This window comes from Chitinophaga sp. 10T418 (assembly GCF_056394125.1).
Genome location: NZ_JBFTHG010000002.1, coordinates 863,981 through 921,651, shown reverse-complemented (window position 1 = coordinate 921,651; position 57,671 = coordinate 863,981). Strand labels below are relative to the sequence as shown.

The 57,671-nt window shown below is 45.8% G+C and carries 37 protein-coding genes (2 of these 37 running past the window's edge); 14 read left to right on the top strand and 23 right to left on the bottom strand.

What is annotated here, in order from left to right:
* Positions 1-336: the 5' portion of a 3-ketoacyl-ACP reductase gene (locus AC1DCV_RS08045; protein WP_477022704.1), read on the bottom strand. It extends 381 nt beyond the left edge of the window; 336 of the gene's 717 nt are visible here — the first part of the coding sequence; its start codon is at positions 334-336; its stop codon lies beyond the left edge, outside the window.
* Positions 337-443: 107 nt separating this feature from the next.
* On the opposite strand from AC1DCV_RS08045, the gene AC1DCV_RS08040 reads away from it, so the two are divergent.
* Complete coding sequence (locus AC1DCV_RS08040) at positions 444-1,313, top strand: aldose 1-epimerase family protein (protein ID WP_477022703.1); 870 nt, start codon at positions 444-446, stop codon at positions 1,311-1,313.
* A 103-nt stretch (positions 1,314-1,416) separates the two neighbouring features.
* On the opposite strand, the gene AC1DCV_RS08035 is transcribed toward AC1DCV_RS08040, so the two are convergent.
* The 11 genes from AC1DCV_RS08035 to AC1DCV_RS07985 form a co-directional block, all read right to left on the bottom strand.
* Positions 1,417-1,932, bottom strand: coding sequence for an outer membrane beta-barrel protein (locus AC1DCV_RS08035; protein ID WP_477022702.1), 516 nt, complete (start codon positions 1,930-1,932; stop codon positions 1,417-1,419).
* Between the two features lie 263 nt (positions 1,933-2,195).
* A complete protein-coding gene (locus AC1DCV_RS08030) occupies positions 2,196-5,315 on the bottom strand; it encodes an efflux RND transporter permease subunit (protein WP_477022701.1) in 3,120 nt (1,039 codons plus the stop codon).
* Positions 5,316-5,326: 11 nt separating this feature from the next.
* Complete coding sequence (locus tag AC1DCV_RS08025) at positions 5,327-6,370, bottom strand: efflux RND transporter periplasmic adaptor subunit (protein ID WP_477022700.1); 1,044 nt, start codon at positions 6,368-6,370, stop codon at positions 5,327-5,329.
* 10 nt (positions 6,371-6,380) lie between these two features.
* Positions 6,381-7,748: a TolC family protein gene (locus AC1DCV_RS08020; protein WP_477022699.1), complete on the bottom strand. Its 1,368-nt coding sequence runs from the start codon at positions 7,746-7,748 to the stop codon at positions 6,381-6,383.
* Between the two features lie 278 nt (positions 7,749-8,026).
* Positions 8,027-8,644, bottom strand: a complete 618-nt coding sequence (locus tag AC1DCV_RS08015; protein ID WP_441574125.1) for a TetR/AcrR family transcriptional regulator — start codon at positions 8,642-8,644, stop codon at positions 8,027-8,029.
* Between the two features lie 108 nt (positions 8,645-8,752).
* Entirely contained in the window at positions 8,753-10,981 is a 2,229-nt protein-coding gene (locus AC1DCV_RS08010; RefSeq protein WP_477022698.1) for a DUF4838 domain-containing protein, read from the bottom strand.
* 22 nt (positions 10,982-11,003) lie between these two features.
* Positions 11,004-13,865, bottom strand: coding sequence for a tetratricopeptide repeat protein (locus tag AC1DCV_RS08005; RefSeq protein ID WP_477022697.1), 2,862 nt, complete (start codon positions 13,863-13,865; stop codon positions 11,004-11,006).
* Between the two features lie 20 nt (positions 13,866-13,885).
* Positions 13,886-15,364, bottom strand: a complete 1,479-nt coding sequence (locus AC1DCV_RS08000) for a glycosyltransferase family 2 protein (RefSeq protein WP_477022696.1) — start codon at positions 15,362-15,364, stop codon at positions 13,886-13,888.
* Positions 15,365-15,379: 15 nt separating this feature from the next.
* Entirely contained in the window at positions 15,380-16,810 is a 1,431-nt protein-coding gene (locus tag AC1DCV_RS07995; protein WP_477022695.1) for a glycosyltransferase family 2 protein, read from the bottom strand.
* Positions 16,810-17,961, bottom strand: coding sequence for a HEAT repeat domain-containing protein (locus AC1DCV_RS07990; RefSeq protein WP_477022694.1), 1,152 nt, complete (start codon positions 17,959-17,961; stop codon positions 16,810-16,812). The genes AC1DCV_RS07995 and AC1DCV_RS07990 overlap by 1 nt, the downstream gene beginning before the upstream one ends.
* Positions 17,962-17,968: 7 nt before the next feature.
* Complete coding sequence (locus tag AC1DCV_RS07985; RefSeq protein WP_477022693.1) at positions 17,969-18,346, bottom strand: response regulator transcription factor; 378 nt, start codon at positions 18,344-18,346, stop codon at positions 17,969-17,971.
* A gap of 332 nt (positions 18,347-18,678) precedes the next feature.
* Between AC1DCV_RS07985 and AC1DCV_RS07980 the strand changes: the two genes are divergently transcribed.
* From AC1DCV_RS07980 to AC1DCV_RS07965, 4 genes are read left to right on the top strand one after another with little or no spacing between them, the layout of a single operon-like run.
* Positions 18,679-22,062 (top strand): response regulator, encoded by a 3,384-nt coding sequence (locus AC1DCV_RS07980; RefSeq protein WP_477022692.1) that lies wholly within the window; start codon positions 18,679-18,681, stop codon positions 22,060-22,062.
* A 7-nt stretch (positions 22,063-22,069) separates the two neighbouring features.
* The gene (locus AC1DCV_RS07975) at positions 22,070-22,891 is read left to right on the top strand and encodes a CheR family methyltransferase (protein ID WP_477022691.1); all 822 of its coding nucleotides are present in this window, start codon (positions 22,070-22,072) and stop codon (positions 22,889-22,891) included.
* Between the two features lie 33 nt (positions 22,892-22,924).
* Positions 22,925-23,476: a chemotaxis protein CheB gene (locus AC1DCV_RS07970; protein ID WP_477022690.1), complete on the top strand. Its 552-nt coding sequence runs from the start codon at positions 22,925-22,927 to the stop codon at positions 23,474-23,476.
* Between the two features lie 3 nt (positions 23,477-23,479).
* Entirely contained in the window at positions 23,480-24,586 is a 1,107-nt protein-coding gene (locus tag AC1DCV_RS07965) for a sensor histidine kinase (protein ID WP_477022689.1), read from the top strand.
* Between the two features lie 2 nt (positions 24,587-24,588).
* On the opposite strand, the gene AC1DCV_RS07960 is transcribed toward AC1DCV_RS07965, so the two are convergent.
* From AC1DCV_RS07960 to AC1DCV_RS07950, 3 genes are all read right to left on the bottom strand, one after another.
* Positions 24,589-25,422, bottom strand: coding sequence for a hypothetical protein (locus AC1DCV_RS07960; RefSeq protein ID WP_477022688.1), 834 nt, complete (start codon positions 25,420-25,422; stop codon positions 24,589-24,591).
* Positions 25,423-25,447: 25 nt separating this feature from the next.
* Complete coding sequence (locus AC1DCV_RS07955) at positions 25,448-26,248, bottom strand: alpha/beta fold hydrolase (RefSeq protein WP_477022687.1); 801 nt, start codon at positions 26,246-26,248, stop codon at positions 25,448-25,450.
* Positions 26,249-26,420: 172 nt separating this feature from the next.
* Positions 26,421-27,413, bottom strand: a complete 993-nt coding sequence (locus tag AC1DCV_RS07950) for a YncE family protein (RefSeq protein WP_477022686.1) — start codon at positions 27,411-27,413, stop codon at positions 26,421-26,423.
* Positions 27,414-27,548: 135 nt separating this feature from the next.
* Here AC1DCV_RS07950 and AC1DCV_RS07945 point away from each other — a divergent pair, with 135 nt between their 5' ends.
* From AC1DCV_RS07945 to AC1DCV_RS07905, 9 genes are all read left to right on the top strand, one after another.
* Complete coding sequence (locus tag AC1DCV_RS07945; RefSeq protein ID WP_477022750.1) at positions 27,549-28,094, top strand: RNA polymerase sigma factor; 546 nt, start codon at positions 27,549-27,551, stop codon at positions 28,092-28,094.
* Positions 28,095-28,163: 69 nt separating this feature from the next.
* Positions 28,164-29,120 carry a FecR family protein gene (locus tag AC1DCV_RS07940; protein ID WP_477022685.1) on the top strand — a complete coding sequence of 319 codons (957 nt, stop codon included), beginning with the start codon at positions 28,164-28,166 and terminating at the stop codon, positions 29,118-29,120.
* A gap of 443 nt (positions 29,121-29,563) precedes the next feature.
* Positions 29,564-33,052: a SusC/RagA family TonB-linked outer membrane protein gene (locus tag AC1DCV_RS07935; RefSeq protein ID WP_477022684.1), complete on the top strand. Its 3,489-nt coding sequence runs from the start codon at positions 29,564-29,566 to the stop codon at positions 33,050-33,052.
* A 20-nt stretch (positions 33,053-33,072) separates the two neighbouring features.
* Entirely contained in the window at positions 33,073-34,458 is a 1,386-nt protein-coding gene (locus AC1DCV_RS07930; RefSeq protein ID WP_477022683.1) for a RagB/SusD family nutrient uptake outer membrane protein, read from the top strand.
* Positions 34,459-34,488: 30 nt separating this feature from the next.
* Complete coding sequence (locus AC1DCV_RS07925) at positions 34,489-35,691, top strand: TlpA family protein disulfide reductase (RefSeq protein WP_477022682.1); 1,203 nt, start codon at positions 34,489-34,491, stop codon at positions 35,689-35,691.
* Positions 35,692-35,719: 28 nt separating this feature from the next.
* Positions 35,720-36,892: a redoxin domain-containing protein gene (locus tag AC1DCV_RS07920; protein ID WP_477022681.1), complete on the top strand. Its 1,173-nt coding sequence runs from the start codon at positions 35,720-35,722 to the stop codon at positions 36,890-36,892.
* Positions 36,893-36,919: 27 nt separating this feature from the next.
* Positions 36,920-37,426 (top strand): hypothetical protein, encoded by a 507-nt coding sequence (locus AC1DCV_RS07915; RefSeq protein WP_477022680.1) that lies wholly within the window; start codon positions 36,920-36,922, stop codon positions 37,424-37,426.
* A gap of 86 nt (positions 37,427-37,512) precedes the next feature.
* Positions 37,513-38,175: an HAD family hydrolase gene (locus tag AC1DCV_RS07910; RefSeq protein ID WP_477022679.1), complete on the top strand. Its 663-nt coding sequence runs from the start codon at positions 37,513-37,515 to the stop codon at positions 38,173-38,175.
* Between the two features lie 78 nt (positions 38,176-38,253).
* The gene (locus AC1DCV_RS07905; protein ID WP_477022678.1) at positions 38,254-38,958 is read left to right on the top strand and encodes an NUDIX hydrolase; all 705 of its coding nucleotides are present in this window, start codon (positions 38,254-38,256) and stop codon (positions 38,956-38,958) included.
* A gap of 98 nt (positions 38,959-39,056) precedes the next feature.
* On the opposite strand, the gene AC1DCV_RS07900 is transcribed toward AC1DCV_RS07905, so the two are convergent.
* The 8 genes from AC1DCV_RS07900 to AC1DCV_RS07865 form a co-directional block, all read right to left on the bottom strand.
* A complete protein-coding gene (locus AC1DCV_RS07900; RefSeq protein WP_477022677.1) occupies positions 39,057-41,822 on the bottom strand; it encodes a glycoside hydrolase family 2 protein in 2,766 nt (921 codons plus the stop codon).
* A gap of 172 nt (positions 41,823-41,994) precedes the next feature.
* Positions 41,995-43,824 carry an alkaline phosphatase gene (locus AC1DCV_RS07895; protein ID WP_477022676.1) on the bottom strand — a complete coding sequence of 610 codons (1,830 nt, stop codon included), beginning with the start codon at positions 43,822-43,824 and terminating at the stop codon, positions 41,995-41,997.
* A 263-nt stretch (positions 43,825-44,087) separates the two neighbouring features.
* A complete protein-coding gene (locus tag AC1DCV_RS07890; RefSeq protein ID WP_477022675.1) occupies positions 44,088-44,633 on the bottom strand; it encodes an RBBP9/YdeN family alpha/beta hydrolase in 546 nt (181 codons plus the stop codon).
* Between the two features lie 341 nt (positions 44,634-44,974).
* Positions 44,975-45,733, bottom strand: coding sequence for a hypothetical protein (locus AC1DCV_RS07885; protein WP_477022674.1), 759 nt, complete (start codon positions 45,731-45,733; stop codon positions 44,975-44,977).
* A gap of 26 nt (positions 45,734-45,759) precedes the next feature.
* Positions 45,760-47,319: a RagB/SusD family nutrient uptake outer membrane protein gene (locus AC1DCV_RS07880; protein ID WP_477022673.1), complete on the bottom strand. Its 1,560-nt coding sequence runs from the start codon at positions 47,317-47,319 to the stop codon at positions 45,760-45,762.
* A 12-nt stretch (positions 47,320-47,331) separates the two neighbouring features.
* Positions 47,332-50,457, bottom strand: a complete 3,126-nt coding sequence (locus AC1DCV_RS07875; protein WP_477022672.1) for a SusC/RagA family TonB-linked outer membrane protein — start codon at positions 50,455-50,457, stop codon at positions 47,332-47,334.
* Positions 50,458-50,543: 86 nt separating this feature from the next.
* On the bottom strand, positions 50,544-53,393 hold the full coding sequence (locus AC1DCV_RS07870; RefSeq protein WP_477022671.1) for a TIM-barrel domain-containing protein: 2,850 nt from the start codon (positions 53,391-53,393) through the stop codon (positions 50,544-50,546).
* A gap of 520 nt (positions 53,394-53,913) precedes the next feature.
* Positions 53,914-57,671, bottom strand: the 3' portion of a protein-coding gene (locus AC1DCV_RS07865; RefSeq protein ID WP_477022670.1) for a two-component regulator propeller domain-containing protein. 340 nt of this gene lie beyond the right edge of the window; only the last 3,758 of its 4,098 coding nucleotides appear in the window; its start codon lies off the right edge, out of view; its stop codon occupies positions 53,914-53,916.

The window sequence follows — 57,671 nt, the reverse complement described above, 5'->3', positions numbered from 1 at the left end:
CTGGATGATTTGCTCCCATTGTGCCGGTTCCAGTTCCAGGAAACCACCAAAAGCCGCAATGCCTGCATTGTTGATCAGGATATCAATATCCCCCAGCTCTTTTGTGAGATGTGTAACGGCAGTGTTGACCGCGTTCATGTCGCTCACATCAGCTGTAGCATATGCTGCTTTCACCCCCATGCCGGTTAATTCTTTGGCCACTTCCTCCAGTGAACCTGCACTACGTCCCATCAGGGCTATATCAACACCTTCCTGTGCCAGCGCTACCGCCAGCGCACGGCCTATGCCTTTGCCACCACCGGTGATCAGGGCTTTCTTTCCTTTTAATGATTCCATATAATGCGTTCGTTTTTTAAGAAAAAAAAATACCTGGCAAAGGTACAAAGCTTTGTTCCAATTACAGGTTATCTTCGCAGATATCCACTATATAACAGTATCAGACCATGATAGAAATCTCCAATGAAAAACTCACCGTTGTGATTGACCCACAAGGCGCAGAATTACAAAGTATTGTCCGTAAAGATACCGGGCTGGAATATTTATGGAGCGGCGACCCTGCTTTCTGGGGCAAAAAAAGTCCCGTACTCTTTCCCATTGTAGGAGGTCTGAAAGACAATACCTACCGCTATAATGGTCAAACCTATACCCTCGGTCGCCATGGCTTTGCCAGGGAGCAGCTCTTTACAGTGACGGAGCAGGGAACGGAACATGTCAGCCTCCGTCTCTCTGATAATAAAAATACCAGGAACGTATACCCTTTCCATTTTAATTTTACCATTCAGTACCTCCTGCAGGACGATCAGTTGCAGGTAACCTACCAGGTAGAAAACAAAGATGAGAAAGTATTACTCTTTTCCTTAGGCGCGCACCCGGCCTTTAAATTGCCACTGGTAGCGGATACTGCCTACGAAGATTATTACCTGTATTTTAATAAGGAAGAAGAAACCGGCAGCTGGCCATTATCTTCCGGTGGACAAATAGAAACAGCTCCTGTGCCATTGCTACAGCATACGCACGAATTGCCCCTGAAAAAATCATTGTTCTACCAGGATGCCCTGGTATTCAAAGACCTTGCCTCCACTGCTATCAGCATTAAGAGTAAGTCTACGCCACATGGATTAACATTGGCTTTTGAAGGCTTTCCTTACATGGGAATTTGGGCGGCAAAAGATGCCGACTTCGTTTGTATTGAACCCTGGTGTGGTATTGCTGATAGTGTAACTGCTACCGGAGAACTGGAAGAGAAAGAGGGGATCAACCGGTTAGCTCCCGGTAAAGCGTTTGAAAGAACATGGACTGCAACGCTGTTTTAGCAGTTAGCTTTTAGCCATTAGCTTTTAGGAAAATGCAGAGAAAAACATCATTTGTTAGTCTTCGCTGCATTTTCCTAAAAGCTAAAAGCTAATGGCCAATAGCTTAAAAGTTATATCCGGCTTTCAGGCCAAAGAAGCTACGTGTACCATCTTTGAACCATGCTTCATACTTGCCTTCTACATCCAGGCCGAGTACGCGGATACCCAGACCTGGTGCTACCAGTCCGCCTACGCCGTTATAGCCATTTCCGGTGTACTGAACGGTACCACCTTCTACCTTCACATACAGAATAGAGATTAGTTTGTACCGTAACCCCAAACGGATAGGCACTACATTGTAAGCTTTGTAATCGGTGGTAAAGTTGTTAGTGGTAACGCTTTTACCGCCAAAATGGAAGTAGCTCACAGAACCTACAGCCGTTAAACCTGCTACCAGTTTAACATCAGCACCTAAACCGATACCATAACCGGTATTATGGGTCTTACTGAAATCGCCTACAGGAAAGCCCGCTTCAACAAAAGGGCCAATACTGAATCGTTTTAATTGTGCCTGCGATGATTGTGTACTGATACAAATCACCAAAAGCATGGTTGCAAATGCCAGGAAGATTTTTTTCATAAGAACTAATTTTCAAAGGAATGGTTGACTAGCAAATTAGCCATAAAAGTAAGGAACTAATTTTAAATGGTTGACTGATAAAATTTTGTGTGGATTTAAAATTGACTCATTTCATTTAATGTGTATATGATTGAATGAGTGGGTAACAAGGGATTGATAAAAGCAACACCAGTTGCTGTACTTGTTCTTAGCCATGCCAGATGAATTTAAAACAGAAAAGCCTGCTACAAAGCAGGCTTCTTCTGTTTTAAGTCATAAACCAATTATGAATGATGTAAGATTGCATCCTGTGGCAATAACAGATCTTTCTTTTGATGAGATCCATGTCCATTTGTAGGAACCACGTCTATTTTCGGTGGAATCAGCTTATATACTACGGGTGTCACTATACGTGATAACAACGTAGAACTGATCAGGCCACCAATCAACACAATGGCCAGTGGGGCAATTAACGGATTGGTAGATATGGCCACCGGTATTAATCCGCCGATGGCAGTGAGCGATGTGAGCACGATGGGCAGAAAGCGTACTTCTCCTGCTTCCCGTATGGCCTCTTCCAGTGGTTTGCCCTGCATACGCAACTGGTTGGTGAAATCTACCAGCAAAATAGTATTCTTTACTTCTATCCCTGCCAGCGCTATCAAGCCTATGATGGCCACAAAAGAGAGGGAGTTGCCTGTCAGCCACAAGCCTATGGCGGCACCTACTATTCCTAACGGAATCACCGACAAAACAATCAGCATGCTCTTGAAAGTTTTGAACTGCAGAATTAATACCGCAACAAACAGGAAGATGGTAACAATGATCACACTCATAAATCCACCAAAGGAATTTTTCCGGCTCTCTACTTCTCCACCCATCTCGTAAGTATATCCTGCAGGGAGTTTCAGCGCATCCATCTGTTTTACCACATCTCCGATCACCTGGTCTGTCAGAAAACCTTTCTTTATAAAAGCACCTACGGCTACTACCCGGTTTTTCTCCTGGTGATTAATAGTTAAGGGAGATGTTTCCAGCTGTAGCTGTGCTACCTGTGAGAGCGGAATCGCGGTCCCCTGGCTGTTATTGACATACAGATCCTTGAAAACGTCCATCGTTGGTTTGCCCGTTTTCTGTTTGGTCAGCAGGATATCATAATCATTGTCGTTCTGATCATTGTACTGCCCCAGGTTAATACCGGATATGGCTAAACGTACTACACGGTCAATGTTGGCCGTTGGAATGCCCAGCTGCTGCGCCTTTTCACGGTCTATCTTTACACGGATGTCTGACTTCAGCGTACTTACCGGGTTGTTGATATAAATAGTACCGGGTGTTTTTTCCAGCATCTTTTCTACATTGGCAGCCATCGCACGTAAGCTATCCAGGTTATCTCCAAACAAGCGCACTTCTACCGGAGCTACCATCGGTGGTCCCTGTTCAAAGTTCTTCACCTCTACTTTAGCACCTGGATAAGGGGTCCATTTTTTACGAAGGGACTCAATCAGTTTGGTCTTTTCAGCCGGACTGGTATGTTCACCCAGCTGCACAAAGATCTGGGCATAATCACTTCTTTCGTTTTCCTGCGTTTCGTTGTAATAGATACGGGGGTTGCCTTTCCCAATGTTGCTGGCAAAAGATTTGATGGTCGTCTCCTGTTTCAGTTCTTTTTCTATTTGCTTTACTACCTCGTTGGTATATACCAGATTCGACTGCGGTGGCGTAAATATATTGATCAGGAACTGTGGTTTTTCGGAAGCAGGGAACAGGCTAAAGCCAATCACTTTAAACAAACCTATTGCTGCACCAAAAATAACCAGGGATACCACCATCGTGATCACCGGACGGTGTAATGCCTTATCCAGCAATTTTGCATAACTGCCATGGATCAGCTTTTTGAGCAAACGCATAAACAGATTGCCTTCCGGGTTACCGGTGTGCTCTTTCAGCAAACGGCTGGAAAGGAATGGGATGATAGTAAGCGACACGGCCATAGAGGCCAGCACACTGAATATCACCGCCAGCGGGAGACTCCGGATAAAGTCGCCACTACCTTCCGGCATGAATACCAGGGGCATAAAAGAAATCACCAGTGCAGCAGTACAACCTACTACGGCCAGCCCTATTTGTGAGGTGGCTTTGAGGGTGGCTTCCATACGACTATGTCCCTCAAGCATCCATCGCTCTATATTTTCCACCACCACAATACTATCATCTACAAGCAGTCCCAATGCTACTACCAGTCCTACTATGCTCAGCTGGTTCAGGTTAAATCCAAACAGTTGCAGCAACACAATACCAATGGATAACGACAGCGGAATAGAAATCATTACAATCAATGCCGGGCGTTGTCCTAAAGGCAACAGGGTGAAGGCCACGAGTAGTATGGCGATGATGAAGTCTTTGCCCAGTCCGCTCAAGCGGTTATTTACTGCATCGGCCTGATCGAAATATTGCACCAGGTCAATATTGGGCGGCAATGTTTTTTTGAATTTTTCTATGACTGGTTTATACTGTAGTTGTGTTTTGGTAATGTTTTCTCCGGACTTCTGTGCGGCAGAAACTACTACGCAACGGTGACTGTTGAGCCGTACGAAGTATTTCTCATCTTCAAAACCATAATATACACGCGCAATGTCTTTCAGGAAAACATTTTTTCCATTGCCGGCAGATACAATCGTGTTGCTGATTTCATCGATGTTCTGATAATTACCGCTGGTTTTGATATTAAAGCTTTTCGCACCTGCATCAATGCTGCCACCAGGAATATTGGCCATTTCGCTTTGTATTGCTGCCATCACGTTGTTAACTGGCAGGTGCAGTTGTGCCATTTTATCCAGTTGTAATTCCACACGCACTTGTTGTTCAGGTAAGCCATGCAGTTTTACATTTTTCAGCGAGGGTACTTTTTCCAGTTCATCCTGTAATTTGTCTGCGTAATAGCGGAGTTTATCACGGGATGCATTTTCAGAAATCAGGGCTATCTGCATTACGTTTACATCGGATGGCTCCTGCTTTCTTACTTCAATGCTGTAAATGTCTGCCGGTAAGTCTTTCCGCTTGTTGTTCACTTCTCTTACCAGCTCCTGGTATTTCTGGTCTACGTTGGAGCTGTATTTATATTCTACCCGCATCACGGCTACTCCATCACTGATAGAAGTACGTACACGTTTAATATCATCCAGTCCGTAGATTTCTTTTTCCATGGGATCTACCACCAGGTCTTCCATGTCTTTAGGACTGGTACCAGGATACACTACAATAACGGTGTATTGTGGTGCTCTCATTTCCGGATCTTCAGAGCGGGGCATGTTGAGGATGGTGGTGATACCCAACACAATGATCATAATAAATATCACCAGGGTGAACTGGTAATTTTTGACGGCATAATTGGCTATTTTCATGATCGTAGGTGTTATTGGATGATGCGGATAGGTGATTGATCTTTCAGATAGGCGCTACCTGAAATGATGAGGGCCTTTGCCTGCTCCATGCCATTGCTGATGAGCACATTTTCTTTTTCCATACCGGTGATGGTTACCGGGATTTTCTGTGCGGTTTTATTGTCGTTGGTGATGAACACGAAACCACTGCTGCCATTGCCATCCAGCAGGGCGGCATATGGGATGCTCCAGGCAGTGTTGCCGGTAACAGCGCCTGCGTTAATATGACAACGGCCAAACATGCCGGCCGCGATAGCGGCGGGCTTGTTGCCGGTGAGTTGTACATCGATGAGGAAGGTACCGCTTTGTGCGTCAATACCTTCAGATTTACGTGTAACCATTCCTGTTAGACTGTCGCCGGGTACGCCGGATATTTCAATCGTAGCTTTGTCGCCGGTTTTTACCTGCGCCCATTCTCTATCACTTACGCCTACACGAAGCAACCAATGTGCGCTGCTGGCGCCGTTGGTTTGCAATACGGGGGTACCTGCATTCACCATTTGTCCGCTGCTCACCAGTTTATGCAATACATAACCGTCCTGTGTAGCGTGAATAGCCGAATAGCTGCGGTTAAACTGGGTGGTGCTGAGTTGTTGGCGTGCCTGATCCATGGTGGTTTTGCTGTTTTCCAGCTGTTCCTGCGTAGCTACACTGTCGTTATGCAGGCGAACAATCCGTTGATAATCCCGTTGTGCTTTCTCAAATGCCAGCTGGTCTTTCTGTACCTGGGCATCTATTTCTGTGAGGTTCAGTGTTGCCAGCAGCTGGCCTTTGCGTACCGGGTCGCCTTCTTTTACCAGTATGCTGCTGATGATACCATTTGTTTTGAAAGAAAGATATACTTCATCATCCGTTGTAAACTGGCCGGATGCATTGATAGATACTGCGGTGCCTTGTTTTTCCAGTGGCATTATTTTCACCGGGATGGTATCTGAAGGTGTGGTGGTAGCCGCCGGCTTGCTGCCGCAGGAATACAAGATCAGGGAAAGAGGCAGCAGGAGCAATGTATTTTTCATATAAGTATGTTTATTGGTTGTTGTTATTATCAATATTGTAAGATGCCTGTGCGCGTTCTACTGCAGCATAGGCCGTTTGCACAGATGCCTGTGCCACGGTAGTTTGCAGCTGTGCCTGTGTCAGTTGATTCTGTGCGTCCAGTAATTCTATATACAGGAGTTGTCCTTCTTTGTAGACTTTCATCTGATCGCGGTAGTATCTTTCGGCAAAGGATAACTGGCTTTGTGCGGTTTTAAAATTCCTTAATGCAGTCTGATAGTTGTTAACTGCCTGGTATAGCTGTAAGCGTAGTTGATCGGTGGTCTGCGATGCCGCGTTGGTGATCGTTTCCACATCATTGGCGGCCTGTTTGATCTTGTATTTATATTTATGAGAAGCAAACAGGTTCCATTCCAGGTTTACACCAAAGAGATAATAGCGGGTGTTTTTATCGAAAGTTGCGCCTGTACCCTGTGAGCCCAGGTCAATAAAAGTGCTGAGCTTGGGGATAAGATAAGCACGTTGTAGTTGTTCGTTTAACCGGTACACGGTAGTGGCACTTTTATATTGAGCCAGTTCCTCCCGCTCATTGATATCTTTACCGGGCAGTTGTGCCGGCGTGATCAGCAGGGTGCTGTCCAGCGTCACATTTTCGTCCAGTCCCCGGTTTAGCAGGAAGTTGAAATATGCTTTGGAATTCTGGCGGGTGTTAATGGCTTTGTTGATATCCGCATCGGTTTTCTCTTTCTCTGTTTGTGCACGATACAGGGCGGTGTTATTGCGCATGCCGTTGCGCACCATGCTTTCGTTAATGCGTATGTTTTCGTTGATCAGAGAAAGGGCGTTATTATAAATAGCAACGGCCTGTGCTGCCTGGTAGTATTGATAGTAAGCAGTTTTGATATCACGTACCAGTTCCCGCTTGTATACATTTACGGCAGCCTGTTGCTGGGTAATCTGTTCTCTTTTGATCTTCTGGTTGTAATAAATTTCTGCGTTGATCAGTGGGAGACTGGTCCTCACTTTTGCATCATAAAAATTATCAGGATTGAGCTGAACCGATACGTTTTCCAGCGATTTGAAGTTGTGGCTGTTGGTCAGTTGATTCAGACTATTATACACCGGGTTCATGATATCCCCAATAGGAAAGTCGATGGTACGTCCACCGCTCGATTTAGTATAGCTGCCAAGCAGGGATACATTCGGGCCAAACAGGCTTTTAGCTTCCTGTAATGCAAGCAACGATTTGGTGAGCTGGAAGTTTTGCTCTTTGAGCCCTTTATTATTGCTGAAGGCGGATTGTATGTATTGATCCAGCACGGTGTTTTGTGCGAAGGAGCTGGAACCTGCCGTGAGCAGGCCTATTAACAATGCTCCTTTTGTGAGTGATGTGTACATAATGAACGGTGTTTATTTATACCGAAAAAAATAAAGCCACATGGCTTTTGTTATCATTGTTGATATACTGAACAGTGTTTAATGCCCGACTTTAAAAAAAGCCGTGAAGGCTTTTGAATTATTTTGGCGACACATTTCTCTTTCACACCTGGTCTGCTAAGCGTTAGCTGTTAAGGCTTTCCCGATTTCAGCAAGTAATTGTTACAGCAGAAAATCAGCTCCGCTTTTAATGCAGACGTTTAACTCCGGGATATATTTTACGATTTGGTAAATTTATTTTACGCTTTAATCATGCGCAGGTATTCCCGGATAGCTTCGTCCACCACAGCAGGCATCTCTTCGTCAGATACGCGGGATACTTTTGAGCACCTGCCCCGCAGGTGCAGGCTGATCAATCCATGTGCAAAGCCCCATACGGAAAGCGTGGCAATGGTAGCATCTTTAAACTTCACTACTTTTTTGTCAATACACTCCTGCATGAGATTATGCAGTGCATCATAAGCCGGATCCCCGTTTTTCCACTTTTCTTCTTCCACCAGCGCATTCATGGGTGCTTTGATGATAAACATCAGGTCATATAACTCAGGATGCTCCCTGGAAAATTCTACATACGCTTTGGCCAGCTGCTCCAGTCTTTTAAATGGTGCATTGTCCGTTATCTTATTCAGAAACTCACTTGCTAGGGTAGCAAAAGCATCAGACTGTACATCATACAGCAACTGGTCTTTATCCTTATAATAAAGATAAATAGTGGCAGGGCTGTATTCTATCTTATCGGCTATGTTGCGGATAGATACTTTTTCATATCCTTCTTCCACAATCATTTTAACAGCTACGTCTACAATACGCCTGCGCATCTCCGCTTTTTCCCGCTCTTTTCTTTCTATTATGCCCACGTTGAATTGTTTACAGTGCAAATATACTGAACAGTGTTCATTTTCCAAATTTATTTTTAAAGAGAAAGGAAAGTGGTTGATTTTCAATCCTTCTTCTCTTAGTATTCCTTACTCCACACTCACTTCATCACAACATAATGCCGGTTTCTTTCCTTCCACCAACCGCCACTCCGGTAACACCGCCGGACATTTTGCCGTTATCCGTATATACCGTGTTGAAGTTGCTGGCAAGGTAAATGAATAGTGATTAATGTGCACCGCATAATCCTCTTCCGGCACTGGTATATTCTTTACACCCGCCGATTTAAAAGACACACCATCTGTAGATATTTCAATCAGCAGCTGCGTAGGATTGAAGATATAATGCCTGGCGTCCTGCAGAAAATTCAGCTGTATCTGATGGAGGGTTTTATTACTACCCATGTCAATGGTGGCGATCATATCCTTACCGTAAGTAAAGAGCCAGTTATAACTAAAGTCGTTGCCACCAAATAATCCATCTGTGAGGGTGGCTTCTTTTTTAGGCGTGTATTCCGGCGTATAGGCGTTTACGAGTGTTACTGGTGCGTGCAGGGCGAGACTATTAATCCATTTACGGGAGAACAGCTCCTCCCATTCCTTTGCATAGGCATCGGGAGATAAGCCGCCTTCAGAAAGCTCTTGCACGCCGGCCGCTTTACATTGCTCAGTGAAATGCTTTACCCGCGCCGGCCACTTAGGATTTACGCTGCCATCAGGTTGCAGGTAACCGTATTTTTCGTTGCCATAAAAACGGGATTGCTGCAATACAACATACTCCAGGAACAACCGCGTTTGATATACCCGTTGTAAATAGGTATTGTTGTTACCCGCGGCAGCTTCGGCTTTGTCCAACAGGGTAGAATATTGGTCTATCAGGGCTGGTGACAGGTAATCCCGGGAATTAAAAATCGGGTTGCCATAAATATCCAGGGTGCTGTGGGTGCTTTTAACGGCATTGCCGAGCGCTTCGAGGTATTGGTCTGCAAAAGGAGCCGCAGGACCGTAATAGCCCTTTAGAAACGCACTGTTCACCTGTTTAATGTCTGCATTGGGTTGCCATAACAGGGCCGCCTGCACGTAGCTGTTATATTCCGCCATGTCGCCATAGGTTTCACCACTGCCCTGTGAGAAAACCCCTTTTACATGATGTGTGGCGAAATATTGAAGATTGGGTTGCAGGTTATCATAATCAGGAAATGGCGCCAGGTAGTTGGTGAATTGTGTAGTATAATCCCAGATAAACAGGTTGCCGGTAGTAGCTCCCCAGCTCTCAAGATTTTTTCGGAAGCCCGCAGCAGAAGGTGTTTGCGATAATGGATCCTGTCGGAAAGCATCGATGGTACTCAGCATAATGAATACATTGCCTGCCGGTTTTGTTTTCAGGGGCGCTTTGGCGGTATAGCCATAAGCCAGTGTGGTAAAACGCTGCTCCGGAAACTGACTGGCTACCCGGTTTACAAAACGGATCAGCGAGCCGGAAGGACCACCTTCTTCTGCATCCGCTTTCTTACACTGATCGCAGGTACAGGCGCCACCACCATCCTGTGGGGCTATAGACCAATACATGGCATCAGGGTTGTCTGCGATGGCTTTTTTAAACCAGGCTACCGTTAACGCATACACGTTTTCATTACTCAAACAAAGTTGTAATGCCTGTTTTTTTCCATTTACCAGTGAATAATATTCAGGATGCTCTTTAAAATAGGTGGCGGGAGGTAATATTTTAAAAAAAGAATGTCCCCATACGCCCCATAAGTCTTCGAAGCGCTGCAGCCCATGCCAGGCCAGGTATTCCGGATCGGTGCAGGCAGGGTAGTAGCTTTCCCTGTATATAAAGGCTGGTTCCTGCAGATCTGTCAGGGCGCCGCTTATGCGTATATCCTTTGACGTGAGAACAGTGGCGGGGCCTTTCGTATCCTTACGACAACCCATATACGTTTCTAACGTGTGATATACGCCGTATACTACTCCTTGCCCGCTGCCTCCGCGGATATAAAGTTGTTTGTCTTTGCTCCCTGTGAAGAAGCCATCATTTTTGATTTTTTCCGGCCCTAAAGTATGAGTGGTATTACCAATAAACACTGCTGGCTGATCTTTATATTGACTTTCTGCGATCACGGCTAACTTTACCCCAGAGATACGTTGTACATAATCCTGTAAAATACCAGCAGCCCTGGTTTCTGCTTTGGTAGCCGAAGCCGGAATCACAATCACATAGGCACTCTGGCCCTGCTTTACCAGGAGGAAGTCTTCCGCCTTACCAGGCTGACACGCACTGTATAACAACGTTGTGATCATTAACAAAAAGCTGTTCATAATTCTGCACATTGTAAGTCGGTTAAAATTTCCGCTGAAGCGTTACATAAATGTCGTACTGGTTCTGGAACCCGGTGTCACTGATCTTCTGATTAATCCAGGTACCATATAATCCCAGTGTAGTCCGGTAGTGAAATACTTTCTGGTAGCCTGCGCCCACGCTATGTGTCAGCAAACCGGTAAGATTAGGAAAATTTACCAGCCTGCTCCGGTCATCGGGAGAGGTACCAAGCCCCGCTACCACCTGCAGGTAATCCTGTCGCCTGTTCATGTAATAACGGGTGGTCAGGTTAAATGCAGTGTAGCTTTTAGGCGACTCACTGATCACAAATCCCCGGAGGTTCACCCAGAAATCACCAAATGGCTTTGCTACAGAAATCACACCGGAAATACTGCTGGTACTATCCAGGTTCAGATAGCGTCCACCCAGCTCCACTTCAATTTCTTTTTTAAATGTTTTGAAAATAGAATACGCCGCACGCAACTGTGGAAATACCGTTTTATTGGAATAGGCCACCATACCGTAGGAGTATAGTTTAGTGTTGTGGGAATAATACATTTCTGCCAATCCCTGTAAGCCGTTACCAGTTTGCCTGCCGGCATAGTTCAGCTGCACCGCATAAGAACCCCGCTTAATAAAACGGCGGTATTCTATTGTCGCGATGTTGTATTTATTATCTGAATAATCGTAGCTGGAATTGAGGTAATATAAACCAAACTGGTTCTTCAATGTTTTACTTTGCAGGTAATCGCGGTAGTCGGTGTTCACCGCAGTAGGTTGTAGTTTTACCACGGAATCGGCTACCAGTGCGGCAGCAGCAAAGTCTTTTTTATTTTCCAGGGTGATTGCCCGCTTCATTAAAAACGCTTCGTTACCTGGATAGTATTTTATTCCCTGCGCGGTATACGCCAGCGCACTGTCGTAGCGCTGTTGCCCGTTCAGAATATTGATACTGTATAGCAATGCCATGGAATCTTTATGATTCAATGCCAGCACCTGGTTAAATATGGCCAGCGCGCTATCCGGCTGTAGATTCCGCTGGTACTCCGTACCGGCAGACATCAGGCTGTTGATATATGCTGTTTTGTATTTGAGCGTATACGGATATTTAGACATCAGGTCTGCAGTGATAGCAGCAGCGGCATTATAGTCATGATTATCCTGTAATACAGATGCCTTCTTTAAGAGAAAATCGCGGTTGCCGGGATAATATCCCAATGCTTTATCTGCATAGTATAATGCGCTGTCGGGCTTTCCGGTGGCGCTTTCCAGGTTAATCATGTACTCCAGGGCGTCCTGGTTGGAAGGAACTACGGCCAATACCTGTTCAAATTGTTGCTTGGCCAGATCGTACTCTTCCGCCTTCATTAAAATTCTGCCGGCGGAGAGCCGCATCTCTGCCAGGTTATTACTGAAACGATCATCTGCCGGGAAACGGGTGGCGAGTTGCCCGGCTATTACGGCTGCTTCTTCGTACCTGCCGGCATCTGCCAGCACGCTGGATTTTTTCAGTAAAAAGTTGGCGTTGTCCGGGTAATAGGAGAGTGCCTGGTCCAGCACCTTTAATGCCGCGGGTGTATTTTTTTGAGAGATGTAGGTATTGGCTAAGAGACTAAGTACGGTGGTATCAGTAGGACTCGCTTTCAGGGCACTTTCAAAAGATGCCAGTGCCAGATCGTATTGTTGCTGCGCCAGATAGTCGCGACCACTGGCCGTTTGCAGCAGTACCAGTCTTTCTTTTAATTCCGGATTAGGTGCGCGCTGATATAGCAACTCTGCCAAAGCAGCGGCAGTACTGTATTTATGATCGCCTTCCAGTACATCCAGTTTTAATGCCATCAGGCGGGTGTCGCTAGGATTATTTTTTAAGCCCCTGTTAATCCAGGCCAGTGCTTCTTTGTAGGCGCCCCTGGCCATGCTGTAACCAATCAGTTTATCCAGTGCTTCGCGGTTGCCGGGATTTTTTTCCAGCACGCCTTCGTATAACGTATAGGGGTCAGTGTTAGCATAGTAGGTAGCTGCTTCCATCCGCAGTGATGTTTCCAGCGTACGGGCTTTGGCATCGCCGGGATAGCGCCGTAGTATTTCCTGCAGGGTGCTGAGTGCTTCTGCATAGGCATGCATTTCCTGTAAAATACCGAGCTTGCGCATCAGCAAATCATAAGAACCCGGATAGGTGGTGAGCCCTTCATTCACCTGGTCCAATGCTGACTGGTAGCTGCCGCCTTTGATAGCAACAGCAAGACTGGCTTCCCTCGCCTGCTGGTTGCGGGGATCTGCCAGTAATACTTTATCATAGCTCTGCCTGGCCATGCCGGTATTACCCAACTGCTGATAGTAGCGGCCACTCAGGAGATAATGTTCTATATAGGAATTACGGACAGTTGTGTCTTCCGGGTATTTACTCATCAGGGTTTCCGCCAATTCATTGCCACGATAGGTTTTATGCTGTACATCCAGTATCCCTAACTTCTTCAGCATAAAATCAAGGCTGCCCGGAAAAGCGCTGAGCGCTTCATCTGCATAACATTCTGCTTCGGTATACCGGCCGGTAGTCAATTCTACATTGATGGCATAGTAATACGCATCCCGGTAACGGGGATTTTTAGTCAATACTTCTTTAAAATATTTGCGGGAAAGGTCATATTGTTTGGTGAGCATATATAACCTGGCCAGCAGCAATTGCTGATCAATGAAGTCTGGCTGCTGCTGTAATGCCTGCTTCGACAGGGCAATGGCCTTGTCGTAGTGTTGTTGTTTTGTTTCAGCTACTGCCTGATTATACAGCCCTTCTGCATTATTCTTCTGCTTAAAAACCTGCGCCTGCGTTTGTAACGCCAAACACACTACTATACCTGTTAACAGATGTTTTAATACAGCCATTGCTTTTCTTATTTATAAGTTTACTTTCTTTTACCAAACCCTTGTCTTTGCATATTTCCCCAGGCAGTTTTTTTACCAATAAGAAAATACCAGTACCCCCGGAGCGCAAAAAATACGATCAGCGGATGGTAAATCAATGGTTCAAAAAAGGCCATAAATGCCAGTCCGATTACTTCCCACCAGGTTTTGTAATAGCCATAGGTAATCTGATCCCAGCAGATAGCCAGGGTGGTGATCATCACAGAATACAGGTATACAAACAGCAATAAGATGATCGCATATTGCCAGTTTACCTGATGCGTTATGATCAGGTAGATATAGTAAAGGATCCCGGTAAATTCAATGATCGGAGCGAGGAATTCGAAAAACAGGTTGTAGGGTAATACCACCAGCCCCAGCTTTTTATACCGCGGATTAAAAAATATTTTCCGGTGAATAGTAATGATCTCTGCGAGGCCACGTCCCCAGCGGGTCCGCTGCCGGCTAAATACTTTCATATTGGGTGGCCCCTCTGTCCAGCATTGTGTAGTGGGAATATACCGGATCGCATATTTCACTTTGTTGTCTAACATATAGGCACACATGCGGGTCACGATATCCATGTCTTCCGCAAAAGAGGAATGGTCATAGCCACCGGCTTTGATCGCTATTTCTTTATCGAATAATCCCAGTCCACCAGATACGTTGGGTACACTGTTCAAACCACTCCAGCCCATTTTTCCCAGTACATAGGCCCTGATATATTCCATCTCCTGGAAACGGGGCAGCAACTTTTCGGGGGGGCGTACCCGTATAATAACGCCATCATCTATCTCAGTGGAATTGGCAATACGCAGGGTGGCACCGGTGGCGATTACCTGCCTGCTATCTTCCACTACATGGACATAGCCGCATTGAGGGCAAGGTTCGCCTACTTCTTTGGTTTGCTTATGMTCTTCATCCATGAATGGTTTTATCATGCGCAGGAGCGTATCCTTCTCTATAATACAATCCACATCGGTACACAGGAAATAATCAAACGCAGCGGCATTGATACCGGCGTTGGATGCATCGGCCTTACTTTTACCATTCACTTTATCAATGACCAGGAGCTTGTCGTAGGCGGTGTTGGTAGATTTGAAAAGACGCTTTACCGGTTTGGTAACAATCCTTTCATTATAGGCAAAGTCTACCGGCACCAGTTCAAATTCATGGATCAGTTTCTCCAGCGTGTCGTCTGTGCTGCCATCATTTACAATGATTACTTCAAAACGTGTATAGTTCAGCGTTAGCAGGGAGCGAACGTTCATGATAATGGTAACACCTTCATTAAAGGCGGGGGCAATCACTGAAATACCCGGTGTGAGCGGGGAATCCAGCAGGTGATCATAATTGGTAAAACTGTTCTTTTTGCGAAAGCGTATAATGCCACGATAGGACATGTAAGCCAGCAGGGCGTACATGAGCAGTAGCGTACAACCATATATAAACACGCCTCCTTCAAAAATGGTTCTAAGCATACGATTCTCTTTTCTTTATTTCTTCTTTCCAAAACCTTGCCGTTGCATATTGCCCCAGGTACTTCTTCTTCCGGTCAGGAAATTATAATAACCACGCAATGAATTAATCACAATAAGCGGATGATACAGTAAAAATTCCATAAATGGAGTGAAACAGAGATAAGCCACTTCTCTCCATGTTTTATAATAACGAAAAGAAAGCTGATCCCATAATATAGAAATGGTAGTGATCATGATGGAATAGGTATACACGAAAAGCAGCAACAGCAAGGCGTATGGCCAGTTGATTCTGTCAGATGCTGCCAGGATGATGTATACAATAATACCGCTGAACTCAATCAGTGGTGCCAGTAATTCAAAAAAGAAATTGAATGGAAATACGATTAACCCCATTTTGCCGTAGCGTGGATTCAGGAACATGCTGAAGTGGGCAGCCATTAACTGCGCAAGTCCCCGCGACCAGCGTACACGCTGCCGGCTTAATATTTTAACAGAGGACGGGGCTTCCGTCCAGCAAAGGGTTTTGGGAATATAACGCACGACATAGGAAATCCGGTTGTCGTGCGCATATCGGCACATCCTGGTCAGGAGTTCCATATCTTCCCCAAAAGAAAGATGATCGTACCCGCCGCAACGGGTGGCTACTTCTTTATCGAATAATCCCAATCCGCCGGATACGTTAGGTACACAATTGATGTAGCTCCAGCCCATTTTCCCCAGTACGAAGGAGCGGATATATTCTACTTCCTGGAAACGCGGTAATAACTGTTTAGGTGGCCGCATCCTGGTCATCACACCTTCGTCAAACTCAGAGGAATTGGCAATACGCAACGTAGCGCCAACGGCGATTACCCGCTTCTTTTCTTCCTGCATTACCGGTCGGATGAGCTCCAGCAGGGTATCTTTATGAAGAATACAGTCCACATCTGTACAAACAAAATAGTCGAACGCCGCTACGTTGATACCGGCATTCACTGCATCTGCTTTACTTTTGCCGTTTATTTTATCTATTACCAGCAGGGAAGAATAAGCGGGGTCGGTAGACTTATATATATTACGTACCGGCCTGGTGAGAATCTTTACATTATAGGCAAAGTCTACCGGGACTATTTTAAATTCATTGATCAGCTGTTCCATGGTATCATCCGTACTGCCATCATTGATGATGATGATCTCGTAACGGGGATAATTGAGCGTCAGCAGGGAACGTACATTGGATACAATGGTGAGGCCTTCATTAAAAGCAGGTGCCAGGATGGTGATACCCGGCGCCATGGGGGAGCTGGATAATATATTCAGTTGATGCTCGTTGTTCCGTTTAACATACCTGCGGATGGCCAGCATCGATAAGATCGCCAGCAGGGCATAGGTGAACAATAACACCAATCCATATACGAAAAGTGTGTTTTCATAGATCCTGCCTGCTGTTTCTAAAAGTCCATTCATCAGTATTTGATTAACGGGTTCATACAATGTTTCAGGATAAGCAGATTTTCGGGGTCTGCAGTATCCAGTAGTTCCTGTAATACCTGGCCGGCGATCCATTCATTTTTTACAATGGATTTGGCGGCACTTTTACGCAAATCAAAATCGGTGGAATGAAGGAATTCCTGTTTCAGGAAGTCGATGTACTGCCCACTGCCAATACGTCCCAGCGCTTTCAGTATTTCTATCTGGCAATGCAGGGGTTGACTGCTATAAATAGCTACCAGCTTATCTTCCACATCAGGCACTTTCAATTTTCCGAGGCAGTTTATCGCATCTGCGCGGAGGTAATGGTCTTTGGTATCCAGCAGCTTTTTTACGGCAGGTACTGCCGGCAACTGGTTGTAGTGAATGATGAGCTTTAAACAGAACGATACCACGCTCTTGTTGGAAGAATAGGTGATCCATCGCGCAAAATTGGGGATGGCAATATCTTCGGTAGTGGTGATAATGCGGAACAGTTCTACCTGGTCCCACATCAGTAGCGGATCTGTTACCACATCAAAAAATTTGAACGGCTCATTTTTACTGAGCTTGATGTAGGCATGTCTGGCAGCTGCCCTCAACTCACGGTTATGGCTATTCGTTAATGGTAATATGGATACATCGGCAATGGGAATGTCCATATTGATGAATTCTGTCAGTGCCCGTACTTTCCGCTCCCACCTGGATGATTTCATCTGCTTGATATTATCCTTATCCAATTCCAGTTGCAGGTATAGCGTCCGCAAAAGATGTCCGGCATTGCCTCTCACATTCCGGCGGAAATGGATGATCCGGTCTGTGGTGGCTTGCCTGGCCCATTTTTTTTGCAGCGGTAATTTCCAGAATCCTTCCAGGTTCAGTTCTACCCGGTCCGGGTGAGTGTTGGCAAGTGGATCCGGATTTGCCAGTACTTCCTCAATGATCAGGTTATCCAGTTGAGGCAGGAGTGATGCCAGTCTTTTTGCACGCTGATAGCCCCGGTAACGGTTTCTTAAAATGGAGAAATAAGCCAGTAGCGTAATCACAGCAGCAATTATAATAAATATCATCGCCAGCTGTATGGCCAGTGGCGCTCCCTGGAAGAGGTTCCAGGCTGGTTCCAGGAAAACAGGTACTTGTATGTCCAATATCCAGCTATTTAGTCTTCATTAATAATCTTTTCACCCTTATCAATAATTCTGCAGGAATGATGGGTTTCTTCAGGAAATCATCGGCGCCCAGTTTAAAACCCTCCATGATCATATCTTCATTACCTGCATTGGAAACGATGATAACAGGAATGGGCTTTTCCCTGTCAGGACTTTTTACTTTACTGAGAATTTCAAACCCGTTGGCATATGGCATCATAATGTCCGTAATGATCAGGTCATAGCCGTAATTGGTGGCCTCCAGTTTTTCAAACGCTTCTTTGCCATTGGACACGTGGTCCAGCTCATATTCAGAGGAGGCAAGAATTCTGGCAACTATCTTCGGCATGATCTCGTCATCTTCTACTAACAATATTTTACTCATAGTGGGCTGAATTTAATCCGGTAAACAATGCAGGTGTGGCATTGTTTAAGATGTACGGATGTATGATGAAATTTGGTTTTGATGGTATGCATTAAATCAGGAATATGATTTTTTTTAGTTGTTGCAATCACTCAACAATTTATTTGCGTAGATATATACTTTAAAAGCTGATGATAAGGTTTTTCACAGACGGTATAATTTTTTTAAATTAATGTCAAAACAGATACGTTGCGTTTTGTAAAGGTATTGAATATGAAGGCATTTCGGTACATTTATACCTAATATAACAATTTTACAAAACACAACAATTACCTTTTTTTTCGCATTCAACGATGAAGATCTCACTGGTTAACAGACTGTACCTTGGCTTTTCCCTTGTGGTATTACTTGTAATACTGGGAGGATTTCTAACCTGGCGCACGTTCGATACACAAACGGAGGAAGCAGGATGGGTGCAACACACGTACCGTGTACTTAATAATTCAGAAAGGGTGCAGCGACTGTTGTTTGATATGGAAGCCGCCAGGCGTGGGTTTCGCAGCACTTTCGAACATCGGTACCTGCAGCCATACGAACTCGCATTACCCAAAGTTGCGCCGGCGGTAAACGATCTGCGTACCATGGTGGAGGATAATCCGGTACAGGTAAAGAACGTAGACTCCCTCGAAGATGATGTGAACCACCTGTTAAGCTTTTGGAATGAGCTGGATCATATCGCGGAAACACAACGTTTTAAAGATAACGCTAACATCACCGAGAAAGAAACGCTGCTGATGGATAAGGTGAGGGCGAGGATTGGTGCAGTAAATGCGGAAGAGCGCCGGCTACTGGCACTCCGGGAAGATGTTAAGAAAGATTCTTTCCGTAAAGCCGTCAAGGCGCTGTTGCTTAATAATGCTTTTATCCTGCTCGTAGGCTTTATCCTGATGAGGATTACGTATACGGAGTTCAGAAGAAGACTGAAAGCCCAGGATGCACTTAACAGTAAGCTGGACGAAGTAGTAGATCTGAATGCAGCCGCCAATGAAAGAAACTGGCTGCTCACCGGTGTAAATAATATGAATGAGAGCTTACAGGGAATCCATAACCGGGATGAACTGGTACGTAAATGCATAGATACCCTAACAGGTTTAGCCAATTTTGCTGCCGGCGCCTTTTATTGTTATGATGACGTACATAATGATCTTCGTTTAACCTCGGCAGTTAGTATGCCGGCAGCTATACCTGACATCGTTGCCATGAACGATGGCTTCCTGGGAACCGCTGTTAATAGCAGGAATATCCGCGTGATCCACGACCTGCCGGCTACCTACTGGCAACTGGGCTCGGCCAGCGGCCAGGCCATCCCCGGCTCCATCGTAATGGTGCCGCTATGGATAGAAGATGAATTGCTGGGTGTTATTGAACTGGCCTGCTTTAAGGAAGTAACCCCACTGCAGCTCCGCCTGCTGGAACTGCTGGAAAAAGATATATCCGTGGCCGTTAATGCGGCCAACGCCCGGAGCAAGGTATTGTTATTATTGCAACAGGTACAGGAACAAAAGGAAATCCTGATCAGTCAGCAGGAAGAACTACGGCAGTCGAATGAAGAACTCAGCCGCCAGTCGGAAGTACTGCAGGCTTCTGAAGAAGAACTACGGGTACAGGAAGAGGAAATGCGACAGGTGAATGCGGAAGTGATTGAGAAGAATAAAGCGCTGGAAGCCGCCAGGGGCGCTCTTGCCGTAAAGGCGGCTGAACTGGAAGCCAGCAGCCGCTATAAATCAGAGTTCCTGGCAAATATGTCGCATGAGTTGCGCACACCACTCAACAGCGTATTGATCCTCGCCAAAATGTTGCAGGAAAATAAAGGTAAAAATCTCACGGAAAAACAAATGGAATACGCGGGCATCATTTATAAATCGGGGTCAGACCTCCTGCACCTGATCAATGATGTACTCGACTTGTCTAAAATAGAAGCCGGTAAAGTAGAGATGAACTTCGAAGAGGTAACTGTTACCAGCATTATGGACGACCTGTCCGATCTTTTCGATGTAATCTCCGCTGAAAAGAAAATTCAATTTATCAAAAATATTGCGCCGGATGTTCCGGCTACCGTCGTTACAGATAAACTCCGGTTGCAACAGGTGATCCGCAACCTGTTGTCCAACTCCTTTAAATTTACCCCCGCAGGCGGCATTATCAGTATTTCCTGGTATAAGAGAGATGCCAACGCCATAGGTATCAGTGTTACCGACACCGGACCCGGTATACCTCCCGATAAACAGGAACTGGTATTTAATGCTTTTCATCAGGGTGATGGCACTACCAACCGCAAATACGGAGGGACTGGCCTGGGCCTCAGCATCAGCAGGGAACTAATGTTACTACTACATGGCCAGATCCGCCTGGATAGCAGTACTTCGGCCGGCAGCACTTTCTCCGTTGTGATTCCCGCGGATGGTAAAATACTACCTGCAGCAGAACAAGCGCTAATCACACCGGAAATACCCACCGCCATAGCTTTACCTGCCGATAGCATAGACGACGACCGTCACAACATCCGCAAGCAGGATAAACTGATACTGATCATAGAAGACGATATCTATTTCGCAGATATACTCCGGGATTTTGCCCGCAATAAAGGCTTTAAAACTATTGTGGCACATAACGGGCAGGATGGATTGGCCTATGCCCGTAAATACCTGCCGGCAGCCATTATACTGGATATGAACCTGCCGGTTATTGATGGTCGCAGCATCCTCAAAATTCTGAAAAGCAGCGAGGAGCTGAGTAAAATACTGGTCCATGTGGTAACGGGCGCCGACATACAGGGAATCGCAGAAGATAACATTCATGGCTATACGAGAAAGCCGCTGGAGCTGAAAGATATGGAAGAAGTATTCTCCAGCATCAGCTCACAGATACAGGCCCGGCTAAAGAAAGTGCTAGTCATATCCGCAGGCCCGTTGAGTGCCGACACCGCGCTCAAAACAAAAAGTGACGAAAGAAACCTGGAAACACAATATGATATCGCTACTGGTATCAGCCCTGCTTCGTCATTACTGGAAGAGAAAAAATATGATGCCGTTATCGTGGAAATCGGCCACGACTTAAATGCCGGTATCGCACAGTTGCAGGCGCTCACCCAGATACCGGAATCGGGCAATACCCCGCTCATCGTATATCTCGACCAGGATATTACCAGCAATGAAGAACAACAACTGAAGAAATATGCGTCAGCTATCGTACGCAACTCTTCGCATTCTACTGATCGTTTGATGGACGAACTGGAACTGTTTCTCTATAAGCTACAGAAGAAAACAAGTGTGGAAAATATTCCGCTGGAAGGAATGGAAAGTACATTGTCCGGCAAAAAGGTGTTACTGGCAGATGATGATATGCGCAATGTTTTTTCTATCAGCGCCCTGATGGAAGAGCAGGGGATAGAGGTACTGACTGCTGCCGATGGCAGGGAAGCGCTGGATATATTACAACAGCATCCACGCCTGGATCTTGTACTGATGGATATTATGATGCCGGAAATGGATGGCTATGAAGCTATGAGACGGATACGTGCAGACGCCCGGTTTCAACAATTGCCTGTCATTGCATTAACAGCCAAAGCTATGGCCGGTGATCGCCAGAAATGCATAGAGGCAGGCGCTTCAGACTATATTGCCAAACCAGTGGATAACATTAAACTGCTATCTTTGTTGAGGGTATGGTTATCATAACAGGCCTATGATAGAAGACATCAGCAACAGCGATTATACGGATCTGGTGAAGATAATTCAACAGCGATATGGTTATGATTTTACGGATTATGCCCCCGCTTCGTTGAAACGCCGCTTCATCCGGTTTACAGGTTATGCACATATCAACAGCGTCTTTGAATTAAAGCACCGGTTACTGAATGAAAACGGCTTTTTTCAGGAAATGGTCCAGTATATTACTGTGAATGTGACAGAAATGTTCCGGGATCCATCTTTCTATAAAACACTCCGGGAGCTGGTATTACCAAGACTGGCATCTTATCCTATCATAAAAATATGGCATGCAGGCTGCGCATCGGGTGAAGAAGTCTATTCTATGGCTATCCTGCTGGAAGAAGCCGGACTGCTGGACAGATGTCGTATATACGCAACCGATATGAATGCCGCTAATCTCCGGAAGGCAGAAAATGGTGTCATCAACCTGAAAGATATGAAAGACTATACCTATAATTATATGCAGTCTGGTGGAATAAATGATTTCTCTAATTATTATACGGCGGGTTATGATAATGCGATTATACAGCCGGCCTTGAGGCGCAATATTATTTTTTTTCAGCATAATCTGGTGACAGATCAGGTATTTAATGAATTTCAACTCATCTGTTGCAGGAATGTTTTTATATATTTTAACAGAACACTACAGGAACGTGTAGTTAAATTGTTTTATGAAAGCTTAACTTCGTTAGGTTACCTTGCATTAGGTATAAAAGAGTCATTGTTGTATAATGAAGAGCGGTATAAATTTGAACCTGTCAGCATTCAGAATAAAATTTTCAGACGCAAAGTGTAATCATTGACGCTTTTTCACAAATACAGTATCCTCATGATCGGCGGTTCTGCCGGGAGTATGCCTGTATTGGTGGAGTTGCTGAATCAGTTGCCATCTCCCTTTTTTATACCTATAGTGATCATTTTGCATCGGTTAAAAAATGTGGAGAGCGAACTGGACAGATTGTTATCCGTGCAACAAACCATTGTAGAACCAGAAGACAAAGAAGCATTATTACCAGGAAATATTTACCTGGCTCCACAAAACTATCATTTGCTGATAGAAGATGATAGTACCTTTTCCCTCGATTATTCTGAACCGGTAAATTATAGCCGCCCTGCTATTGACCTGAGCTTTAGCAGTGCCGCCAGTGTGTTTGGCACTGCCGTGCTGGGACTTTTACTCAGCGGCGCTAATAAAGATGGCGCAGCCGGCTTATGCCGTATTGTTGCTGCCGGTGGGACAGGGATTGTACAGGACCCGCTTACAGCCGAGTTTAGTATGATGCCGCAGACGGCTATGGACCTTTGTTCCGGCGTACAACCAATGCCGGTACATGACATTATTCATTATTTAAGACAAATAAGCACAGCAAATAAAAGTTGACAAATGAAGCAGCACAAACTGAAGACGTTTACTATCCTGCTGGTAGATGATAAAGCGGAAAACCTGGTATCCCTGGAACACATGCTGGAAGGAGATAACCGCGAAATCCTTAAGGCCACATCCGGTAATGAAGCATTAAAAACAGTCCTGCGTCACAATGATATCGGATTAATCATGCTCGATGTACAAATGCCCGATATGGATGGTTATGAAGTGGCGCGGCTATTACAGGCAAATCCCAAAACAAAAGATATCTCCATCATTTTTGTTACGGCTATCAACAAAGAGGAACAGTATGTGATGCGGGGCTTTGAAGAAGGCGCAGTAGACTACCTTTCAAAACCACTGGATATAAATATCACCCGGGCCAAAGTCAGCGTGTTTGAAAAACTATACCTGTATCAGCAGGAGCTGAAGGAAGCCATGGTGGAAAAAGAAAAAGTCAACAAGCAACTGGAACGTTTCATGTATGTAGTAGCCCACGACCTCAAATCTCCTTTGTCCGGCGCAATCGGCCTGTTGGCACTCATCAATGAAGATGAGCGTATCCAGGGCGCCCCTGACCTGAAAGAATACATGACGATTGTATTAGGGGCTACTAACCACCTGACGGAAATGATTACTTCTATGCTGGATTATACCCGGCAAAGTGAAATGGAACAAACCATTGAAGACGTAGATGTACACGAACTGATCACACAATTGTCGCACTTGTTATTTCCACCAGCACATATCCGCATTGAAACCGTTGGTAAGCTGCCGGTGCTGGAAACTAACAAACTAAAACTGCAACAGGTTTTTCAAAACCTTATTTCCAATGCCATCAAGTACAATGATAAGAAAGAAGGAATCATTACCATTAGTGGCGCCGACAAAGGTGAGTTTTATGAATTTTATGTAAAAGATAATGGTCCTGGTGTGGCCAAACGTGATACGGACCGCATATTCAAGTTGTTTGAAAGACTGGATAATGATGGTAAGGGCGATGGCACCGGGATCGGTTTAAATATCTTCAAGCTGCTGGTAGAAGAGCAGGGGGGCAAGGTATGGGTCGAATCTCAGCCTGGAGAAGGTAGTACTTTTTATTTCCTGTGGCGGCAGCGGTATTAGTGTTATTCAAATATCCACAGCCGGCCACTGATCTGTTGCGTGGTAACGGGTAAACAGGATACCTTTAATGCTTTATGTTCCAGCTTCCATATCCAGTTGGTAATAGAATTTTCGGGAGAAGAAAACAGCAGTACTGCTTCTTTATAGATGTCGTCTATATTCAATGCCTTACTCCGGAGTTGCATCATCGCATCAGAAAGAATTGCCGGTAATTGCTCTCCCGGTCCTGAAAGCCCCAGTAGGGTTGCCCCTTCCTGGTTTACCCATCCGGAAAATCCATCATTGTTAATGAATACCAATGCATACGGGATGGTATGCAGTATTGCAGCAAAACGGATGGCTATCCGCTGAAAGTACAATTGCTGCTGAGAATGCAGCAGTATTTCCTTCAGGCGCAAACGGATGGTTTCAATACATTCCAGGAAGTCATTGTCAAACAGCTGGGGCGTACTCCAGCCCAGTATCAGCAGACTGTTGTTGGGCGTTGTATTAATGGGGATAATGATAGCAGAGGAAAAAGCCTGTAATATTTCCTGTAACACATTTTCCTTTGGTGGCGGAATGTCGCGCCAGTAAATAGTTTTAAACCCCTGTGTATACAACAGCTTTTTTATAGGCTCCGGGTTTAATACCATATCATTCAAATGCACGGGCGACGCACATTTCACTTTCGCCGTTTCCTCATCTTCAAATTCAAGCTGCAGGGCAATATCCGCCTCTGTAAGATTTTTTACAAGAGAAATACTGAAGGCAAGAAAGGAGGAAATATGTTTGTCCTTATCCCAGCGACTCGTTTGGTTGATAAAATTTAATGCTTTACGCTCCCAGGTACTCACAGTATGAAATTGAAGTATGAAATAATTACAGAAATGATTGTATGGCAGCAATAACTTCTTCCGGTGCACTGATATGCGGAAAATGTCCCTGGGTCTTTACTTTCGTCCGCCGGCTGTTGGGTATGTTGGCTTCCAGGTATTCGCTGACGATGGCAGGTACCGCAATATCATTCTCTGTTTGTACCACCAGGGTAGGAACGGTGACTTTGGGCAAAGCATCCCGGTGATCCATATAAAAGATGGCCTTTGCTACCTGTATGGCTACATCCGGCCGTATCGCCTGCAGTGATGCTGCAAAAGCAGCGGCTAATTCCGGTCTGTCTTCATTTCGCATCGCCAGTTTAGAAAAACCACTTGCCCAGGCATGGTAATTTCCTTCCATGGCTTCAAAAAGACTGGTCAGTGCATGATTGTCAAATCCACCGATGTAACCATCTTTAGGATCGTTGAGGTAGCGGGGACTGGATCCCAGCAGTATGAGACGTTCTATCATGCCAGGATAATGGTTGCTGGCCAGCAGACCAGTCATACCACTTACTGAGTGACCAATAAAAGTGACATTTTTTACTTCCAGTGCCTGGATAATATCGGCTATATCTGTAGCGTAACCGTTTATAGACTCATAACGTTTAGGACTGTACGCTTTCATCTCGGCTTTGCCGCCGCCAACATTATCAAATAATACAATCTGGTAATCTTTTTCGAAGGCTGGGATAACTTTTGAAAAGGAGGTCTGGTCTATTCCAAATCCATGGGAAAATAGGAGGGTTTGTAGCGCATCCAGGTTACCAACTACGTGAATATTATTTCTCTGAATAATGTCCATAACAACAATTAATATTTGAAAATGATGAACTATAGCCGCTAACAACCAGGTTATTTGAGAACGCGGACTAATCCGGATAGGGGTGCGCTATTTCGGTTTAGTCCGCTTTATTTGGGCTTTTACAGCCTTTGGAAAGTCACATTTTCAAATATAAGTAATTCCTTCGAACCAACTACTTACTAACCTCCAGCACTTTAAATGTGCCGGGAGCAATAGTAGTGCTGGTTTTACCTGCAGCAGGTAAAAAGTCAGCTACAGGCAGGTACAGATGATGTGTTTGTGGGTCCAGCACCAGTGTTCTGGCGCCTTTACGGGTAGGTATGGTAGCTTGGGAGAGATATTTATCGGCGCTGGTTTCCTGTATAACGGATAAGGTACCTTCGCCATTGGCCGCAAAAATGGTTTTCTCCGCTGCATCAAATGCCACGCCATCGCAACCGTCGCCAATAGGCAGGGTGGCCACAATTTTTCCGTTGTCGGCATTGAGTACTACCAGTACCTTATTATCGCAGCCGGAAAATAAGCGATGGGTAGCTATATCTATCGCCAAACCGGTAGGCGCTTCTCCTTTGCCCAGCGACCAATGCGGGCCGGCAGTAAAAGTATGGGCGTCTACTTTTACCACTTCGCTTTTATCTTCGAGGTTAACATAAATGTTTCCCTTACCATCTGTAACCGCTGTTTCAGGACTGCCGCCCAGCGCCACGGTAGCCACTACCTGGTCATTACCAGGATCAATGACAGTGAGATTTGCACTGTTGCCATTGCAAATAATGATTTTCTGAGAAAAAGGATCAAACAGGATAGCATCGGGCTTAGCCCCGGTTTTGATTTCTCCCAGTACCTGGTTGGTTTGAATATCAAATACCGTAGAGGTATTCAGTTTACCATTTGTGGTATATCCTTTCCGGAATTTTTCTGCGAAAGCAATACCATGTACCCCGGTGGTATTAGCAATCATGCCGGTACTGTCGCCGTTTTTTTTATCGAGGATATTTACAGCGGTACCATGGGCCGCATATAATTGCCCGGTGACCGGATTCAGGGCAATGTAATCCCACTTGCCGTCACCACCGGCCCTGAAGGTCCGACTGACATGATATCCGGATTGCGCCATCACAGCGGCGGAGGACAGGAAAAAAAGAGTAGTCAACATCTGTTTCATAGCAGTGAATTATTATACGACAAAACTCGTGGTTGATTCTGGAGACAACCTGTAGTCTTTTTACCTAACACTAAATACCCCTTGCTTTTTTGAACCGCTTTTCTATATATTTACGTTTAAACCTTTTGGTGATTGATGCACTTGCCGGATACCGCGCTGCTGGAACGTATGCAGTTGCTGGATGATAAAGCTGCTTTTGATGAATTATATCACCGTTACTGGGAGAAATTGTACATCGCAGCTTACGCCCGACTGCAGAATGATGCAGACGCAAAAGATTGTTTGCAGGAAGTGTTTGTGGCCCTTTGGCATAAGAGAAAGGATATCGTGATCCGGCAGCAGCTGGATGCTTACCTTTTTATTTCGCTCAAATACCGTGTGCTCAATCATCTCCGCTATCACCACAACTACCAGAAACACCTGGATATTTTCGCAGATTTTCCAATGCCTGTTTTGCCTTCGGCAGATGACCACCTTTTTTTGACGGAAATACAGGCAGTCATTGCCGCTACAATCGCCGATATGCCGGAGAAAATGCAGGAAGTATATCTGCTGAGCCGGCGTGACGGACTATCGGTCCAGGAAACAGCCACCCGGTTGGGCATCTCCGGACAAACAGTAAAAAATCAGTTGACTACTGCACTGAAACGGCTGAAAGAGAAACTAAAGCAATACAAATAAAAAATATTTTCTCACCGTATAGTACCACCTTTTTACACAGGTGTCTTTACTACTACAAATGGTTAAAGCGTGGATGCTCAAGATAAAATAGCAAAGATCCTCCAACGGCTTGAAACCGGAACCTGTACTCCACAAGAACTGCAATGGCTGCAGGACTGGTATGAAAACCAGTCTGAACAACCTATGCATACATTCCGGGACGAAGCCCATAAGCAACAGCTGCAAACAGATATGTTACAACATATCCATGCAGAGCTGGAGCCGGTACAAGCGCCCACTGTACGGATGGGGTATCGCTGGCAGATCGCTGCGGCTGTACTGGCCGGAGTCATCGGGGCGTGCAGCTGGTGGTTTCTGGGCAACTGGCAGCCCCGCCATAAAATGATCATTGTGCAGGTGGCCACCGGGCAACAACAGGAAGTCGTATTGCCCGACAGCTCCCGTGTATGGCTTAACGCAGGGGCCAGAATGGAATATCCGCAGGAGTTTGGCAACGTGCGTATCGTGAAGCTGGATGGAGAAGGATTCTTTGACATAAAACAGGATGAGCAACATCCGTTTGAAGTGCATACGACAGAACTGAATGTGCAGGTACTCGGTACCTCCTTTGACGTAAAAGCTTACAGCACCCTTGATGAAACACAGGTAACCGTGAAAACAGGGATGGTGAAGGTGCTCCATGCACAAAAAGGACTCGATGTACTCAGTGCCAATGACCAACTCACATTCAGCCGGTCGGCACAGCAATACATGAAATCAAAAGCAGATAACCAACAGATAAATGAATGGGCCAACGGTATGATCAGCCTTTCACAGGTAGGTTTTGCAGAGTTGGCCCTCACACTGGAAAATCAATATGGTGTACATATCCGGTTTAACCCGGCAGAAATGAAACAGGACGAATATACACTGCGATGCAGCAAACAACTAACCATTACGCAGGTCCTGGACCTGGTAAGCAGCATACATCCTGTACAATATGATATAAAGGAAAAAGATATTACGATACACCGCAAAAGCTTTTAGCTATTAGCAGTTAGCTGTTAGTAAATGCGGCGGAGATAATCATATGTTGTTCTTCGCTGCATTTGCTAACAGCTAAGGGCCAAAGACTAACAGCTAAAATCCGCATACAAGGAGGATGCAACCAAAATAAATAGGATGGACATGGAAGCCATCCCTGCGATAGCTATGTCCGGTAAGCTTTTAGCAGTTAGCTATTAGCTATTAGTAAATGCAGCGGAGATAATCATATGTTGGTCTTCGCTGCATTTACTAATAGCTAAAGGCTAATAGCTAACAGCTAAAAAAAACCGCATCTGTTGGAGCAGACACGGTTTTAGAAAGTTATACAACAGTCAGGCAGTGATTTGCAGACACGCTTGATGACTGTTATATGCATTTAGTTAACACTAAAATCAACCAAATATATGCAAAAATCGCTTACGCTAACTTTTATACCAGGTCTTATGAGATGGAGCGTAATGGTCACTGTTTTTATACTGGGAGGCATTTCCCTCCTGTACGCTAATAACGGGTACAGCCAACTGTTACAGCAAGTCAGAGTGACAGAAAAATTTGAGAACGAATCCCTCGCTTCCTGCGTCAAAAAACTGGAATCGGGCTACCATCTTTCTTTTGGTTATGATAACCAGGAATTGGTACGCTACCAGGTAAAGAAATTGAAATTTGTAAACGAGCGGCTGGAAAAGGTATTACAGGCCCTGCTGGAAAATACGCCATTGAAGTATGTAGAAAAAAACGGCGTGCTGTTGATCGTGAAACAGGCCGCACCGCCTATCGTTAATTTGCAACAAACCGGTTCCGGTAAAATAAAAGGTATTGTCAAAGAAGGTGAACAGGGCCCACCAGTGCCAGGTGTTACCGTGAGAGTAACGGGTACAAAATATTATGCGGTCACCAATACAGAAGGAGGCTTCGAAATATCATTGCCCGCCGGCACTTATCACCTCACCTTTACTTCTATCGGCTACGGTGCAGAAGAGCTGAAGGTGGTGAAAGTATTGCCGGGAGTAGTGACATCAGCCATTGTGCATTTATTTATCACGGCATCGCGTTTAACCGAGGCCGTAGTCATTGGTTACGGTGTGCAGGAAAGACGCAGTCTGCTGGGAGCCGTGGCTACCTATGAAGCCAGCAGGGAATCCGGACAAATGCCACTGACCATTGATCAGGCCATGATCGGTAAACTCCCCGGCGTATTCATTGCCCCTTCCAGCGGCGTACCAGGAGCAGCTTCCAACATTACCATCCGTGGTATCAGCACCCTCAATACCAATGGTAACTCCCCGTTGATAGTGGTGGATGGTGTACCCATTTATGGAATTGATCCCAACCTGAATACTGTAGACTATAATAAAGGTAACTCCCCCGGATTCGCTTATGGCGGCAACCAGGTAGTAAATGAATACCGGCAGCCTACCACCTTTGAAAAAAATCCACTCGCTACCCTCAACCCGGATGACATTGAATCTGTGGAAGTATTGAAAGATGCCTATTCTACTGCCATATACGGCTCCCGCGGTTCCGCCGGCGTCATTCTTATCACTACCAAAAAAGGAACGAAAGGAAAAATGCGTGTAGACGTACAAGTGAGTACTTCGCTGAGTAAACCAAGGGAACTGCCCTCAATAATGACCGGTGATCAATACGCCGATTTTTATACAGAACTGTTCCGGCAAAAGGACTCTATCGGCAAGGCAACATCCGGTAACTGGTACACTCCACTTAATTATAAGTTTCCTAAAGGTAACAACACCAACTGGCTCAACGAAGTGATCCGCAATGCCTACGGCAACAATGCAGTAGTGTCGATGAGCGGAGGAACAGACAAGTCCAACTACTACGTGAGCCTCGGCTATAATAAAGAACAGGCTTATATTATTAACAACGATCTTACCCGCTACCAGGGCCGCGTGAACTTTGATAACCAGATGAGCAAATCCCTGAAAATAGGCGTGAGCATGACGTTGAATCAAACCACCAATAACGCACTCAGTGCGCAGAATGTATATCGCTCTGCGATTCAGAAAGCACCCAACATCGGTGTATACGACAGCATCGGAAAATACAACTGGCTGTATGGGAACAACCCTACCGGCCCGGAAGAGGTGTCAAACCCGGTAGGAGAAGCCCGTTCAGGTAAAAATTACAATACCGATAACCTCGTGCTGGGCAATGTTTTTGCTGATCTCAAACTACTGCCCTGGTTAAATGCACACTCCGATGTGGGAATAGACTGGATCAGCTCCCGTGCCTATGACCGCATCATTGACCGCCCTCAGACAATTGGTGGCTCAGCTACAGAAACGCAACAACAACTCCGTAAATGGGTTATCAACAACCGCCTGGATATTAATAAGGTCATAGGAAATGGACACGCCGTGAGTGCCATGCTGGGACAAAGCTTCGAGAAGTCGGTAGAAAATACCAACAGTGTAAGCGGCAAAGGTTTCCTGAACGATGACATGCTCAGTATTCTTACTGCCACCGACAAAAGAGTACAGAACTCTCTGCAACAGCAATGGGCACAGGTATCTTTCATGAGCCGCCTGAACTACGAATACAAACATAGATACATGGCTGGCGTTACCTACCGCCTGGATGGATCTTCCCGGTTCTCCGCCAATCACCGCTATGTAGGCTTCCCTTCCTTTGCAGCAGGATGGGCACTCAGTGAAGAAAGCTTCCTGAAAGGGAGCAAAGCTATTGAACAGCTGAAATTACGTGCCAGCGTAGGGTTTACCGGTAGTGACGGTGGCAACGGCTACTACGGTAACCAGGGCCAGTATGTGATCAATGTATACGGGGCTACTTACGGTAACACCCCTACGATCGACAATCTGCAACCCGCTAATCCTAACCTGCAATGGGAGCGCACCACCACCTGGAACATCGGCGCCGACTATAGTTTATGGAAGGGACGGATCAGTGGATCTGTCGATTACTATCGCCGCCAAACATCCAATGCCATCCTGCAATCTGCCCTGCCTTATTTCATGGGCTTCGAGCTGCAGCAGCAAAACCGTGCAGACCTCACCAATAAAGGCATTGAGTTTAGTATCAACAGCCAGAATATAGCGACGAAAAATTTTCACTGGAATACTACTTTTAATATTTCCGGCAACCGTAATACGGTGACCCGTTTGCATCAGATTGATGAAGAACAGCTGGCCGCACAGAATGAAATTACCGGCGGGCGCTTCTGGCGTGTAGGACATTCTGCAACCGCTTTTTATTTATATGACTGGGCCGGCGTGAACGCCAGCAACGGACAGCCACAATGGTCAGATAACAGCGGAAAGGTATCAGAAGTGCCTATACAAAAACAATATCCGGATGCACCCTATGTAAACCGGAAATATATGGGAGATGCCATGCCCGTTGTTTTTGGCGGATTAGGAAATACATTTACCTGGAAGGGATTTGAGCTGAATTGTTTCTTCTCTTTCTCCGCCGGTAATAAAATGTACAACGGTGCAAAAGCAGCCATGTATAGCTACCTGGGAAGTTCTTCTTTTGCCAATAATGTATACAACCTCTCTTCGGATTTGGTGAACTACTGGAAAACGCCTGGCCAGCAAACGGATATTCCTGCATTGATCAATGGTTCCAACTACTCACAGGTAGGCTTTGGTACCTCGTACGACTATACGCTGGACCGGAGAAGCTCCCGCTTCCTCGAAGATGCTTCTTTTGTAAAACTGCGTAGCCTCTTACTGGGGTACAATTTCAACGGTCAGCAACTGAAAGGCGCCAGAATATTTACCGCATTGAAATTGTATGCAGAAGTAAACAATCTCTTTATCCTGACGAAATATTCGGGCCTGGATCCGGAAGTGAGTGCATACGGCTCTTCTGCATTGAACATGGGATTTGATGAACTCACCATGCCTTCTCCACGTACCTGGAGAGTGGGTATTAAAGCATCTTTCTAACATTATAAACTGAGCTGGATATGAAAAAATACAAATACCATATAAGCCTGTTTACGTTGCTGCTGGTGATGAGCGCCTGCAACAAACAACTGGAGCTGAAGCCGGAAGGCACCATGGTAGAATCAGAGTTATTGAAAAATGAACAAACTACGGAAAGCTACCTCGGAAGCACTTATCTGGCTTTGATGAATGCCGTGGCAGGAGACAATTACCTGGTGGGAGATGAGACCGCAGGTATCACAAGTACCTTCGATCAGAATATCATCAAAGGGACTATGGACCCACGCGATGATCGATATGCAGCCATCTGGTCCAGGCCTTATGCGGCCATTAACCAATGCAATGTGATCATTTCCCAGTTGCCCAAATATGCGAAGTTCGATAAAAGTAAACAGGCCATATTTATTGCGGAAGCGAGGTTTATACGCGCTTATTGCTATATGGCCTTGCTACGGCTCTATGGTGATGGCGCATTACAGGGGAAATCCGGCAATATGGGCGTGCCGTTGCGACTGGAACCCTTTGATGGATACGATGGTTCTCAGGATGTAGCGAGGGCTACTAACGGAGAAGTTTATACGCAGATACTGAAAGACCTGGATGCTGCTATTCAGGACCTGCCAGTCAACCGCGGTGATGCACTCAGTCAGGGTAGCAGAGCTACCAGAGGGGCTGCCAACGCCCTGGCGGCCAGGGTTTGTTTGTATAGCCAGGCATACGATAAAGCGGCAGTATATGCACAGGCAGTCGTGAGTACCAATACATATCATCTGCAACCCGCTTTCTGGGACCTGTGGCCGGATAATTATGCTACCAGCGCAGGAAGCTATCCACTGAACAGTGAAATGTTGTTTGCCCTGCCGGAAAGCTTCAACAAAACGGCACGGCCCAATGATAACAACGGTATTTACTATGTATATGGTTTCAGCAACCCGTTACCGGATTTTCTGAATACCTATACAGCCGGCGATGAGCGCAGGGATAGCCTGATGCTGTATCATCACCCGGTAATGCGTAAGTTCACGGATCAGAATATCCGCGATAACGTACCCCTGATCCGTTTACCGGAAGTAATGCTCACACTGGCAGAAGCCCTGGCGCATACCAAAGGAGTGAACAACGCTTCCATTGATTTACTGAATACGATATACGCCCGCGCCTACACGAAAAAGGGCGTACCAAAAGTATATACCGCTGCTGACTTTGCCACACCGGCTGCATTGGTAACCAGGATATTGCAGGAACGGCGGTGGGAGCTGGCCTTTGAAGGGTTTGCCCGATTTGACGCCATCCGCAACAACACGGCACCTAACCCGGCATTGCCTGCCAGCCGCTATGCATGGCCCATACCGCAACACGAAATAGATATCACAAAAGGCCTGATTAAACAAAATACAGGCTATTAATCATCATACTGGAAACTCAAATAGAAGCAAATGAAAAAAATCATCACCGTCATTTCAGGAACTATGATCTGTATCGGTAGCTATGCCCAAACCCAGCAGCAGATTGTACTGCAGGGAACCATTACGGGGGATCTGAAAGGACATAACAAAATGTATATCTACTCACGTACCTATTCTGATTCTGCTGTCATAGACAAGGGGCGCTATACTCTTCATATTCCTTTCAAAGAGCCGGTGTTTCTCATGCTGGTGCCGGAATATGTACTGGCAGAGCGACAAATGTATTCTCCCTTTGGAATCCTGATGGATAAACCCGTTACCTATACCGTCACCACCGATGTGGCAAAAGGGATGAGCGCTTCTGTTGTAAAAGGCTCCGAAGCAGTAGAAGTATTACAGGCCTATGGTAAACAAAAAACCGCTGCATGGAATAGCATCACCGAAGAATTGAAGAAAGAATACGGTAAGCCATGGATGGAGGAAACGCATCCGCGCTACGCAGCATTTGAAGCAAAACAAAAAGCCCTGCAGCAGAAATACATGGTTCCACTACTGCAAAAACTGGTAAAAGACCATTCTAACTCCTATGCGGCAGTATTCAGCTTGGGAGAGGCACGGGAGCTAATGAGTCCCGAGCAACAGGAACGACTATACGCTGGTTTATCTCCCGAAATGAAAAAGACAAAGGAGGCCAAAGAATTTCAGCAGTTTACACAAGGGATCAGGAACTCGGCCGTAGGGAAAAAGGTAAATGATTTTACCCTGTCCGATGAAAAAGATCAGTCGCTCGCTTTCAACAACTTCAAAGGAAAATATGTACTGATAGACTTCTGGGCCAGCTGGTGCAGTCCCTGCCGGCAGTCGTTTCCGCATATGCGTGAGGTGTACCAACAGTACAAAGATCAGAACTTCGAGATCTACAGCATCTCCATCGATAAAAGCAAAGCCGACTGGCTGAAAGCAGTGGCGCAGGAAAATAATCCATGGAAACAGGCATTGGACAATATCAACATTGCAGGTAGCGGTTTCGCTATCACAGGAGTACCCACTACCTACCTGATCAGTCCTGAAGGCACTATCCTGATGAAGGAAGTAGGCTTTAATCCGGATGGCAGCGGCGAAATAGAAAAGAAGCTGGCAGCGCTTTTTGGCGGCAAAGTAAAGGCCGCTGAAAAACCAGCGAAAGAAGAAGGCAAGGTGATAGAAGCCATGCCGATGGTGCCCATACAATAATTCATCTTTTTAAAACATACACTTTCAAATGAATAAGTACCAAAACAACATCACTGGTATGCTGTTGCTGGTGGCGGGAATTACCTCCTCCGCCTCCGCACAGCAGGCAAAGAAGTTCATTACGGTGAGCGGTAAAATCAAGTTCCCGCCTTCGGCAGAACAACAGGAAAAATTCCCCTTCCGTGTACAGAAACAGGTGGGCGATGACCGCGTAACCATAGATACCATTCATCTGAAAGCAGATGGTACCTATAGTATTAAAATAGACGCCACCCGCCCACAGTTCTATGTCCTCAACGAGTTTGAAGAAGACAGGCTCACCATCTGGGCGGGTAAAGACAACCTGAAAATTGATTTCCGGGGCGAAGACACGGCAGTGATGAAAATAAAGAATCCGCCCTACGTATTTATTGAAGGGAGCAAGGAAAATGACCTGATCAATGAGGTGAATTTTATCAATCACCGCAACTATCAGAACATGATTGAAGTTGGACAGTTGCAATACAAAGCTTCCCTGGCAAAAGATACTGCGTTGGAACGGGCCCTGGGTGAGCAATTCAACTGGTTGTCTAATGATATGGGGGAACGTATTAAATTGCTGGTGAAAATGAATCAGCATACACCCGTACTGATGTATGCGCTGGATTTCCTGCATCCCACCAAGGATAAAGCCCTGATACTGTCTGAAATAACGCGCTTATCAAAAGAATACCCCTGGCTGGCAGAAGCTAAACAAAAGAGAATCGATATGGCCAACGCGGAAGCCATTGCAAAGAAAACCGGGATAGGCGCTGTAGCCATGGATTTCACGCAGAATAATACCGCTGGTAAAGCAGTTAAACTATCTGACTATCGCGGTAAATATGTATTGCTGGACTTCTGGGCCAGTTGGTGTGGTCCTTGCCGTGCGGAAAATCCCAACGTGCTGGATAACTACGAAAAGTACCACAGCAAAGGATTAGAGATCCTCGGTGTATCACTGGATGATAAAAAGGATGCCTGGCTGAAAGCTATTAAGGACGATGGGTTGGAATGGGCACACGTCAGTGATCTCAAAGGCTGGAAAAATGACGTGGCAAAAGAATACAACATCCGCGCCGTTCCCAGCAACTTTTTAATTGATAAAGAAGGGAAAATTGTAGCCGTAGACCTGCGTGGAGAAGAGTTGACACAAAGGCTGGCAGAAATTTTTGGTAAGTAAATAGAATCACCTGTAATGTTAGATGTTATGAAAAAAGTATGGACACTGTTGTTAATCTGCTGTAGCACGGCTGCTATGGCTCAAATGCAAGCTGCTCAAAAAATCATTCCGGATTATACGCACGAAACAGTCATTAAGGCGCCGACCATAAAAATATGGCGCACCATCCGTAACCTGCCACTGGTAAAGGATTATTCCAATGGTACCATCAAAGACGTACAGATCATTACGGAAGGGGAGAACCACTACCGCGATATCACGTTTACGGATAATCGGAAACGCCGCGATATCATTGACCAGGTGCATGAGTCATACAAGTTTTTTGTGTTCAGTATCGTGTCTCCTTTACCTGCCGGTATTACCCATGCTACGGTAACAGCCCTCGTAGAATCCGTACCCGACAAGGATGATACATCTGTAGTAAGATGGGGTGTTGTGCTGGAAGGCGATAAGAAAAGCCGCAAACCGCTGGTAGACACGCTTTCTGCTGAGATAGCCAGCTACGAAGCCGGTCTGAAGAAGCTGCTGGAATAAATACAGGTCACGGATTTTTTCTGGCTCACTTTAATAGGGGGCCCAAAAAAATCCGTGTATCTTTGCGCCTTACAAAAAAAGGCATTATGACCCGGCAGCACAAAACATTTCTTTTTGACCTGAATGGCACCATGATCAATGATATGGAATATCACCTGGAAGGATGGTATAACATGTTGAACAAGCTGGGTGCCAATCTCCCGCGGGAAATAGTCAAGAGCCATATGTATGGCAAAAATGAAGAATTACTGGTACGTGTTTTTGGTAAAGATCACTTTACCGCACAACAGATGCACGACATCGCCCACGAGAAAGAAGTCCTGTACCAGGAAGCATTTCGCCCCCACCTGGAGTTGATAGCCGGTCTGCCAGCTTTCCTGGAAAAGGCCGCCGTCCACCATATTCCCATGGCCATAGGCTCTGCCGCCAACACTTTCAACATCAATTATGTATTGGATAACCTGGACATACGCCGTTACCTGAAAGCGATAGTAAGTGCGGATGACGTAACCACCAGCAAGCCCAACCCGGAGGTATTCCTCAAATGTGCTACCCTGCTGGGTGTTGCGCCGGCCGATTGCATTGTGTTTGAAGATGCGCCCAAAGGAGTAGAAGCCGCTTTAAATGCAGGGATGCAGGCAGTAGTGCTAACCACCATGCATACACGGGAAGAGTTTGCGCAATACGATAATATCATCGCTTTTGTAGCGGATTACACTGATCCGGTGTTGCAACAGCTGTTTGTATAAATACGGAATATTGCAATATAATTTCCTAATGTCAGCAGGGTACCATAAATTGCCGGGTTATATAAATATATTGCTGGTATGACACGTTATACAGGGCAATCAAGAATGCTGGTAGCAGTTGATTGCATCATTTTCGGTTTTGATGGGGAAGAGTTGAAGCTGTTGCTGATCAAACGCGGATTTGAGCCGCAGAAAAATAAATGGAGCCTGATGGGCGGCTTTGTGCAGGGAGATGAGAGTTTTGAAACCGCCGCGGCCCGTGTATTAAACAAACTGACCGGCCTGGAAGGAGTATACATGGAACAGTTATTTGCCTTTGGTGAACCTGCCCGGGACCCCGTAGAGCGTACTATATCTATTACCTACTTTGCCCTGATAGACATCAACAAATTTAAACTACAGATAAGCGATGAATACCACGCAGAGTGGATTTCGCTGGATAAGCTGCCAGACCTCATCTTCGACCATACTGATATGGTGAAGATGGCCCAGGAAAAGCTCCGCTATAAAGCCGCCATACACCCCATTCTGTTTGAACTGCTACCCCTGAAATTTACCATCCCGCAATTACAGCTACTCTACGAAGCCGTATATGACGTCACCTTCGATAAACGTAATTTCAGCCGCAAAGTATTGTCGACCGGACTGCTGATCAAGCAGAAAGATAAAGACAGACTAAGCTCCAAACGTGGCGCTTTCTACTTTAAGCTGGACAAACGTAAATACAACGCTAAGTTTAATGCTTTCCTGAATTTTGTAACAGATCCGGGAAATCTGAGGTGAGGATAGCGGTTAGCCATTAGCTTTTAGCTTTTAGCAAAATGCAGCGGAGAACATATTATATATGTTTATCTCCGCTGCATTTTGCTAAAAGCTAAAAGCTAATGGCTAACCGCTACCCCGATCCATATCCTTCCGCTTACCGGCGTGTAATTCAACATCAAATTCCCCTGACTTTCCGGCCCCATCTGCGCAGCATCCTGGAACTTGGTGCCTATAGGGGCTATGGCACTCATAAAGCCGATATCGCCTTCCGGAAACGCCGGATTGGTGTTGTCGTTACTGGCTCCTTTGGGCGGCTGCGGGTGGAATACCTGCAGAAACGTACCCTCGTTGCCGGTATAAAAGGTCAGGTTGGCTTCCGTGGTATGAAAGGTTGCCCGGTATACATTGGCATGATAGCCCTTAAATTCAGGATACTCCCAGCTTTCACCGGTAACAGTATTGTTATAGGCCTTGTACCAGCTGCCAAACTGCTGCCCCTGTAACCTGTTTTTCCATACCCGGTAAGGCCCCTCGCCAATCCAGCTGAGGCCCTTTACTTTTTCTTCCGGATAGCGGAAAGTAATGCCGGTAAAGAGCGTTTCCCCTTTTATGCTATAGCTGTAGTCCAGCTGCACCGGCAACCCACCCGGCCTGAAAATCCATGTTAGCTGCAGGAAGCCATTACCTTCATACTTTACGGTGAGACTACCACCACCATGCGCTTTATCTTCCTGCCAGTTGAATTGCTTCAGCTCCTGCTTCACACCCGCCAGAACCGGGCCACCACCAAGTGAAATCTTTCCTTTAGGAGTGGTGAGCTGCAACAGCTGCCCGGAGCTACGGCTGAAATAGTACGCCTCATGTACGTTATCAATGATCATGGTATCTCCACTGTTGGCTACGGTGATACCCTGTTGAAGGGAAGACACGAAGCTATTGGGCGCTTTCGCAGGTGATTGCAATGGCCAGCTTCGGGTAATAATTTCCCGGCCATAAGGGTCCCAGGCAGTTACATAAAGTACATCCGCCTGTTGCCATCCGCCAGGTAGTGCTAACTGCAGAAAGCCTTTGGTATGAGGTGCCAGGTCAGGTGATGGAATAATACCTGCTGCAATGGTATCTGCTTTAGTATTTTTTCCGGGAGATGGGAACCGCAGCAACTGCCACCTGAACTGGCACAGGGCCAGGGAAGTGTAGTCATAACGGTTTTCTATCGGTATCTGGCCGTTGAATCTGCCGGATATAACGGGCAGGGCTATATGTACAGGCGACCAGGTAGATTTGATTGCATAAAAGCTGCCTTCTTTTTCCCGGTGTGGCCCCACAATACCGTCTGGCGCATGATTCCCGTCGGTATCTATGATGCCGTTCTTGTCAGTACGCACCAGGCCTTCATCGGCGAATGCCCAGAGGAAGCCGCCTGCACAGCGGGGATGCTGCAACATCCGCTCCCAGAAATCAGGTAAACCAGCGCCCATACCACCATCATACAATCCGTGCATGAATTCTGTAGGCATCAGAATATCGGAGTCGTATAAACTGGAATTAACCACGTAGTTGAAGTTGGGATAGTGTTTGGTGTCCAAACCATTGTACCGCTCCCAGGGATGCAGTACAGGCCGCTGTTGCGGATCGTATAAAGCGTAGTCGCCGTCCAGTGCACGGTTAAAGCCGCCTTCATTGCCATTGTCCCAGAAAATAACAGAAGGATGGTTTACATCTCTTTCCACGAGCTCCCGCACCAGCCTGCGTCCTACCACCGTGTCATAGGCTGCCTGCCAGCCGGTAAGTTCATCCAGTACAAACAATCCCAGTGAATCACATACTTCCAGGAAATGCTCATCCGGCGGATAATGCGACATCCGCACGGCATTCATATTCATATCCTTCATAAGGTTTACATCCAGTATGCTGATGTCCTTACTCAGCGTACGACCGGATTCCGGCCAGGCACTGTGACGGTTCACCCCCTTCAGCATGACTTTGGTATCATTTACGTATATGCCATCCCGTTTCCTGATTTCAATGGTCCGGAATCCAAACGGCTGTGTTACCTGGTGAATAACATGGTTGCCGTTTTTAATCTGCACTACCATCCGGTAACGATGTGGGAACTCTGCACTCCAGGTAGCCGGGTGAGCAACAGACTGTTGCAGCGTATAGGTTTGCTCGTTAGTGGCGGCAATACTAACCGCCTCTTGTACAGCCTCACCCTCCATCGTAAATACCTGTGCACTGAGTGAATAGCCTTTCGGCAGTTGGTTTGTAAAAGTCTGTACCCAAAAATCGCCGTTTGCGGTGGCATTGATAGCGATCCTGTCTATATGAACCAACGGCTTCACTTCCAGGTAAACGGGCCGGTAAATGCCTCCAAGTACCCAAAAGTCGCCATTACGTTCGGCCCTGTTCACGCCTGCATTGGCCGACGTCTTACTGACCTTTACTTCCAGCACGTTGCTGCCGTTACGCAATAAAGAGCTGATGTCATATTTGAACCGGTAAAAGCCACCTTGATGTATAGCGCCGGCCAGCCGTCCGTTGACTTTTACTTCGGCATCCGTCATTACACCATCGAAAACAATATTTACCTGTTGCTGCCGCCAATTAGCCGGAGCAGCAAAACGATAACGGTAAGTGCCCTGTTCATCTGCCTTTACTTTATCATGGCCATAATTATAGCCGCCGAAACCCTGTTGCTCCCAGTTGGAGGGAACCGGGATGGTGGTCCATTTACCACTGCGCTGCCCGCCGGAACAATAAAAGTCCCAGTTGATGGTATGGTCTTTATCAGTGCCTGAAAGATAGATACGTTGGGATTCCTGTGCAAACACTGCGTGCAGACATAACATGCCTCCAAGCAGCAACCATATTCTTGCTGACATAACCGGAATTTTAAAATGCTTTTAAAAGTAAAAAAGAAATAGGGGATATTTCTAAAAATAGGATAAATGGAGCAGCGTTAATTGTCAGACAGACAATATGATATTGTCGGAAAGGACATAAAAAATCCCGGCAGSTTCATGCTACCGGGACTGCTTATAAAGATAGTGGTTATTACAAGCGGAAACATTTCAGCATTTTCGCATGGATCTCATTATTCTCGTACACACCACGGAAAAGGTTGGAATTAGGGCCGTAGGCAAATACCATCACAGGAATACCTGTGTGGTCATTGGTGGCAAAGTGTCCACGTAAGGTGCCTTTGGCAATATCGCCATCCATCAGTGCAAGACCGCTGGTTTCGTGATCGGCAGTAACGATCACGGTGGTTTGTTTATCCTGATCAGCAAATCGCAATGCTTCACCGATGGCATCATCAAAGTCCAGCATTTCACGTACCAGGTAATCCAGGTCATTGAAGTGGCCACCATGATCTATGCGGGAACCTTCTACCATTAAGAAGAAACCTTTGCCGGAGGCATTCAGCTGTTGCAGTGCCTTCTTCAGCGCTGTTTTCAGATAATTGCCACGGCCATTGCGCATAGAAGTAACTACTTTATCACTCAGAATAACCAGGGTGCGGTTTTTCGTAGCAGCGTTCCAGTTATCCAGGTTGTCGTATATCTGTATGCCTGAACCAGCTAACTGGGAGCCGAAATCTTTATTCAGTTCTTCTCTGCCACCGCCTACAGCCAGTTGCAGATTGCTGTCAAGCAATTGCTTGTTCAGCGTGTAGGTGCTGTCCCTGTCTGGTGTATGACCATAAAAAGACGCAGGAGTAGCGCCGGTAATTTCTTCCGTTACAATCACACCACTCTGAATGCCTTTAGGGGCCAGTATTTCAGGGAGTACGGGGATGGCTACATAGGTATTGTCCATTCCTATAGCCCGGTTATGGGTTTTGGAACCGGTACCCAGGGCAGAACCACCAGCGGCGGAATCGGTGTGGTAGTTATCGGTAGACTGGGTCTTGGATAAACCCAGTTGTTTCATCTGGAAAATGTTGAGCGCTCCTTTGTTGCCGGTATAACCCGCAAACATTTCCGCCAAACCGGTACCATCGCCGATAAACAGGATTACATTTTTGGAACGCACCTGCGTGGCATCAGATACATAAGTAGGTGTATACACCGGATGCACCGGCATATTAGCTGCCGTGTTACGGGTCGTATTATGCATAACATCGTACAACTCTTCCGGATGATCGGTACCAATCCAGTCTACGCCCAGGTCCATTAGTTTATAATAGGTAGACCTGCTGGAGGGGGCGCCCCAGAAACGGAACGCATATCCGCGTTGATGTACCTGATCTACTACCTCTGTCACTTTTTTCAATTCTGCCGGTACCAGGGTTCCTTTACCATTCCAGCTGCTATAGTTATGAAAGTCTACGCTCAGCATAGCAATACGGGACTGTAACGCCGCCGGATACACGCTGTCGGGTCTGCCATCAAAAAAGAAGATAGGGTCAAACTTAGACCATTCCGTTATCGATGGCAGGTTACCTGATATTACCAGCTTCACAGCGGAAGGGTTGGTGCTTCTGTCGAAATATTGCCGGTAGGGCAGCAGTAAATCCTGCAATGCCTGCAGGGTAGGAGAGCCTTCGGTTTTAATATCTATCAGCAACTGCATCGGCGTGTTTTCTGCATACGGTTTGCCGTTATACAGGGCAAACTGACGTAGCACCGGCTGCAGGTACATTTCTTTAAAAGTGCGGAAAGACTGTATGGCACTGGCGTCGTGTGCTACATATAAGATACCGTCTCTCAGGTGTACATCTGCCTCAATAGAACCAAATTGTAAAGATGCTGCTGCATAAAAAGGAGTAGCCCGCTCATAGTCGTTATGAGAATGCGCTGCCGCCATGGTATACTGTCTTATTTGTGCATTTGCACTGGCTGCCAGCAACACGCCTGACAAAATGGAAACAAAATTCTTCATTGTATAGTAGTATGTTCGAAAATGCTGTTTTTTCTGGTAAAAAATAAATGCCGTTGATTTTAAAGGGGCAAAGGTAGCTACAATCATACCTCGTATCCCTACCGGGTATCTTTATCTTTATGTTAATAAAATCGATTTAGTTATAGCTTCAGGGAGCCAAGATATATTTTTTTGCCGGCAAAAGAAAAGTATTGAATACAGGAGGTGGAAAAGCGGTAAGGAATAGTGAAAATTACAGGTTAAACGTTGTTGACAGGAAACAATCAGAGAGTAGGCCAGTTTTGAACCAGTTCTTTCAGCAGGTTTTGTCCTTCCAGCCATTCGCCCAAGCCGGATTCGCTGTTAATATGGCCTTTGGCACCGGTATTGACAAAACGGCTGCCCCATTGGCTGGCAAAAAAAGCAGCTCTTTCCAGGGAGCAGTAGGTATCATTGGTACTGGCCACAATAATACTTTCAAAAGGCAACTTCACTAAAGGAATAGGCGTAAAGCCTACGGCTGCTGCCGGAAATCCTGGTCGCTCTGCATCTGCCGGCGCTACCAGTAATGCCCCCGTAATCTTACTTTTACTCTGTCTGGCCCAATGTACCAACGCGATACAGGCGAGACTATGAGCGGCAATGACTACCTGCGGCCCTGCAGCTTTAACAGCTTTCTCTATTTGTGCTACCCAGCGTTCGCAAACCGGCGCATCCCAGTCGGTCTGCTCGATTCGCTTTGTTCCGGGTATAGATTGTTCCCATAGGGTTTGCCAGTGTAATGGACCAGAGCTTCCCAGCCCCGGCGCGGTCAGAACTTTAATTTCCATGACATAGTCGCATTGTGTCTTGAAAGATAGGAAAAAGAATGACGAATTACGAATTATGAATTACGGATCACACCTGACGGATTTGTTCGGATATCGGTGAGGATGAGGTACTCATAAAATAGCCGGAGCTAAAAAGCACCGGCAACAGGTAACAACCAAAACAGCATTGATTAATACTGAGTCTCTTAATTATTTATAATTATTCGCATAGATCATCTTTCAAAAAATTGTAAAGAGAGCGCTGCGTTAATCTTCTCACAAATCCGTAATTCATAATTTCTAATTGGTAATTCAAAAAAAATCCCGGCGGGAAACTCCCGCCGGGGGCCATAAGTGGATTTTTAAAATATAAAACCTTTCCGCTTGAACATCCAGATATTACGCCAGCCATCGCCTTGTTGCACCAGCGTCAACTCATTTTCATTCAGCTTAACAATATTATAGGCAACGTTATTGCCCCAACTGATATCGGCGCCGTTGATCTTTATTTTTTTTGTCAGTGTATCTAATGAAAAGAAGCCACTGGAGGTAACGCCCTTATGGGTAATTGCAAAATGTGCATTCCCGTTAAGATCGAACTTCATCTCATCATCAATCACTCCCTGCGTTTTCAGGCCGGCGGCACCTACGGTGTACCATGCTGGTTTATCGGCATCGCCAGGGCCATTGCCAAAGCAATAGCCGGTCGGTACATCTACTGCCCATACCCAGGTTTTACCCGCTGCACTGTTGGATAGCAGATCGTATAATTTGCTGGAAAAGAATTTCGGATCATTCTCGCTGATCTTCACTTTTACAGAATCTGTTTTCGGACCTCCAGTGCCATAGGCGGAGTATTTAATATAGAAATCACCTGCAAAAGGTAATATTACCACCGCTTTGGTTTCTTTGGTTACACCAAAACCATAATCCCAGAAAGGAATCACGCCTTTTGTTTTGCTCTCCAATGTTACCTGGTTATCATAGCCGGGTGTTTGCATTACGGAGAAATCCAGTTGTATGCCAGCCGGATCAGCAGGCTTAACACGGTCTTCGTAAGGACTGCAGGCATTGAAAAATACGGCTGTTAATCCCAGTAAAAATATATGCAGACGTTTCATTTTCTTAATTTTTAAAGTGAACAATATCACCATCCGGTGTTTTGTTTAAGCGTACCGTTAGATAGATTGATCTGTGTTTCCGGAATGGAAAACAGTCCACCTGTTTCACTGCGGAAATTGATATTGAATGCCGGATTAGAAGAGGTGTTATCAATTGCCTGCTTCGCTGCAGTTGTTCCCTGTCGTAACAGATCCCAATAGCGCTGCCCTTCCAGAGAAAGCTCCAGTCTGCGCTCTTGCATGATCTGGGCTTTATTGCTCAGCGTGATACGATGGGTTTGATCACCAAATGCACGGTCACGTACGCGATCCAGGTATCCTTGTGCCTTACCAGCATTGCTTGCCAGGTTAAGCTCTGCACCCATCAGCAATACGTCAGCAAAACGGATCACCATATAATTGTCGAAATTGTCCCACTGGAAACTACCACCCAGGTCATCGGCATTCTTATCTTTTAAAGGAGTATATTTTTTACAGTAGAAGCCCGTATACTGTGCCTGATCGCCTATTACGAAGGTGTTTCCAAATCCTTCCCCCACAATTGAAATGACGGAAGCACTTTGCCTGCTGTCACCGGGAGCGAAGGAATGGTACAGGGCTTCATTTACAGTAGCGCCGCCCCATCCTTTATAATATGGCGCCAGCACCTGGCTGCGGATACCTATCATTACCTGCATACGGTTACCGTTTTGCTGGCTTTGATCACCTAACCCAAGGTAGGTATACTGTATGGTAAAAATGCCTTCCTGGTTGTTTTGCCCGGCATAGGCGGCGGTACTTTCCGCAGATGCCCTGAACAGGTTTTGATATTTAGGTACCAGGCTATAACCGCTGTTATTGATCACATCTTCTATCGCCGCAACAGCATCCGCTTGTGTAACGATGCCGGCAATATCAGGCTTGTTGTAATACCCTGTATAGTAAAGAAATACCCGCCCCAGCAGGGCTTCTGCAGCCCATTTGGTTGCCCTGCCATTTTCAGCAGCCGGAATACTGCTGTAGGGGGTAGGCGCCAGATCAGCTGCCGCCTGTTTAAGATCGTTTGCGATCAGCATGTACACACTGTCCGGACTGGATTGTGGAATATTATAATTGCCTGGCTCCAGTGGTGCTGTCAGCAAGGGTACATGACCAAACATCCGCACCAGGTCAAAGTAAAAGTAAGCGCGCAGGAAATGTGCTTCTGCGATGTAACGCTTTTTCGTAGCGTCGTCACCGTTAAAATTAACATTCCCCACTTTTTGTAAAAACTTATTAGCACGGTAAATGCCGGCATAATATTTCGTCCAGGCATTACTGTTGAGGTCATTCATCTTCAAACTCTTATCCCATTGACTCCAACCATTATCAGAAGTACCACCACCGCCAAAACAGTCGTCTGACGCAATTTCAGAAGTCAGGGCAATGTTACCGTAACCATCCCAGTTTAATACACTGTATGCGGAAACCAACGCCTGGAAAGCATCTGAAGGTGTTTTGTAGAAGCCCTCTTCTGTAACCGCGTCTACAGGTAATGTTTCCAGGAAACTTTTAGAACAGGAAGTGATCAACCCGGTGATTAGTATTGCTGCAAATATTTTCTTCATGATTGCCGGAGTTTAGAATTTAACATTAAGACCAAATAAAATGGTTCTGGGTTGCGGAAAATAGCCAAGGTCAGTGCCGGAAGACCAGCTGTCAATACCATAACCTACCTCCGGATCAAGCCCACGGTAATGTGTAAACGTAAATACATTCAGTCCTGAAACATAGAGTCTGAACTGTTGTATAGGAACATGTTTCAATAATGTTTTCTTAAAATCATATCCAATGTTGATACTCTTGATACGCATAAACGCACCATTGTGCACATACAGATCAGAGAAGCGGGTATAGTTTTGATTGGCTTCATTATTTTGCGTTACACGGGGCCTGGAGTTAGAAGTACCTTCTCCGTGCCAGCGATCAAAAACGGCCGTTGTATAGTTATTGTAAAAGCGGTCATAGGCCCTGGTTCCATCTACGATGTCATTGCCACCTACACCACTCAATAACACCGACAGGTCGAATCCTTTCCAGCCGGCAGATAGGGAGATACCATAGGTTTGTTTCGGATTGGGATCACCTACTTTTGTTTTATCATCCCCCGTAATCGCACCATCACCGTTGATGTCTACAAAACGTGCGTCCCCGGGTTGTGCGCCCGGTTGTATTTTTTGCCCTCCTTTGCCGGTATAAGCATCTATTTCTGCCTGATTCTGGAAGATGCCGGCTGTTTTTAATCCATAGAAATAACCGATAGGCATACCATTCTGTGCGCGGAAGTACTCATCCATATTGGAAGACAACACGCCATTATAAGAAGGATGTAACACACCTTCCTGGTTAGGAATTTCTACTACGGTATTTTTATTGAAAGCAATATTACCGCCAATGCCAATAGTTACTTCGCCAAACTGATGATTGTAGTTGATGCCCAGCTCAATTCCCTTGTTTTCAATATTGCCGCCATTAATGGTAGGAGCACCGGTACCTACGATTGCAGGAATGGGCGCATCTACCAGCCAGTCGCCGGTTTGTTTACGGTACCAGTCAAATGTTACCGTCACGTCTTTGAACAGGGTCGCATCAAATCCAATGTCTGTCTGTGTGGAAACTTCCCATTTCAGATTGGGATTGGGAATTCTGTTAGGAGATGCTCCCACGGTTTGTACCCCATTAAAATAATAATCGCGATAGGTAGAGTTAACGCTTGCCAGGTAAGCAAAGCTGGCAATCCTGTCATTACCATTCCTGCCCCAGCCACCGCGGATTTTCAGGAAGTTCAGCCAGCTGATATCCTGCAGAAAGCTTTCGTTGGTGGCAATCCATCCCGCTGAAAAAGATGGGAAGTAGCCATAACGATTGTTGGCGCCAAACTTGGTAGACCCATCCCGGCGCAGGATAGCTGTCAGCAGGTATTTTTCATCATAGCTATAGAATACGCGTCCGAAATAAGATTGCAGCGCATCCATGTTTCTGGTGCCGAATACCTGCCGGGTGTCTTTATTTAATCCGTTGCTGATCACCGCATGTTCAAAATCTGAAATGATCAGATCGGTGGTGCTGCCGCCTACATTATAAGCTTCGCTTTTCCTGGCTGTAGTACCTGCTAATATGTTCAGGTTATGTTTGCCCGCTGTAAACTGGTAGTTAAGGGTATTGTCCCAGTTCCAGGCGAGGTTGCGATACATGGCCTGTTTGGCCTGGGAGTGATCGTTACTGTTGTTGGTACCCAGGTTATATACCGGCAGAAAAGAATTGAGATAGTTATAGGAGATATCTGCGCCAAAATCTGTGCGGAAGGTCAACCCTTTTATGATGGTCACTTCTCCATAAATATCTCCTATGATCCTGTCGGTAATACTTTTATTATTCTGCAGGTAATCAATGGCACCAATGGGATTGATTTCATCTGCATAAGCCGCTTTACCATAGCTGCCATCTGCATTATATACCGGGAAAGTAGGATCGGCATTCAATAAGCCCCGAATGGAGTTATTGTAAATATTACCGGTGCCGATACCACTTTGACGTGTATGCGCATACGTGAGGTTCTCACCTACCTTGATAAGGTCTTTGTATAACTTATGTTCTGAGTTAAGGCGTAAAGACGTTCTTTCGAAATTAGACTTACCGGGTAATCCCATGACGCCCTGCTGTCCCTGGTAGGAGAGGGAAGAAGAAAAAATGGAATGTTCGTTACCGCCGGAAAGACTCAGACTATAATTTTGAATAGGTGCATTTTTTATCGTAGCGGCTTTTTGCCAGTCGGTACCCTTACCCAGTTTAGCAATAGAGTCCGGGGAATAAATAGGAACGGCGCCGGAGTTGATGGCGGCTTCGTTCATAATATTGGCATACTGTTGTGCATTCAGCAGGTCCAGTTTACGGGCCGGATTCTGTAATCCGTAAGAGGCATCGAAGCTGACGCTCATTTTTCCGGACCGCCCTTTTTTAGTGGTAATCATCACCAGCCCATTCGCAGCACGGGTACCATAAATAGCTGTGGAGGCAGCATCTTTCAATACATCCACGCTGGCAATGTCGGATGGGTTTATGTAGGAGATATCATCCACCGGAAAACCATCTACTATGAAAAGTGGTCTGGAATTACCGTTGGTGCCAATACCACGGATGGTAAACTTCATGGCATCACCAGGTTGCCCGGAGTTGGAGGTAACCTGCACACCAGGCACCTGCCCCTGCAATGATTGCTCTACGCTCACACTGTGATTCTTTACCAGGTCTTCTGTGTTTAAATGTACGGTAGCACCGGTCAGCACTTTTTTCTTTTGTGCACCATAACCTATTACCACCAGTTCCTCTAAACCGGTGGAAGCCGATGCTAAGCGTATCACCATGGGAGCACCGGCTTTGGCAGCCAGTTCCACCTTCTCAAAGCCTACCAGCGAAACTACCAGCATCTCACCGGCATCGGCAGATAAACTGAAGGCGCCATCCGTACCGGTAACAGCGCCGCGGGTGGTACCTTTTACTAAAATATTTACACCTGGCAGGGGAGAACCGTCTTTAGCATCCAGTACCTTGCCCGTGATGGTTTGTTTTACAGGGTGCGTATATGCCTTCCCGTTATTTGCAGCGGCGCGCAACGCGGGAGGTGCAACAGCCAGGCTGCATACTGCAAGTGTCCGTAGGACAGATTGCCGTGGAAAAAAATGACTGATAGTGTACCAGATTTTCATGTTTAACGTGTTTTATTTAGGCAGAGGAGTTTGAATAATGTATATGTTTGATTGGATTATCCAACAATTGAATAAGTTGGTCCAGGTCAGATGGCCCGGACCGTTTTTGCTATTCCATTATATGATGTAATCTTATCTGTCTTATTGCTGAGATCCGGCCCTGCAGGCGTTTGCTTGCTCACAAACGTTACGCGGAAGTAACGCTGCTGTAACATGCCTGGAAAACTACCTGCCCGTTTTCCTATGCTCAAGGTTTGCGCTGCTTCATCCCAGTGGAAAGAGATATTACTGTATGCGCCTTTTTCGTACTGATAGTTATTGTTTTCATCTTCATACAAGCTAAAGTCACCGTCTTTACCAGTATATACATACAATTGTATAGTATCTGCTTTTCGTTCATTGGTATACTGCAATGCCGGGCCTACAGGCAGAATCGCGCCTTCTTTAACATACAAAGGCATCCGCGACAAAGGTGCTGTGGCAGTGATGTGCTGTCCGCCTGACTGATATACACCGGTGTAGAAATCATACCAGCCATTGCCCGCCGGCAGATACAATTCCCGACTGCGCGCCTGGTAATGTGTAACCGGATTTACCAGTAGAGAAGGTCCGAACATATATTGATCACGGATATTTAGCACCGCAGTATCTTGCCCGAAATCCATCGGTAATCCACGCATAATCGTATAGTCGTGATGGTAAGTACTGCCCGCCAGTGAGTAGATGTAAGGCAACAGGCGGTAACGCAGCTGATCATAGTAAAGCATAGATTGGTACGCAACACTGCTGTCTGGCGCTATGTTAAACATTTCACGATAAGGATACTGCCCATGAGAACGGAACAGCGGGCAGAAAGCACCATACTGAAACCAACGGGTATTCAGCTCTCTCCATTCTTCCAGTGCCGGCCCCTGTGGGTTTGGCTTGTCGTATTTATCTTCTACAAAGAAGCCACCGATATCGGTAGTCCAGTAAGGCAAACCAGACATACAGAAATTTAATCCGGCAGGTATTTGTCTGCCCATTTCTTCAAACGTAGCGGCAATATCACCACTCCAGGTAGCTGCAGCATAGCGCTGTAAACCGGCATAAGCAGAACGGGTAAGGATGAATACACGCTGACCGGGTTTGGTAGCACGCTGACCATCGTAAATACCTTTGGCATTTAACAGGGCATAGGTATTGAAGTATTGTGTGGAAGATCCCATAGCCGTAGGATTCATCAATGTCTTACGCTCATCTATAGAGGAGTTAGACAGGATGTCGGGCTCTGTGGCATCCAGCCACCAGGCATCAATGCCCTTGCTGAACAGATTTTTGTTGATCAGATTCCAGAAAAGCTTGCGGGCTTCCGGGTTAAAAGCATCATAAAACGTAGATACGTAACCGTTGCCAATCCAGTCGCGCTGCCTGTTTTTGATATTCTGTTTGTATAACCAGTTTTTGCTATCGAATAATTTGTAATTATCTATCCCTTCATAAAATTTAGGCCATACAGAAATCATGAAGTTGGCATGGTACTTTTCATGCAGACGACTGATGAGCCCCGCCGGATCAGGAAAACGTGCCGGATCAAACTGTTGACTGCCCCATTCATCCTGTTTCCAGTAACTCCAGTCCAGCACAATATTATCCAGCGGAATTTTGCGTTTGCGGAATTCAGCTACCGTATTTTCTATTTCATCCTGTGTTTTATAGCGCTCCMGGCTTTGCCAGAATCCCAGTGCCCAGCGTGGTACCAGGGTAGCTTTACCAGTTACCTGCCGGTAGCCACTGATTACTTCATCCATATTTTGACCGTACATAAAGTAGTAGTCAATTTTTTCGGCAGCTTCGGAAGTCAGCTTCATCTTATCTGCTGCAGCTGCCGGTGTAGGAGAAAGGAATTTGAGGGAAATGAAGGATTGAGAAGTTTCTGGTATCCACTCCACTTTAATAGTGGCAGGCTGACCTTTCTTAAGTGCATGACGGAATACGGAAGCCCCCGGATTCCAGCTTTCACGCCATCTATCCAGCTTTAACTGTCCATCTATCCATACTTTGGTATATCCGGAAGTAGTCATAAAGAATTTGTACTCACCGTTTTCATCTGCGTTCATCGTTCCTTCCCAGGTCACTTTCCCTTTTACCATCGGGAAAGCCGCCGGGAGATTAGCTAAGCGATCGAGGAACTCATAGTCAATTTTATCTTCCACTGCTTTTACATACACGGTATTGTTATAGCGGTCGCCATAAGTAGCACTTAAACCACCGGCTTTCCCTTCAGCAGATGTTAAGTGTAAGGCAGACATTTGTTGGTATGGGCGCTCATCTCCGAAACGGGTAATGGAATAGTTGTCCCATAAAATGCCATAATTGCGGTTGGATATTACAAAAGGGACCGCCGCCACAGAGTTGTACTGGGTGAGGTCTATATCCTGCCCTTTGTAATTCATTAATCCGGTCTGATGCTGCCCCAAACCATAAAAGGCTTCACCCGCGGGAGATTCGAACGCCTGTTGTATGCGGTATAATTGTTTGTTGTCGATGGTAACGGGGGTAAAGTGTTTACCACCACCTGTTTGTTCCTGTAATATAATATGTCCGGTGTTGTCGCGAAAAACTACTTCGCCGGTATTAAGGGCTACAGTAGCAGAAAGACTGGCTGTCTTTAATACCACTGTTTCATTACGCTCTTCTGTATCCCATTTTACGGTATTCCCTTTTATATCTACTGCCATCAGGCTGGGTGTACCATCGAAGTGGTCCCCGGGTGTGGCGGTTACATGGATCACTTTGTCGGATACCACTTGTAATCTCACCTGTTTGGCGCCATTTGGTGTGGGTTGTTTTAAATGTATTACCAGGCCATCTGCCAGCTTATCTACCTGGCCGGCATAACACCAGGAAGCAAGAAGCGTCATTAGTACGAACGGTATCGCCCTCTTTATCTGCATATCTGAACGGATTTTTTCCTTGATTGAACGTGGTTGTTTGCGGTACGTGTGGTCTTATTTCAAAACGTGTTTACTTCAGAACGTGTGAAAACAAAAATAAACGGACACACGGAATCACAGGGTAACGGTATGTTTTAGATATAGGGCGATTATGTTAACCGCAGGCGACGGTAGGGTAGCAGAATGATGCTGGTTAGGGCATAAAATGTTAATCAGATAAAGGGAATGCGCTTGGTTTTGAACAGGTTATAGCAACAATAACCCTATAAGAGAGATGGTGATCAAACAGTATAGCAGGATTTCGATCAACAGATACAGCCGGTTGCTTTTCTTAAAGTTGTGCTTGAGCATAAACAGATTTAATAATCAATCCGGCAAAATTATCCATTGCCACCGGGAGGAAGGGGTAGCATTTCGTTATTTAATAGGGCAGATTTGTTGTTTTAGCAGAAAGCAGAAGGCATAAAGCTATTGTAGCGAATGTGTCAGGTTGCTCACAGCAATCTCCGTTACAATAGCTTTATGCTTTATGCTTTCCGCCTTCTGCTTTATATACAGACGGCAGTACATTATACTCCATCTTAAAATATTTGGTAAAATATTTCGGGTTGTTGAAACCCACTTCATAGGCCACTTCCGCCACTGTTAGCTGACTCTTCTCCAGTAGCTGGGCCGCTCGTTTTAAACGTATACTCCGGATAAATTCAATGGGCGACCTGCCGGTGAGTGCTAAAATTTTCTTATAAACAGATACCCGGCTCATAAACAAAGCACGACTTAGTTCTTCTACAGAAAAGTCAGGATTGGAGATATTCTTCTCTACAATCTGTAATGCCTGTTGGATAAACTGTTCATCAGCGGAAGAAATAGCCACCTCACTGGGATGTGCTTCTATATGTTGCTGGAAGGTTTTCCGTAAGGAGGATTGCTGTGAGATAATGTTTTTGATACGGGACAATAATACTTCAAAATTAAACGGCTTGGTAATATAATCAGACGCACCTGTTTCGAGGGCTTCCAGTTGTTGAGCCTCTTCTGCCCGGGCAGTAAGCAATACGATAGGAAGATGTGCTGTGCGCTGTTGTGCACGGACTTTCTTACATAATTCCAGTCCATCCATTTCAGGCATCGATATATCACTCACGATCAGATGGGGGAGGGTATGCTGTAATAACTTCCAGGCAATCATCCCGTTTTCGGCTTCTATGATCTGGAAATATTGTCCCAGGTTGTCTTTCAGGTAGAAGCGAAAATCTTCGTTGTCTTCTACCAGCAGGATCAACGGCTTTTTGCTACTGCTACTAACAGGGGTGGCGGGTGCTATAGTCGGGATATTGTTAATCGTTTCCTGTACGGTGCCCGGCACCAACGCTGTTGCCATTTTTACCGGCAACAGTACGGTGAAGCAACTTCCCATTTCCGGGGCACTATCTACGCTGATACTTCCCCCATGCATTTTTACAAACTCACGGGTAATGGATAAACCAATCCCGCTGCCCTGGTTCACCATGGAAGCAGGTACTTCATGCTGGAAGAAGCGTTCAAAGATATGATCCTGTTTTTCCAATGGAATACCGATACCGTTATCTTTCACCGCTATTTCCAGTTGTGCAGCACCTGCCTGGTAACTAACATGAACGGATATACTACCTTGTTCCGGGGTAAATTTAAATGCATTGGAAAGCAGGTTAAAGAGGATCTTCTCTATTTTATCTGCATCGTACAGCATCTTCAGTTCTTGTACATTACTCTGAAAGGCAAGCTGTATATGCTTTTTGTCGGACAGGTCAGAAAAAGAGCCGGTTAGTTCTTTTATAAAACCAATGATATCGCCTTCGGTGGTATGTAGTTTTATTTCCTGTACTTCCATTTTACGGAAGTCAAGTAACTGGTTCACGAGGTTAAGCAGGCGCCTGGCATTTCTTTGCATCAGCTCCAGCTGTCCTTTTAAATTTCCTTCAGTCGTTTGGCGGATGATTTTTTCCAGGGGTGTAATAATAAGACTGAGCGGTGTTCTGAACTCATGACTGACATTGGTAAAGAAGCGTATTTTCAGCGCATCCAGTTCATGCATTCGTGCGGCTTCCTGTGTTTGTTGCTCCATCCTGAACTTCAGTCTTTCTCTTTCCTGGATAATCCTGCGTGCCAGCAATAATGCTCCCAATATCAGCAGGGCATAGCAAAGGAAGGCCGGCCATGTTTTCCAGAAAGGCGGTAGTACCCGGATTTGTAAAGTAAGCCCGGTGTCATTCCAGATGCCATCATTGTTGGAAGCTTTTACCCGGAAAGTATACACTCCCGGATCAAGGTTGGTAAAGGTGGCCTTCCGTTGCAGTCCATCGGTATACAACCATTCTTTGTTAAAACCTTCCAGTATATAAGCGTACCTGTTTTTCTCCGGATGGAAATAATTCAGGGAAGCAAATTCCAGTGAAAAAACATTTTCACTATACTTCAGGGTAATGCTGCGTGTTTCTGATATAGCGGAAGTGAGTAGTATCCTGCTATTGATTTTTTCACCAGGGAGTATGCTTTTATTAAATATCTGCAGGTCTGTTAATACCACCGGCGGTATGTTTTTATTGACAGCAATTGTATTGGGATAGAAGATATTAAAACCGTTGCCTCCACCAAATATCAGCTCACCACGACTTGTTTTCAATGCGGCATTTTCATTAAACTCCTTGCCCTGTAAACCATCAGATTCATCGTAGTTTTTGAACGAATACGTAGGCCCTTTGCCGTTAGTTGCCGGATGAATGGTCATGTTAGACAATCCATTGGGAGTACTCATCCATATACTATGATCGTTCGCTTCCAGGATATTCAGGATAGAATTATCGGGCAGCCCGTCTTCTTTACGGAGTGTATGGAAGCTGTTGTCTTTAGGGTTAAAAAGATCTAATCCCTCACGGGTGCCTACCCAGATACGATCTTGGCTATCCTGGAAAATACAGACTACGTTATTATGACTCAGGCTTCCTCCGGCGGAAGGAATATTGCTGTAATGTTTAAAGGTGCCAGTTGTTGGGTTTCTTACATCCAGTCCTTCGGAAGTTCCGATCCAGAGGTTGCCTGCTCTGTCTTCAAGCAGGGCGGAAATATATTTGGAAGGCACTTCCTGCTGAAAGTGGCGGAACTGTTGTGTTACAGGGTCCATCCTGTTAAGACCGCCATTGAGGGTACCTACCCATAGCTGGTGGTTTTTGTCTTCCAGCACTTCCCAGATGCTGTTGTCACTGATGCTGTTGCTGTCTTTAGGGTCATGTTTGTAATGGATAAACTGATGACCATCAAACCGGTCGAGGCCTCCGAAATAGGTGCCCACCCATAGTTGCTGGCGATGGTCTATCCACAGACTAACAATAACGTTACCGGATATACTGTTGGCGTTGCCGGGGTCATGACGGTATTGGGTAAAAGTATTCCGGCTGCGGTCATAATAGATCAGTCCGCCGCCGTTGGTACCTATCCATAGATTATGGCTGGCATCTTCCACAAACCGGTTCACATCGTTATAAGGTAAACTGTTACGGCTATAGGCCTGGTATTGAAAGAGTGGGAACTTTACCATGTTTTCATGGTAGTAGTTCAGTCCTTTTTTAAAAGTGCCTATCCATATAATACCGGTATTGTCTTTATACAGCGTGGTGATGCTGTTCTGGCTCAGGCTGCGGTTATCTTCGTTGATATTCTGAATGTACCGGATGCTTTGGGCTTTCTTATCAATAATATTGATGCCCCCATGGTCTGTGCCGATCCAGATCTGTCCGTTATTATCGGGAACTATACCCCTGACAATATTATTGTTCAGTGCCAATCCCGGGGTTTCCTGATCAATGTGAAGGAAGTTGTGGTTACTCACGGCGAAATAGTAAACACCATTGTCTTCATTATTACTGAATATCCAAAGGTCGCCGTCGTTATCGGTGACCATGTTCCAGGCGGTAACCGGATGTTCCGGTTTTACGAGGGTATGGTTACGGTACAGGATCTGGTGGCTGCGGGCATCCATTTTTTCCAGGATACCGCTGCTGTGCAGCAGCCAGTAGTCGCCTGCTTTATCCTGCACCATGGCGGAAACGCTGTTGGTGGCAATGCTGGAACTGTCCGATGTATGTACCAACGACAAGGACTTGTTATGGGCATCTACCATAAAAATACCAGCAGTAGGATGGAGGAACCAGCATTGTCCGGCCCTGTCTTTTACGATGTCTGTCAATACGTTGCCCGGAATACCCCATTGCCGAAGGAGCGTTTCAGGATGCCGGTTAAATT

Excerpts from the sequence above, each read along its gene's own strand:
- AC1DCV_RS07995 (WP_477022695.1), bottom strand. The coding sequence starts at position 16,810 with ATGAATGGACTTTTAGAAACAGCAGGCAGGATCTATGAAAACACACTT.
- AC1DCV_RS08005 (WP_477022697.1), bottom strand. The coding sequence starts at position 13,865 with ATGGCTGTATTAAAACATCTGTTAACAGGTATAGTAGTGTGTTTGGCG.
- AC1DCV_RS07880 (WP_477022673.1), bottom strand. The coding sequence starts at position 47,319 with ATGAAGAAAATATTTGCAGCAATACTAATCACCGGGTTGATCACTTCC.
- AC1DCV_RS07885 (WP_477022674.1), bottom strand. The coding sequence starts at position 45,733 with ATGAAACGTCTGCATATATTTTTACTGGGATTAACAGCCGTATTTTTC.
- AC1DCV_RS07945 (WP_477022750.1), top strand. The coding sequence starts at position 27,549 with ATGCACTTGCCGGATACCGCGCTGCTGGAACGTATGCAGTTGCTGGAT.
- AC1DCV_RS07895 (WP_477022676.1), bottom strand. The coding sequence starts at position 43,824 with ATGAAGAATTTTGTTTCCATTTTGTCAGGCGTGTTGCTGGCAGCCAGT.
- AC1DCV_RS08030 (WP_477022701.1), bottom strand. The coding sequence starts at position 5,315 with ATGAAAATAGCCAATTATGCCGTCAAAAATTACCAGTTCACCCTGGTG.
- AC1DCV_RS08035 (WP_477022702.1), bottom strand. The coding sequence starts at position 1,932 with ATGAAAAAAATCTTCCTGGCATTTGCAACCATGCTTTTGGTGATTTGT.
- AC1DCV_RS07930 (WP_477022683.1), top strand. The coding sequence starts at position 33,073 with ATGAAAAAATACAAATACCATATAAGCCTGTTTACGTTGCTGCTGGTG.
- AC1DCV_RS07905 (WP_477022678.1), top strand. The coding sequence starts at position 38,254 with ATGACACGTTATACAGGGCAATCAAGAATGCTGGTAGCAGTTGATTGC.
- AC1DCV_RS07910 (WP_477022679.1), top strand. The coding sequence starts at position 37,513 with ATGACCCGGCAGCACAAAACATTTCTTTTTGACCTGAATGGCACCATG.
- AC1DCV_RS07955 (WP_477022687.1), bottom strand. The coding sequence starts at position 26,248 with ATGGACATTATTCAGAGAAATAATATTCACGTAGTTGGTAACCTGGAT.
- AC1DCV_RS08025 (WP_477022700.1), bottom strand. The coding sequence starts at position 6,370 with ATGAAAAATACATTGCTCCTGCTGCCTCTTTCCCTGATCTTGTATTCC.
- AC1DCV_RS08010 (WP_477022698.1), bottom strand. The coding sequence starts at position 10,981 with ATGAACAGCTTTTTGTTAATGATCACAACGTTGTTATACAGTGCGTGT.
- AC1DCV_RS08040 (WP_477022703.1), top strand. The coding sequence starts at position 444 with ATGATAGAAATCTCCAATGAAAAACTCACCGTTGTGATTGACCCACAA.
- AC1DCV_RS07985 (WP_477022693.1), bottom strand. The coding sequence starts at position 18,346 with ATGAGTAAAATATTGTTAGTAGAAGATGACGAGATCATGCCGAAGATA.
- AC1DCV_RS07875 (WP_477022672.1), bottom strand. The coding sequence starts at position 50,457 with ATGAAAATCTGGTACACTATCAGTCATTTTTTTCCACGGCAATCTGTC.
- AC1DCV_RS07970 (WP_477022690.1), top strand. The coding sequence starts at position 22,925 with ATGATCGGCGGTTCTGCCGGGAGTATGCCTGTATTGGTGGAGTTGCTG.
- AC1DCV_RS07900 (WP_477022677.1), bottom strand. The coding sequence starts at position 41,822 with ATGTCAGCAAGAATATGGTTGCTGCTTGGAGGCATGTTATGTCTGCAC.
- AC1DCV_RS07950 (WP_477022686.1), bottom strand. The coding sequence starts at position 27,413 with ATGAAACAGATGTTGACTACTCTTTTTTTCCTGTCCTCCGCCGCTGTG.
- AC1DCV_RS07980 (WP_477022692.1), top strand. The coding sequence starts at position 18,679 with ATGAAGATCTCACTGGTTAACAGACTGTACCTTGGCTTTTCCCTTGTG.
- AC1DCV_RS07920 (WP_477022681.1), top strand. The coding sequence starts at position 35,720 with ATGAATAAGTACCAAAACAACATCACTGGTATGCTGTTGCTGGTGGCG.
- AC1DCV_RS08020 (WP_477022699.1), bottom strand. The coding sequence starts at position 7,748 with ATGTACACATCACTCACAAAAGGAGCATTGTTAATAGGCCTGCTCACG.
- AC1DCV_RS07925 (WP_477022682.1), top strand. The coding sequence starts at position 34,489 with ATGAAAAAAATCATCACCGTCATTTCAGGAACTATGATCTGTATCGGT.
- AC1DCV_RS07935 (WP_477022684.1), top strand. The coding sequence starts at position 29,564 with ATGAGATGGAGCGTAATGGTCACTGTTTTTATACTGGGAGGCATTTCC.
- AC1DCV_RS07915 (WP_477022680.1), top strand. The coding sequence starts at position 36,920 with ATGAAAAAAGTATGGACACTGTTGTTAATCTGCTGTAGCACGGCTGCT.
- AC1DCV_RS07975 (WP_477022691.1), top strand. The coding sequence starts at position 22,070 with ATGATAGAAGACATCAGCAACAGCGATTATACGGATCTGGTGAAGATA.
- AC1DCV_RS07965 (WP_477022689.1), top strand. The coding sequence starts at position 23,480 with ATGAAGCAGCACAAACTGAAGACGTTTACTATCCTGCTGGTAGATGAT.
- AC1DCV_RS07890 (WP_477022675.1), bottom strand. The coding sequence starts at position 44,633 with ATGGAAATTAAAGTTCTGACCGCGCCGGGGCTGGGAAGCTCTGGTCCA.